Origin of the sequence: Corynebacterium tuberculostearicum (assembly GCF_030229345.1) — a bacterium.
Classification (GTDB): Bacteria; Actinomycetota; Actinomycetes; order Mycobacteriales; family Mycobacteriaceae; genus Corynebacterium; species Corynebacterium tuberculostearicum_G.
This window is the reverse complement of record NZ_JASPGP010000004.1, coordinates 111,683-168,642: the sequence shown is the minus strand read 5'-3', so window position 1 is coordinate 168,642 and position 56,960 is coordinate 111,683. Positions and strand designations below refer to the sequence as shown.

55 protein-coding genes, 4 tRNA genes, 1 pseudogene and 1 riboswitch (1 of these 61 cut by a window edge) are annotated in these 56,960 nt (G+C 60.6%); of the genes and pseudogenes, 19 read left to right on the top strand and 41 right to left on the bottom strand.

Features of this window, described 5'->3' with window-relative positions:
- The 10 genes in view from rpmC to rpsJ are tightly spaced (at most 25 nt apart) and all read right to left on the bottom strand, a layout consistent with a single transcriptional unit that may run on beyond the window.
- Window positions 1-40: the 5' end (the start) of a 50S ribosomal protein L29 gene (gene rpmC / locus QP884_RS04585; RefSeq protein ID WP_005322842.1), read on the bottom strand. Its footprint begins 191 nt before the window's first position; only the first 40 of its 231 coding nucleotides appear in the window; it begins with the start codon at window positions 38-40; the stop codon falls past the left edge of the window.
- Entirely contained in the window at window positions 40-456 is a 417-nt protein-coding gene (gene rplP, locus QP884_RS04580) for a 50S ribosomal protein L16 (RefSeq protein WP_005322843.1), read from the bottom strand. Before rplP ends, rpmC begins: the two co-directional genes overlap by 1 nt.
- Before the next feature lie 3 nt (window positions 457-459).
- Entirely contained in the window at window positions 460-1,203 is a 744-nt protein-coding gene (gene rpsC / locus QP884_RS04575) for a 30S ribosomal protein S3 (RefSeq protein ID WP_023027807.1), read from the bottom strand.
- Window positions 1,203-1,565, bottom strand: coding sequence for a 50S ribosomal protein L22 (gene rplV, locus QP884_RS04570; RefSeq protein WP_005276938.1), 363 nt, complete (start codon window positions 1,563-1,565; stop codon window positions 1,203-1,205). The genes rpsC and rplV overlap by 1 nt, the downstream gene beginning before the upstream one ends.
- 3 nt (window positions 1,566-1,568) lie before the next feature.
- Window positions 1,569-1,847 carry a 30S ribosomal protein S19 gene (gene rpsS / locus QP884_RS04565; protein WP_005276936.1) on the bottom strand — a complete coding sequence of 93 codons (279 nt, stop codon included), beginning with the start codon at window positions 1,845-1,847 and terminating at the stop codon, window positions 1,569-1,571.
- Between the two features lie 13 nt (window positions 1,848-1,860).
- On the bottom strand, window positions 1,861-2,697 hold the full coding sequence (gene rplB, locus QP884_RS04560; RefSeq protein WP_005322845.1) for a 50S ribosomal protein L2: 837 nt from the start codon (window positions 2,695-2,697) through the stop codon (window positions 1,861-1,863).
- 25 nt (window positions 2,698-2,722) lie between these two features.
- Window positions 2,723-3,025 (bottom strand): 50S ribosomal protein L23, encoded by a 303-nt coding sequence (rplW, locus tag QP884_RS04555; RefSeq protein ID WP_284820963.1) that lies wholly within the window; start codon window positions 3,023-3,025, stop codon window positions 2,723-2,725.
- Window positions 3,025-3,678: a 50S ribosomal protein L4 gene (gene rplD / locus QP884_RS04550; RefSeq protein WP_005322847.1), complete on the bottom strand. Its 654-nt coding sequence runs from the start codon at window positions 3,676-3,678 to the stop codon at window positions 3,025-3,027. The genes rplW and rplD overlap by 1 nt, the downstream gene beginning before the upstream one ends.
- Window positions 3,675-4,331, bottom strand: coding sequence for a 50S ribosomal protein L3 (rplC, locus tag QP884_RS04545; RefSeq protein ID WP_005322848.1), 657 nt, complete (start codon window positions 4,329-4,331; stop codon window positions 3,675-3,677). Before rplC ends, rplD begins: the two co-directional genes overlap by 4 nt.
- Window positions 4,332-4,354: 23 nt before the next feature.
- Window positions 4,355-4,660 carry a 30S ribosomal protein S10 gene (rpsJ, locus tag QP884_RS04540; protein WP_003848085.1) on the bottom strand — a complete coding sequence of 102 codons (306 nt, stop codon included), beginning with the start codon at window positions 4,658-4,660 and terminating at the stop codon, window positions 4,355-4,357.
- Window positions 4,661-5,379: 719 nt separating this feature from the next.
- On the opposite strand from rpsJ, the gene QP884_RS04535 reads away from it, so the two are divergent.
- The 6 genes from QP884_RS04535 to amaP are packed head-to-tail and all read left to right on the top strand — an operon-like array spanning window position 5,380 to window position 8,501.
- On the top strand, window positions 5,380-5,859 hold the full coding sequence (locus QP884_RS04535) for an Asp23/Gls24 family envelope stress response protein (RefSeq protein WP_284820961.1): 480 nt from the start codon (window positions 5,380-5,382) through the stop codon (window positions 5,857-5,859).
- Window positions 5,860-5,864: 5 nt separating this feature from the next.
- On the top strand, window positions 5,865-6,212 hold the full coding sequence (locus QP884_RS04530; protein ID WP_049378862.1) for a hypothetical protein: 348 nt from the start codon (window positions 5,865-5,867) through the stop codon (window positions 6,210-6,212).
- A 2-nt stretch (window positions 6,213-6,214) separates the two neighbouring features.
- Window positions 6,215-6,409 carry a hypothetical protein gene (locus tag QP884_RS04525; protein WP_005322852.1) on the top strand — a complete coding sequence of 65 codons (195 nt, stop codon included), beginning with the start codon at window positions 6,215-6,217 and terminating at the stop codon, window positions 6,407-6,409.
- Window positions 6,409-7,374 (top strand): lysophospholipase, encoded by a 966-nt coding sequence (locus QP884_RS04520; RefSeq protein ID WP_284820960.1) that lies wholly within the window; start codon window positions 6,409-6,411, stop codon window positions 7,372-7,374. Before QP884_RS04525 ends, QP884_RS04520 begins: the two co-directional genes overlap by 1 nt.
- Entirely contained in the window at window positions 7,367-7,933 is a 567-nt protein-coding gene (locus tag QP884_RS04515) for a DUF6286 domain-containing protein (protein WP_284820959.1), read from the top strand. The genes QP884_RS04520 and QP884_RS04515 overlap by 8 nt, the downstream gene beginning before the upstream one ends.
- Window positions 7,926-8,501, top strand: coding sequence for an alkaline shock response membrane anchor protein AmaP (amaP, locus tag QP884_RS04510; RefSeq protein ID WP_284820957.1), 576 nt, complete (start codon window positions 7,926-7,928; stop codon window positions 8,499-8,501). The genes QP884_RS04515 and amaP overlap by 8 nt, the downstream gene beginning before the upstream one ends.
- On the opposite strand, the gene QP884_RS04505 is transcribed toward amaP, so the two are convergent.
- Window positions 8,490-9,188, bottom strand: a complete 699-nt coding sequence (locus QP884_RS04505) for a hypothetical protein (RefSeq protein WP_284820956.1) — start codon at window positions 9,186-9,188, stop codon at window positions 8,490-8,492. The genes amaP and QP884_RS04505 overlap by 12 nt on opposite strands.
- A 332-nt stretch (window positions 9,189-9,520) precedes the next feature.
- On the opposite strand from QP884_RS04505, the gene QP884_RS04500 reads away from it, so the two are divergent.
- From QP884_RS04500 to QP884_RS04485, 4 genes are all read left to right on the top strand, one after another.
- Window positions 9,521-10,504, top strand: a complete 984-nt coding sequence (locus tag QP884_RS04500; RefSeq protein WP_023020541.1) for an ABC transporter permease — start codon at window positions 9,521-9,523, stop codon at window positions 10,502-10,504.
- Window positions 10,505-11,497, top strand: coding sequence for an ABC transporter permease (locus QP884_RS04495; protein ID WP_005327988.1), 993 nt, complete (start codon window positions 10,505-10,507; stop codon window positions 11,495-11,497).
- Complete coding sequence (locus QP884_RS04490) at window positions 11,494-13,398, top strand: ABC transporter ATP-binding protein (protein ID WP_284820955.1); 1,905 nt, start codon at window positions 11,494-11,496, stop codon at window positions 13,396-13,398. The genes QP884_RS04495 and QP884_RS04490 overlap by 4 nt, the downstream gene beginning before the upstream one ends.
- A 111-nt stretch (window positions 13,399-13,509) precedes the next feature.
- Window positions 13,510-15,204, top strand: a complete 1,695-nt coding sequence (locus QP884_RS04485) for an ABC transporter family substrate-binding protein (RefSeq protein WP_284820954.1) — start codon at window positions 13,510-13,512, stop codon at window positions 15,202-15,204.
- A 224-nt stretch (window positions 15,205-15,428) separates the two neighbouring features.
- Here QP884_RS04485 and tuf read toward each other — a convergent pair whose 3' ends face one another.
- From tuf to rplJ, 15 genes are all read right to left on the bottom strand, one after another.
- Window positions 15,429-16,619, bottom strand: coding sequence for an elongation factor Tu (gene tuf, locus QP884_RS04480; RefSeq protein WP_284820952.1), 1,191 nt, complete (start codon window positions 16,617-16,619; stop codon window positions 15,429-15,431).
- Window positions 16,620-17,012: 393 nt separating this feature from the next.
- Window positions 17,013-19,142, bottom strand: a complete 2,130-nt coding sequence (gene fusA / locus QP884_RS04475) for an elongation factor G (RefSeq protein WP_284820950.1) — start codon at window positions 19,140-19,142, stop codon at window positions 17,013-17,015.
- 323 nt (window positions 19,143-19,465) lie between these two features.
- Window positions 19,466-19,933 (bottom strand): 30S ribosomal protein S7, encoded by a 468-nt coding sequence (gene rpsG / locus QP884_RS04470; protein ID WP_005322865.1) that lies wholly within the window; start codon window positions 19,931-19,933, stop codon window positions 19,466-19,468.
- 6 nt (window positions 19,934-19,939) lie between these two features.
- Window positions 19,940-20,311, bottom strand: a complete 372-nt coding sequence (rpsL, locus tag QP884_RS04465) for a 30S ribosomal protein S12 (protein WP_005322866.1) — start codon at window positions 20,309-20,311, stop codon at window positions 19,940-19,942.
- Window positions 20,312-20,543: 232 nt separating this feature from the next.
- Window positions 20,544-21,095, bottom strand: a complete 552-nt coding sequence (locus tag QP884_RS04460; RefSeq protein WP_284820948.1) for a hypothetical protein — start codon at window positions 21,093-21,095, stop codon at window positions 20,544-20,546.
- Window positions 21,096-21,121: 26 nt separating this feature from the next.
- Window positions 21,122-21,892, bottom strand: a complete 771-nt coding sequence (locus QP884_RS04455) for an energy-coupling factor transporter transmembrane component T family protein (protein WP_284820946.1) — start codon at window positions 21,890-21,892, stop codon at window positions 21,122-21,124.
- Window positions 21,885-23,312, bottom strand: coding sequence for an ABC transporter ATP-binding protein (locus QP884_RS04450; RefSeq protein ID WP_284820945.1), 1,428 nt, complete (start codon window positions 23,310-23,312; stop codon window positions 21,885-21,887). Before QP884_RS04450 ends, QP884_RS04455 begins: the two co-directional genes overlap by 8 nt.
- A 14-nt stretch (window positions 23,313-23,326) precedes the next feature.
- A complete protein-coding gene (locus QP884_RS04445; RefSeq protein WP_284820943.1) occupies window positions 23,327-23,941 on the bottom strand; it encodes an ECF transporter S component in 615 nt (204 codons plus the stop codon).
- A riboswitch (TPP riboswitch) is annotated at window positions 23,931-24,063 on the bottom strand. (Overlaps the previous gene by 11 nt.)
- A gap of 169 nt (window positions 24,064-24,232) precedes the next feature.
- On the bottom strand, window positions 24,233-28,228 hold the full coding sequence (locus QP884_RS04440; protein ID WP_284820942.1) for a DNA-directed RNA polymerase subunit beta': 3,996 nt from the start codon (window positions 28,226-28,228) through the stop codon (window positions 24,233-24,235).
- Window positions 28,229-28,334: 106 nt separating this feature from the next.
- On the bottom strand, window positions 28,335-31,829 hold the full coding sequence (locus tag QP884_RS04435) for a DNA-directed RNA polymerase subunit beta (RefSeq protein WP_005322877.1): 3,495 nt from the start codon (window positions 31,827-31,829) through the stop codon (window positions 28,335-28,337).
- Window positions 31,830-32,214: 385 nt separating this feature from the next.
- A complete protein-coding gene (locus QP884_RS04430) occupies window positions 32,215-33,231 on the bottom strand; it encodes a DUF3068 domain-containing protein (RefSeq protein WP_284820939.1) in 1,017 nt (338 codons plus the stop codon).
- A 71-nt stretch (window positions 33,232-33,302) separates the two neighbouring features.
- A complete protein-coding gene (locus QP884_RS04425; protein WP_250409854.1) occupies window positions 33,303-33,635 on the bottom strand; it encodes a HigA family addiction module antitoxin in 333 nt (110 codons plus the stop codon).
- The gene (locus QP884_RS04420; protein ID WP_232619486.1) at window positions 33,610-33,831 is read right to left on the bottom strand and encodes a type II toxin-antitoxin system RelE/ParE family toxin; all 222 of its coding nucleotides are present in this window, start codon (window positions 33,829-33,831) and stop codon (window positions 33,610-33,612) included. Before QP884_RS04420 ends, QP884_RS04425 begins: the two co-directional genes overlap by 26 nt.
- A gap of 203 nt (window positions 33,832-34,034) precedes the next feature.
- The gene (gene rplL / locus QP884_RS04415; protein ID WP_284820937.1) at window positions 34,035-34,424 is read right to left on the bottom strand and encodes a 50S ribosomal protein L7/L12; all 390 of its coding nucleotides are present in this window, start codon (window positions 34,422-34,424) and stop codon (window positions 34,035-34,037) included.
- Window positions 34,425-34,512: 88 nt separating this feature from the next.
- A complete protein-coding gene (gene rplJ / locus QP884_RS04410; protein WP_005322886.1) occupies window positions 34,513-35,034 on the bottom strand; it encodes a 50S ribosomal protein L10 in 522 nt (173 codons plus the stop codon).
- 314 nt (window positions 35,035-35,348) lie between these two features.
- On the opposite strand from rplJ, the gene QP884_RS04405 reads away from it, so the two are divergent.
- From QP884_RS04405 to QP884_RS04390, 4 genes are read left to right on the top strand one after another with little or no spacing between them, the layout of a single operon-like run.
- Entirely contained in the window at window positions 35,349-36,653 is a 1,305-nt protein-coding gene (locus QP884_RS04405; RefSeq protein WP_284820934.1) for a cryptochrome/photolyase family protein, read from the top strand.
- Window positions 36,654-36,685: 32 nt separating this feature from the next.
- Window positions 36,686-37,702 (top strand): pyridoxal-phosphate dependent enzyme, encoded by a 1,017-nt coding sequence (locus QP884_RS04400; RefSeq protein ID WP_284820933.1) that lies wholly within the window; start codon window positions 36,686-36,688, stop codon window positions 37,700-37,702.
- A complete protein-coding gene (locus tag QP884_RS04395; protein ID WP_284820932.1) occupies window positions 37,699-39,000 on the top strand; it encodes an FAD/NAD(P)-binding protein in 1,302 nt (433 codons plus the stop codon). Before QP884_RS04400 ends, QP884_RS04395 begins: the two co-directional genes overlap by 4 nt.
- Complete coding sequence (locus tag QP884_RS04390) at window positions 38,997-40,385, top strand: Y4yA family PLP-dependent enzyme (protein WP_284820930.1); 1,389 nt, start codon at window positions 38,997-38,999, stop codon at window positions 40,383-40,385. The genes QP884_RS04395 and QP884_RS04390 overlap by 4 nt, the downstream gene beginning before the upstream one ends.
- 84 nt (window positions 40,386-40,469) lie before the next feature.
- Here the strand turns inward: QP884_RS04390 and rplA are convergent, their stop codons facing one another.
- The 7 genes from rplA to QP884_RS04355 all read right to left on the bottom strand — a co-directional run bounded on the left by rplA (window position 40,470) and on the right by QP884_RS04355 (window position 43,855).
- Entirely contained in the window at window positions 40,470-41,174 is a 705-nt protein-coding gene (rplA, locus tag QP884_RS04385; RefSeq protein ID WP_005322897.1) for a 50S ribosomal protein L1, read from the bottom strand.
- Window positions 41,175-41,242: 68 nt separating this feature from the next.
- Window positions 41,243-41,686, bottom strand: coding sequence for a 50S ribosomal protein L11 (rplK, locus tag QP884_RS04380; protein ID WP_005327961.1), 444 nt, complete (start codon window positions 41,684-41,686; stop codon window positions 41,243-41,245).
- 172 nt (window positions 41,687-41,858) lie between these two features.
- Window positions 41,859-42,788: a transcription termination/antitermination protein NusG gene (nusG, locus tag QP884_RS04375; RefSeq protein ID WP_284820929.1), complete on the bottom strand. Its 930-nt coding sequence runs from the start codon at window positions 42,786-42,788 to the stop codon at window positions 41,859-41,861.
- Between the two features lie 128 nt (window positions 42,789-42,916).
- Window positions 42,917-43,249 (bottom strand): preprotein translocase subunit SecE, encoded by a 333-nt coding sequence (gene secE / locus QP884_RS04370; RefSeq protein WP_204610288.1) that lies wholly within the window; start codon window positions 43,247-43,249, stop codon window positions 42,917-42,919.
- Between the two features lie 207 nt (window positions 43,250-43,456).
- Window positions 43,457-43,529: transfer RNA gene (locus QP884_RS04365), tRNA-Trp, on the bottom strand.
- A gap of 140 nt (window positions 43,530-43,669) precedes the next feature.
- Window positions 43,670-43,741, bottom strand: a tRNA-Met gene (locus QP884_RS04360).
- A gap of 38 nt (window positions 43,742-43,779) precedes the next feature.
- Window positions 43,780-43,855 (bottom strand) — tRNA-Thr (locus QP884_RS04355).
- A gap of 442 nt (window positions 43,856-44,297) precedes the next feature.
- On the opposite strand from QP884_RS04355, the gene deoD reads away from it, so the two are divergent.
- The 4 genes and pseudogenes from deoD to QP884_RS04335 all read left to right on the top strand — a co-directional run bounded on the left by deoD (window position 44,298) and on the right by QP884_RS04335 (window position 48,649).
- A complete protein-coding gene (gene deoD / locus QP884_RS04350) occupies window positions 44,298-45,023 on the top strand; it encodes a purine-nucleoside phosphorylase (protein ID WP_284820927.1) in 726 nt (241 codons plus the stop codon).
- 16 nt (window positions 45,024-45,039) lie between these two features.
- Window positions 45,040-46,406: pseudogene (locus QP884_RS04345) on the top strand (MFS transporter).
- 11 nt (window positions 46,407-46,417) lie between these two features.
- Window positions 46,418-47,065, top strand: a complete 648-nt coding sequence (gene deoC / locus QP884_RS04340; protein ID WP_284820925.1) for a deoxyribose-phosphate aldolase — start codon at window positions 46,418-46,420, stop codon at window positions 47,063-47,065.
- A 3-nt stretch (window positions 47,066-47,068) separates the two neighbouring features.
- Window positions 47,069-48,649 (top strand): phospho-sugar mutase, encoded by a 1,581-nt coding sequence (locus tag QP884_RS04335; RefSeq protein WP_284820924.1) that lies wholly within the window; start codon window positions 47,069-47,071, stop codon window positions 48,647-48,649.
- 126 nt (window positions 48,650-48,775) lie between these two features.
- On the opposite strand, the gene QP884_RS04330 is transcribed toward QP884_RS04335, so the two are convergent.
- From QP884_RS04330 to QP884_RS04320, 3 genes are all read right to left on the bottom strand, one after another.
- A complete protein-coding gene (locus tag QP884_RS04330; RefSeq protein WP_023020515.1) occupies window positions 48,776-48,952 on the bottom strand; it encodes a hypothetical protein in 177 nt (58 codons plus the stop codon).
- A gap of 501 nt (window positions 48,953-49,453) precedes the next feature.
- A tRNA-Tyr gene (locus QP884_RS04325) sits at window positions 49,454-49,535 on the bottom strand.
- Window positions 49,536-49,645: 110 nt separating this feature from the next.
- A complete protein-coding gene (locus QP884_RS04320; RefSeq protein ID WP_049377874.1) occupies window positions 49,646-50,650 on the bottom strand; it encodes a polyprenyl synthetase family protein in 1,005 nt (334 codons plus the stop codon).
- 97 nt (window positions 50,651-50,747) lie between these two features.
- Here QP884_RS04320 and QP884_RS04315 point away from each other — a divergent pair, with 97 nt between their 5' ends.
- Window positions 50,748-52,013, top strand: a complete 1,266-nt coding sequence (locus QP884_RS04315) for a geranylgeranyl reductase family protein (protein ID WP_284820922.1) — start codon at window positions 50,748-50,750, stop codon at window positions 52,011-52,013.
- Window positions 52,014-52,050: 37 nt separating this feature from the next.
- Here the strand turns inward: QP884_RS04315 and QP884_RS04310 are convergent, their stop codons facing one another.
- From QP884_RS04310 to QP884_RS04290, 5 genes are read right to left on the bottom strand one after another with little or no spacing between them, the layout of a single operon-like run.
- Complete coding sequence (locus QP884_RS04310) at window positions 52,051-52,740, bottom strand: demethylmenaquinone methyltransferase (RefSeq protein ID WP_284820921.1); 690 nt, start codon at window positions 52,738-52,740, stop codon at window positions 52,051-52,053.
- Between the two features lie 11 nt (window positions 52,741-52,751).
- Complete coding sequence (locus QP884_RS04305; RefSeq protein WP_269953680.1) at window positions 52,752-53,951, bottom strand: glycosyltransferase family 4 protein; 1,200 nt, start codon at window positions 53,949-53,951, stop codon at window positions 52,752-52,754.
- Between the two features lie 60 nt (window positions 53,952-54,011).
- Complete coding sequence (locus tag QP884_RS04300) at window positions 54,012-54,482, bottom strand: DUF3592 domain-containing protein (protein ID WP_284820919.1); 471 nt, start codon at window positions 54,480-54,482, stop codon at window positions 54,012-54,014.
- Window positions 54,483-56,105 carry a 2-succinyl-5-enolpyruvyl-6-hydroxy-3-cyclohexene-1-carboxylic-acid synthase gene (gene menD, locus QP884_RS04295; protein ID WP_284820917.1) on the bottom strand — a complete coding sequence of 541 codons (1,623 nt, stop codon included), beginning with the start codon at window positions 56,103-56,105 and terminating at the stop codon, window positions 54,483-54,485.
- Between the two features lie 57 nt (window positions 56,106-56,162).
- Window positions 56,163-56,897: a hypothetical protein gene (locus tag QP884_RS04290; RefSeq protein WP_284820915.1), complete on the bottom strand. Its 735-nt coding sequence runs from the start codon at window positions 56,895-56,897 to the stop codon at window positions 56,163-56,165.
- Window positions 56,898-56,960 lie beyond the last annotated feature (63 nt).

Genomic DNA, 56,960 nt, shown 5'->3' with positions numbered 1-56,960 from the left:
CGAGCTCACGGAACTCGTGGGCGGGGGTACCGGTTGCCATTAGAACTGGTCCTCCTTCTTGATGATGCGGACCTTGCAAGGAAGCTTCTGGCCTGCACGGCGCAGAGCCTCAATAGCAACGGCCTCGGTTGGGTAGCTCATCTCGAAAAGTACGCGGCCTGGCTTAACGTTAGCCACCCACTTCTCGACCGGGCCCTTACCGGAACCCATACGAACGCCAAGCGGCTTCTGGGTCAACGGACGGTCCGGGAAGATGTTGATCCACACCTTGCCACCACGCTTGACGTGGCGGTTGATGGCAATACGTGCGGCCTCAATCTGACGGTTGGTGATGTACGCCGGCTCGAGAGCCTGGATAGCGTAATCGCCGAAGTTGATGCGGTTACCGCCCTTGGACACGCCGCGACGGTTCGGGCGGTGCTGACGGCGGTACTTAACACGCTTAGGAATCAGCATGGATTAGCCCTCCTGCTTCTGCTGTGCACGCTGGCGGCGCTGGCCACCGCGGCGGGAGCGACCATTGCGGTCACGGCCACGGCCCTGTGCCGGAGCGTTCAGTTCGGACTCGCGTACGCCACCGACGACGTCACCCTTGTAGATCCACACCTTGATGCCGATGCGGCCGAAGGTGGTGTGGGCCTCTGCGGTGCCGTAGTCGATTTCGGCGCGAAGAGTGTGCAGCGGAACGCGACCCTCGTGGTAGCGCTCAACGCGGGACATTTCTGCACCGCCCAGGCGGCCGGACAGCAGGATCTTGATGCCCTTAACCTGTGGCTGGCGCATAGCGGACTGGATAGCCTTGCGCATTGCACGACGGAATGCGACACGGTTAACCAGCTGCTCCGCGATGGAGTGAGCAACCAGGGTTGCGTTTGCGTCTACCTGCTTGACCTCGAGGATGTTGAGGGCAACCATCTTGCCGGTGAGCTTTTCCAGCTCGCGGCGGATGCGGTCAGCCTCAGCACCGCGGCGGCCAATCACGATGCCCGGGCGGGCGGTGTGAATGTCAACGCGGACGCGGTCGCGGGTGCGCTCGATGACGACGTCGGCAATGCCGGCGCGCTCGAGGCCCTTGTTGAGGTAGTTACGAATCTTGATGTCTTCGGCTACGTAGTTCGCGTAGTCCTTATCGGCGAACCAGTGGGTCTTCCAGTCGGAAGTGATGCCCAAACGTAGGCCGTGAGGATGGATCTTCTGGCCCATTACTTGGCCCCTTCCTGCTGGCTTTCGACAACCACGGTGATGTGGCTGGTGCGCTTACGAATCATGAATGCACGACCCTGTGCACGCGGCTGGAAACGACGCATGGTCGGGCCCTCGTTGGCATAAGCCTCGGAGATGACCAGGGTGCGTGGGTCGAGGCCGAAGTTGTTCTCAGCGTTAGCGGCTGCAGATGCAACGACCTTGGCAACTGGCTTGGAAGCACCCTGCGGTGCGTACTTCAGGATAGCCAGGGCTTCGCTTACGGACTTGCCGCGGACCAGATCGAGCACGCGACGTGCCTTCATCGGGGTGACGCGGACGTAGCGGGCCGTGGCGGATGCGGAGGTGATGGTCTCACTCATCGCTTATCGACGTCCCTTCTTGTCATCCTTGACGTGACCCTTAAAGGTCTTGGTTGGTGCAAACTCGCCCAGCTTGTGGCCGACCATGGAATCCTCGATGAAAACCGGCACGTGCTTGCGGCCGTCGTGGACGGCGAAGGTGTGACCGATGAAATCGGGGAGAATGGTCGAGCGGCGAGACCAGGTCTTGATGACCTGCTTGGTGCCTGCATCGTTCTGAGCATCCACCTTGTTGAGGAGGTGCTCATCGACGAACGGGCCCTTCTTAAGGCTGCGTGGCATTGTTTACCTCCTCTTAGCGCTTCTTGTTCGGGCGACGACGGCGCACGATCATGTTGTTGGAGTAACGGTTCGGGTTGCGGGTGCGACCCTCCTTGTGGCCCCATGGGGACACAGGGTGGCGACCACCCGAGGTCTTACCCTCACCACCACCGTGTGGGTGGTCAACCGGGTTCATAACGACACCGCGGACGGTCGGGCGTACGCCCTTCCAGCGCATACGGCCGGCCTTGCCCCAGCGGATGTTCATCTGCTCGGCGTTGCCGACCTCACCAACGGTGGCGCGGCAGCGGATGTCCACACGGCGGATTTCGGAAGACGGCATACGCAGAACTGCGTACTTGCCTTCCTTACCCAGCAGCTGGATGGAAGCACCAGCGGAGCGAGCCAGCTTAGCGCCAGCGCCCGGCTTGAGCTCCACAGCGTGGATGGTGGAACCGGTCGGGATGTTACGCAGCGGCAGGTTGTTGCCAACCTTGATATCTGCGTTCGCGCCGGACTCAACGATGGTGCCCTGCTTCAGGCCCTTAGGGGCGATGATGTAGCGCTTCTCGCCATCAACGTAGTGAAGCAGCGCGATGTTTGCGGTGCGGTTCGGGTCGTACTCGATGTGAGCGACCTTTGCCGGAATGCCGTCCTTGTCGTTACGACGGAAGTCGATCAGACGGTAACGGCGCTTGTGGCCACCGCCGATGTGGCGGGTGGTGATGCGGCCGTAGTTGTTACGGCCACCAGTCTTGCTCAGCGGGCGCAGCAGGGACTTCTCCGGAGTAGAACGAGTGATCTCGTCAAACTCAGAAACGGAGGATGCGCGGCGACCCGGAGTTGTCGGCTTGTACTTACGAATAGCCATAATTCTTCCTTACTTCGTCTCCGTCTTAGGCCTGTGCGCCAAAGACGTCGATGGAGTCGCTGCCTTCACGGAGCGTCACGTATGCACGCTTGGTGGACTTACGCTGGCCGTAACCGGTGCGGGTGCGCTTACGCTTACCTGCACGGTTCACGGTGTTCACGGAGTCGACCTTTACGCCAAAGATCTGCTCTACGGCATCTTTAATCTGGGACTTGTTGGAGTCCGTGGAGACGTAGAACGTGTAGACGTTCTGCTCCATCAGACCGTAGGACTTCTCGGATACAACCGGGGCGATGATGATATCGCGTGGGTTAGAAATCTTAGCCATTAGTTCTCCTCCTTATCCGCGCCGGTTGCGCGGTTGATGAAGGTGTGTAGCGCCTCAACGGAGAACACAACGTCATCGGAGTAGAGAACGTCGTAGGTGTTGAGCTGGCCAGCGTCCAGGATCTGGACGTTAGGCAGGTTATTAGCGCTACGACGAGCATTGATGTCCTCGCGGCCGATGACCAGCAGCACGTTCTTGCGCTCGGTCAGGGACTCGAGGAAGGCCTTGGCCGACTTGGTGGACGGCTTCTGGCCCGGTACGAGCTCTTCGATGACGTGGATGCGCTCGTTGCGAGCACGGTCGGACAGTGCACCGAAGAGAGCAGCCTTGATCATCTTCTTAGGGGTGCGCTGTGCGTAGTCGCGTGGCTGTGGGCCATGGACGGTGCCGCCACCGGTGTAGTGCGGTGCGCGGATGGAGCCCTGGCGTGCACGGCCGGTGCCCTTCTGACGGAAAGGCTTGCGACCACCACCGCGGACGTCGCCGCGGGTCTTGGTTGCGTGGGTGCCCTGGCGTGCAGCAGCAAGCTGAGCGTTAACAACCTGGTGCATCAAAGCAATGGATGCCTCGGTGTCAAAGATTTCAGCTGGCAGGTCTACAGAGCCGTTGGTCTTACCCTCGGAAGTGTGGACGTCTAGCTTGAGGTTGCTCATGCGTGTGCACCGCCCTTCACTGCGGTCTTAACGGTGACGAGGCCGCCGCGCGCACCAGGGATAGCACCCTTGATGAGCAGCAGGTTGGACTCGGCATCGATTTTCTGAATCTTCAGGTTCTGGGTGGTCACGCGGTCGTGGCCCATACGGCCAGCCATGCGCTTGCCCTTGAAGACGCGGCCCGGGGTAGCAGCGCCGCCGATGCCGCCAACGCGGCGGTGAGCGGCCTGGTTACCGTGAGCTGCGCCCTGGCCTGCGAAGCCGTGGCGCTTCATGGCGCCGGCGTAGCCGTGGCCCTTGGTCTTGCCGGTGACGTCAACGAAGGTGATGCCCTCGAAGATGTCAACCTTGACCTCTTGGCCAACCTCGTATGCAGAGGTGTCGTCCATGCGGATTTCCGCAACGTGACGGCGCGGGGTTACGCCAGCCTTCTTGAAGTGTCCACCAACCGGCTTGTTTGCCTTGCGTGGGTCGATTTCGCCAAAGGCGATCTGGATGGCGCTGTAGCCATCGGTTTCGGGGGTGCGAATCTGGGTGACAACGCATGGCCCTGCCTCGACGACGGTAACCGGTACAACGCGGTTGTCCTCGTCGAAGACCTGGGTCATGCCGAGCTTCTTGCCCAGAATGCCCTTGATCTCGTTTTCACTCATTATTTGTTCTCCACCAAAGTCGCTTACTGGATGTTCACGTCGACGCTTGCCGGAAGATCGATGCGCATAAGAGCATCAACGGTCTTCGGGGTTGGGTCGAGAATGTCGATCAGGCGCTTGTGAGTGCGCATCTCGAAGTGCTCGCGAGAGTCCTTGTACTTGTGCGGAGAACGAATAACTGCGTATACGTTCTTCTCGGTTGGGAGCGGCACTGGGCCAACTACACGAGCACCGGTACGGGTAACGGTCTCGACAATCTTCTTTGCAGAAGCGTCGATAGCCTCGTGGTCATAGGCCTTCAGCCGAATGCGGATTTTTTGTCCCGCCACGCTTATCCTCTTCCTCGCTTCCCCACTTTCACATTCCCGGCGTTTCCGGGGCGTGAAGCGGTGGGAAATTGCTTCTCGATTTCTCTATAACGTTGTCCGGGCTTGGGGCCTGACACAACGCCAGTGGTCTGACTGTCATGACGACCAAGAGTTGCGGTACATGGCAAGTGCCAGAACGCAGTGCTCTCGACGGGGTACAAGACCCGTAGTCAAAGTATTGTGAAGAGGACGGTTTTCACGCATTACACGTGGAGAGTGTCCAATTCGTCTACTGCCGCTGTTTATTTGCCATGCCCCTTCTCCGGTCCATCTTCTCGGGGTGTCACTGCTCTAACGCGGACCTAGCCCGATTGGATGACCTTCCAGTCAATGCTTCAGGATTCCCTGAACCATGGCGACAACGAAGGTGTCATGTTCGCTTTACCAGCTCAGCGTCTCCCCGAGACTCACGCTTGGCGACGTCCGCCGCCATCACCGAATCTCGGTTCTCGCTGCCCTGTTAAAGCAACCTTTGTATTTAAGCATGTTGGGCTGCGGTTTTTCAAACCGCGCATTAAACCGTGCCAAAAATCACGTTTTGGAAAATTTTGTTGGCTCACACCCCACACCCGCTTGAGAAGTATCTAAGCTCGGAGGCAATGGCCTCGGACAATTTGTCCTGCCTAGATATCTAAATATCGCGTTCATGCATCACCCTACAAAGAAAGGCGCAATCGCCCATGTCTGAGAACAAGACTCCTGCACAAAACACCGACAACCAGGTTCCTGCTTCCGAGGAGCGCGAGGTCAATAACAACCTGGAGACCCAGTACGGCACCACCACCATCGATGATGTCGTAGTGTCCAAGATTGCCGGCATCGCTGCCCGCGAGGTTTCCGGCGTGGATTCCCTGGGTGGCGGCGGAGCCCGCATGATCGGCAATATCCGCGAGTCCTTCGGTGCCTCTGAGGACGTCCGCCAGGGCGTCGACGTTGAGGTTGAAAACGGCACCGCTCGCATCGAGATTGCCATCACCGCAGAGTACGGCGTAGCTATCCACGAGCTTGCCGAGGCCATCCGCCGCAACATCATGAATGCTGTTGAGCGCATGACCGGCCTGAGCGTCGAGCGCGTCAACGTTGTTGTTCACGACGTAAAGCTGCCGAAGGATGAGTCCGAGGCGGAAGACCAGGCTGCTTTGAACCAGGGTCAGGCTTAAGCCCAATGCCTGAGCCCCGAGCACGTTTTGAGCTCGAGGTAAGCCACGCCCGCGCTATTGCAGAGGCAGTCCAGAAGGTGCGCGGTGTCGCCGCGCTCGACGGCGGTTCGTTCGGTTCGGTGAGTTTGTACCTACCGGGCGAACGCATCGTCGGCATGCGTCGGCCCGACCCGCGCGATGATCGCCACCTGCAAATCAACATTCGCGTTGATATCAGCGCCGCGCCGGATCTTTATGCCTTGGCAGAAGATATTCGGTCCGCCGCCCGTGGGGCTTGTCCCGAACTGCAGCGCATTGACGTTGAGTTTTCTGACGCCGTAGATGGCTTATCCGCTGCTCCATCGAAGGAATAGATATGAAGAATTACACCACTTTGGGCATCATTTCCGGCCTTATTCTTGCCTTCTTCTTGTACCTAGGCTGGGGTCCCACTTTGCTCGCCGTACTCCTTGCCGCAATCGGCGGCATTGTGGGAGCACACTTTGATGGCCGTATCGATCTCACTTCTGTGTGGAATGGCCTCATTGGTAAGGAGAAAGGCCAAGGTTAATGACAGATAGTTCCACTCAGGGCCACACGCGTATCTCGCTGCGGACCATGGAACGCATCGTTACCGCCGCGATTGCTAGCGTGCCCGGCACCAAGGCTATAGAGGCCAAGCTAGCGGGCATCGGCGGCCGCGGTTTTCCACGGGTCTCGGTCCAAATGGACCCGGAGCGCGAGGTAGCGGCCGTCAACGCCACCATTGGCGTGGTGTGGCCTTCGCCGGTCACCACGGTGGCGGAACATACTCGTGCCGCCATCTCGGAGGCCATCGCGGCGCACACCGGTTATTCCACAACTCGCGTCAATGTCACCGTCGGCGGTTCCGTTCCGGGCAATCGAGTGACTGCCGCGGAGGTGGAGCAGCGCCAGGTCGCTGCTGCCGTCGCGCCTCACGTCACGCCCTCGCCGGTATGGCAGCCGGTCACTGCGGAGTCGGTGGATATACGCAGCATTGCCACACCGCAGGAGGCACCGGTGCGCACCATCGCTGCGCCGGCCACCGGCGTCGCAGTGCAGTCCGTGGACACCCCGCGCGAGGCCGAGGTACGCAACATTTCTGCAGATCTCCCCGACCACCAGCTGCGCGAGGTGACGTCCCCGAGCGACCACACGGTGCGGCCGATCAGGGAACCCAAGCCGGTTCGCGTGCACAGCGTGACAGCACCGCGCCCAGCCAGGTTGATCCCTAGTGGGCAGGTTCGTCCACTGGCACGGAAGATTCAGGTAACAACTCCTCGGCCGCAACCGCTGCGCGAGATTGAGATTCGCCACGAGTGGACTCCGCGCCGCGTACAGGCCCCCAAGTCTGCTCCTGCGCGCACGGTAAAAGCCCCGCGGCCGCAACCGCTCAAGCGCATTGAGGTCACGCCGGCAAATCCTCGGCCGTTGCACGTCGATGCGCCACGACCCGAGCCCTTGCGCGCCATTTCCATTAACCCGTACCGCCCACAAGGAGGCAATAATGGCTGATCAGCACACGCCTGAACACTTCGGGCAGCAGCCGAAGGCATCTCCGGCGGCGCGTACTTGGGCCGTAATCCTTGGGCTCCTGCTGCTCGCCGCGGGCGTCGTCGGCGTGCGCGAGACGTGGCTGGTGGGTTCCGGTTCCGACGCGCAGTCGTGGGTACAGCCGGTACTTAACCTCATCGCCACTGAAGAGCTGCAGACCTGGATGATCTGGGCCGGCGTTGCCTCCATCGTCGTAGGCCTGATTTTCCTCTTCGCCGCAGTGAAGACGCGCCGCACCACGCACATGCAGCTTGCCTCCGATACCGCGTCCATGTGGATGCGGCCGGTGGATATCGCCCGCCTCTCTTCGGCCACTGCTCGCCGCGTTCCGGGCGTGGCCTCGGCGCAGACCTCCGCGGATAGCAAGACTGCCAAGGTTACCGTCAATGGCGATACGGACGATGCGGAGCTGCAGGGCCGGGTGGAGACAGCAGTAACGCGCTGCCTGGCTCATCTCAAGAACCCACCGCAGGTCACCGTGGCTGTAGAGAAGATTCCGGAGTTGGATAACAATGTCTAGAAAACTTGCTACCTTTGACCGCATCCTGCTGGGCCTGCTGGGAATCATCCTCATCGCTTTGGGTGTGTGGCCCATCTTGATCCACTTCAACGTGGAATTTGCCAAGTACTTAGCCCTGTGGGTGGACCACGATACGTGGAAGAGCTTGGCGGACAATGACTGGTGGGCGTGGGCGCTGGCCGGTGGCTCCGCACTGCTCCTTATTCTGGGACTGTGGATTATAGTGGCTAACCTGCGCCACCGCCGCTTTAATAACGTGGAGTCCGCTTCTTCCGATGACAAGGGCTCTATCACGACGTCGATGAACGCTATCGCCGGCGCCGTGGCCCAAGATTTGGATGGAGTCAAGGGCGTAGACCACGTAGAGCGCCTCGTGGCTTATGACCGCGCGCGGCCCACGCTGCAGTACACGGTGACGGCAAATCCGGACACTCCGGTGGAGCGCCTTACCGGTGCGGTTGAAACCAATGAGCGCGATTTCCGCGCAGCGTTTCCTGACGCCGATTTGGACACCATCTACAAGCTGCAGTTCAGCAAGGTAGGTCCAATGAAGGACCTATCCGAATAGCGGGTTAGGTGTCTCCGCCACCAAGATCTCCTGAACGGCCCCAAGGCGGGCCGACTCGCCGCCCCCGAGGATCATTTCCAGTTCCTCGCCGGGGCGGCATTTTTCTATGCGCTGCCACGAGTAGTCCTGGCGAGTTACGCGGCGGTTTTCCTTAGCAAATAGGTGCAGCCCATGATCAAGCACACCGATGGCCGCTGCGAAGCGAAGGACGAACACGAAATCACCCAATTCCTGCCGTTTTAGGCCATTGAGGTCTGGGCGCTCGGCACTCAACCGCATGAGACTTGAGACCACGCCAAAGCGGTGTTCAAATCCCTCGGTATCCCGAATGGTAAATGGGCGGCCAGGGCCCGTGGGGCGAATGGACTCATAGGCCCACACCACGGGCTGGGTGTCAGGGCGGCGCACGATGATGTGGGTAGGGGTGGCGGTGATGCGGTAGGTGGGGGCGTCGGCAAGCACGAGCCATTCCCCTGCCGCAATGCGGCCGCCCTCCAAGGGAAGCAAGGGCGGATGCACGCTCGCTTGGCGCTCCAATTCCGCAACGAGTTCGGCGTCGGTGGCGCCCCATCCAATGCCTTGATTAGCCAGCATGGCAAAGAAAGTGGGAAGGCTGAGGTCGGGCTGGCCCTCCCAGGCGCGGCGCAGGGACTCAAGAGTGGGATCGATGCGGGTGGGGTCATCCATATCCGCCAAGATTACCCAGCGCCGGTGCCGGCCAGGCAGCCGGGGCCGAGAGGAGATTTTTCACCCCCGAGTTAATTTCATTCAATTAAATAAATACTATAAGTGTTCAACAATCTCGAGCCGCATATCGCCTGCTCACGATGGATTTATTGCAGAATTTTCCACCCTAACTACATCCAGTAATACCTGTCATTTTATTGGGGATTTATGTCACGGGGCTAATTTGATTGTGCTCTGTGTAACAGATTATTAGATTAGTCACATACGACGATTCGCTCGTTGGATACACCTTTGCACCCCGTTTCCTGCTTAACCGCGCACGGAGAATCTCTATGACTAAATATCTGATCAAAAAGACCTTGGGCTGGTTACTCATGATCTTTTTGGCTACCAACCTCGCCTATCTCTTGGCGGCCAGCTTCCTGGACCCACGGTCCAACTACACCGGTCGCCGCCCACCGCTTTCACCGGAGGAAATCAATAGCCTCCTCGAACCCTATAACCTCAGCCCCGATACTCCGCTGGTACAACGCTGGTGGACCTGGCTGACCAATATCCTCACCAAATGGGACTGGGGCCAATCCCCGGTGGGCGAGGTGGTGAATTCAGAAATTAGCTACCGCATCTGGGTTTCCGCGCAGCTGCTCCTGCTCTCCACCATTTTGTCCATTCTCATCGGCGTGGCCGTGGGCGTTTACACCGCTTCGCGCCAGTACAAGACCGGCGACCGCATCTGGCAGGGCATCTCCATCATCGCGATGAACACCCACGTGGTGGTGGCGTCCATCGCCGTGGTGTGGGGCGCGCTCAAGATCAACGAGCTCAGCGGCAAGAAGATTTTCTATGTCGTCGGCTCCCATTCGCTGGACGTGGAAGGTTTCTTTCCCAAGCTGGTGGACTCCGCACAGCACTTGATCCTTCCCACCATTTCATTGGTCTTCATTAGCTACGCCAGCTACCACATGACCCAGCGCACCTTGCTGCTGGATAACTTGGATGCGGACTATGTGCGCACCGCCCGCGCTAAGGGCTTGACCCGCCAACAGGCGATTCGCAAGCACGCACTGCGCACCTCCATCATCCCGGTGGCAACCTCGGTGGCCTTTTCCATCCCGGGTATCTTCACCGGTGCGGTGATGACCGAGCGCATCTTTGGCTGGAACGGCATGGGCCAGTACTTCATCGAGACCATTAGCAAGAACGACGTCAACGGTGCAGCGGCTGTCGCTGCCTTTGGCGCCGCCATGACGGCCATCTCCGCGGTATTGGCGGACCTGGTTGTCGTCGCGCTTGATCCACGAGTGAGGGTGAGTTAAATGACCCCATCTAAAGACCGCAACTATTTCAAGCAGGAACCGCGCGGGGAGATCACTGCACACAGCGAGGTCACTTCGGGAGACCCCTTCTCCCCCGCCGAGGCCGAGCAGGTAGCCACCCTGGAGCAGATGCCCCGTGGCACTTCGCGCTACAAGCTGTACCTGCGCCGCTTCTTCCGCAATAAGCTCGCCACCTTGGGCCTTATCATCCTGGCTTTCTTGGTCTTTGCGGCGCTTTTTGGCGGATTCTTTGCCAAATGGGACTACACCGAGCCGGACTTCCTTGCGCTATCGGAGCCGCCGAGCCCCGAGCACTGGTTTGGCACCAATGACACCGGCAATGACCTTTATGCCCAGACCATTCACGGTTTAGGCAGGTCCCTGACCATCGCCATCGTGGTATCCCTGGCCACCTTGGTCATCTCCGCGTTCATTGGATCCGCTGCAGCCTTGTGGGGAGGCATTGCCGAAAAGGCGGTGCTGGCGGTCATTCACTTCCTGCTCTCCATCCCTACCTTCCTACTCATCGCATTGGTAGTGGCGGATTCCGGCGGAGATTGGAAGCTGCTTATCGTCGTGCTCATCCTCTTTGGCTGGATGTACCAGGCCCGCGTGATTTGGTCGCTGGCGCTTACGGTGCGCGAGCAAGACTACGTCCGCGCGGCGAGCTACATGGGCGTGTCCAAGCTGCGCACCATCGTGCGCCACGTCATTCCCAATATTGGTTCGCTGCTCATCATCCAGTTCGTCTTCGGCGTGGTGGGCACCGTGGGCTCCGAGACGGCCCTGTCCTTCCTGGGGTTGGGCGTCAAGCTTCCCGACGTCTCCCTCGGCACCCTCCTGCAGGGCGGCACCGCCGCCGTGCAATCCTCCCCGTGGCTGTTCTACTTCCCTGCCGCAACCCTGACCTTGCTCACCGTGTCCATGGCTTTCATTGGCGATGGCCTGCGCGATGCGCTCGACCCCAACTCGAATTCCGGAGGTAAAGCATGACCTCGCCCGTCTTATCCGTCAAAGACCTGCGCGTTAACTTCCCGTCCGAAGCCGGATCCGTCTCCGCGGTCCGTGGCGTAGATTTTGATCTCTACCCTGGCCGCACGCTCGGCATCGTGGGCGAATCCGGTTCCGGTAAGTCCGTGACCTCCATGTCCATCATGGGGCTCCTGCCGGACTACGCGAAGATCACCGGGTCCGTAAAGTTCGACGGCCGCGAGCTGCTCGGTCTCAGCGATAAGCAGATGTCCGAGATTCGAGGCAACGGCATTGGCATGATCTTCCAGGATCCGCTCTCCGCGCTCACCCCGGTCTTCGATATTGGATCGCAGTTGGTGGAAGCAATTCAGGCCCATAGGGACGTCGGCAAGAAGCAGGCCCTCAAAGAGGCCACGGAGTTGCTCGATCTCGTGGGCATCCCCGATCCGCACCTGCGCCTGAAGTCTTTCCCGCACGAGTTCTCGGGCGGCATGCGCCAACGCGTGGTAATTGCCATCGCAATCGCCAATAATCCGCGCGTACTCATCGCCGATGAGCCCACGACCGCGCTGGATGTGACCATTCAGGCGCAGATTCTGGAGGTCATTAAGCTCGCCCAGCGCGAAACCGGCGCCGCCACCATCATGATTACCCATGACATGGGCGTGGTGGCAGAAACGGCCGATGATGTCATGGTCATGTACGCCGGCCGACCCGTGGAGCGCAGCGATGTGGATACCATCTTCTCCCAACCCCGCATGCCCTATACCGTGGGCCTGCTCGGCTCTACGCCCCGCCCGGACGTGTCCGCAGAAGAGCCGCTCACACCCATCGTGGGCAGCCCGCCGGTGCTGGTGGACCTCAAGCAGCGCTGCCAGTTTGCCCCGCGCTGCCCCGTGGCGCAGCCCGCCTGCTCCGACGGCGAGCCGCCGCTTATCCCGCTTGACGACGCCCCCACGCACCAGAGTGCCTGCCTGCGCGCGCCCGAGATCCGCGACCGCAAGATTGGCGGCGAGCTCATGTTCAAGCCCCCGCAGCTCGCGGAGGACGTCATGGCCGGCATCCCCCGCGAGGAGCGCCCCACTACCTTGGAAGTTACGGACCTGCGCAAGGAGTTCCCACTGACCAAGGGCGCGCTGGTCAAGCGCCGCGTAGGCACGGTCAAGGCAGTGGACGGCCTCACCTTTGATATTCGTAAGGGCGAATGCATGGCCATCGTGGGCGAGTCCGGCTGCGGTAAGACCACGACTCTGCTGGAAATCATGGACCTAAAACCCGAAAACGGCGCGGTAGTGCTCAACGGGAAGGACGCGGCCGGGATGAGCAATTCCGAGCGCCGCGAGGCCCGCAAGGACATTCAAATTGTCTTCCAGGACCCGATGAGCTCCCTCAACCCGCGCCTGACCGTGCGCGAGGTCATCGCCGAACCGCTCAACTCCTTGGGCTATGACGGCGACGTGGACGCCCGCGTGAACGAGCTCATGGGCCTTGTCGGTTTGGACTCCTCCCAGCTGGATCGCTTCCCCAGCCACTTTTCTGGCGGTCAACGCCAGCGCATCGGCCTCGCCCGTGCGCTGGCCACCAACCCCTCGGTTTTGGTCTTGGACGAGCCCGTCTCCGCGCTCGACGTCTCCATTCAGGCCGGCGTTATCAACCTCTTGGAGGATCTCAAGCGGAAGCTGGGCCTATCCTACCTTTTCGTCGCCCATGACCTGTCCGTGGTGCGCCACCTTTCAGACCGAGTGGCCGTCATGTACAAGGGTCAGTTTGTGGAGTCCGGGCCGACCGATGACATCTTCGAAAACCCCCAGGCGGACTACACCAAGAAGCTCCTGGATGCCATTCCGATCCCAGATCCGGAAGCTGCCCGCAGGCGGCGCAACCCCGGTCCAGCGAATGCCTCACCAATTTCGCAAAAGTGACCCTACACACACTCAGTCTTATATATAGTTAATCTCACACCTGAAGGACTGCAGCAGCTTACCCCGCTACCGCAACCTTCACCTTCCTCTCACTCAAGGAGAAACCCCACCATGAAAAAGTTCACCCGCTTCCGGATTGCTACCGTAGCTACCCTCTCTGCCGCGGCGATCGCCCTCACCGGCTGCGCCGCCAACTCGGACGGCGACCCCTCCAAGGCAGTCGGCGGCCTCGACATCGAGGTTAATCCGGCTGGCGACTACAACGAAAAGTCCCGCGACGAGCTCAAGGACGACGGCGAGCTCACCCTCGCTCTCGATGAACTCACTGAGCAGCAAAACATGTTCCACGCCAACATGACTACCGATACCCGCAAGGTCTGGGGCTGGTACAACCCACAGCTTGCGCTGTACGACGGCGAGGGAAACTACACCCCAAACCCCGACTACATCGATGATGTCAAGGAAGATAAGAAGGGCGAGAACACCGTCGTCACCTTCAAGGTCAACAAGGATGCCACCTTCAACGATGGCACGCCTATTGACTGGAAAGCTTTTGAAAATACCTGGCGCTTCAACAACGGTAAGGATGAAGACGTCCAGGTAAACGCCACCGATGGCTTCGAGCGCATTACCTCCGTGGAAAAGGGCGCTACCGACAAGGACGTCGTTGTCACCTTCGATGGCCCCTATCCGTGGTGGCAGGGCCTCTTCAACGAGCTTCTCCACCCCGCCATCGATAGCCCAGAAAAATTCGACAAGGCGTATCTGGGCAAGCTGAACCCACAGTACGGCGCCGGCCCATTCAAGGTAGAAAACGTGGACTTCAAGGGCGGCACCCTCACCCTCGTGCCCAACGAGAAGTGGTGGGGCGATAAGCCGAAGCTGAAGAAGGTAAGCTTCCGCGTCATGGAATCCCAGGCCACCATCAACGCCTTCCAAGCCGGCGAAATCGACGCCGCCGGTGTGGCCGATAAGAACAGCCTCACCATTGCCGGCGAGATGGGCGATGCCATCGATGTCCGTGCCGCACTGCGCCCCGCCAACGTCATCTTCACCCTCAATTCCAAGGCACCACAGCTCAAGGATGAGGATGTACGCCACGCCGTCTTCTCCGCCATCAACCGTGATCAGCTGGCCGAAATTCGCTATAACGGCCTGGGCTACGAAGAAGAGATGCCGGGCTCCCTTACCCTCTACTCCACCCAGGAGGGCTACAAGGACAACATCAAGGACGTCATCAAGTTCGATCCCGAGCAGTCCAAGAAGCTGCTCGAGGACGCCGGCTACCAGCAGGGCGACGATGGTATCTATGCGAAGGACGGCGAGAAGCTCTCCCTGCGCTATATCCTCATCGGTGACGATGAAGTGTCGAAGTCCCTTGCCGCAGCGGTGCAAAAGATGCTCAAGGACGTCGGCGTTGACCTCAAGATTGAAGAGCGCCCTTCGTCCGAGTTCTCCAAGGTAACCTCGGAGCGAGATTTCGACCTCTTCCTTTCCGCGTTTACCTCCTCTGACCCGTTTGGCGTCGCATACTTTGGCCAGACCTACGCCAGCGATTCCACGCTGAACATGTCGAGCACCGGCACCAAGGAATTCGATAAGAAGATTGAGGAACTGCAGAACCTGCCCACCAAGGACGAGCAGATTGACCGCGTCAACGAACTCGAGTCGGAGGCCTTTGGTCACTACGGCATTCTCCCCTTTGCCAACGGCCCTCAGATGGTCGGCGTGAAGAAGGGCTTGGCGAACTACGGCGCTAATGGCTTCGCCATCCTGCCTAAGGAAGACATCGGCTGGGAGAAGTAGCAGGCACTAACAGGACCAGTACACACTAAGCTCAAGCCTCCCGCGACATCACCAACAGGCTATGCCGCGGGAGGCTTCCTTCTGCCCGCAAAAGACCACGGAGGCGGAATGAATACTCGCGGTAGCTATGCGCGCAGCACCTGTGGCCAGAGATCAAAAAATCCGCCCCACCCGAAGGTGGAGCGGACTCTTTAAAGCTCTACTGAGCGGTTACGGGGTATCGATTACTCGATAACCTTGGTAACGCGGCCAGCGCCGACGGTGCGGGAGCCCTCGCGGATAGCGAAGCGCAGGCCCTCGTCCATAGCGACCGGCTGGATGAGCTCAACGGACATCTCAACGTTGTCGCCAGGCATAACCATCTCGGTGCCCTCTGGCAGGTTAACAACACCGGTAACGTCAGTGGTACGGAAGTAGAACTGCGGCCGGTAGTTGTTCATGAACGGGGTGTGGCGGCCGCCCTCTTCCTTCTTCAGGACGTAGACGGAACCCTCGAACTTGGTGTGCGGGGTGTAAGCGCCCGGCTTGATAACAACCTGGCCACGCTCAACGTCCTCACGCTTGGTACCACGCAGAAGCAGACCACAGTTGTCGCCAGCCTCGGTGTAGTCCATCATCTTGCGGAACATCTCGATACCGGTAACGGTGGTGGTCTGGGACTTCTCCTGGATACCGATGATCTCAACGTCCTCGTTGACTTCCAGACGGCCACGCTCAACACGGCCGGTAACAACGGTACCGCGGCCGGTAATGGTGAAGATGTCCTCGATAGGCATCAGGAACGGCTGGTCGGTAGCGCGCTGCGGATCCGGAATAGCGTTGTCGCAAGCTTCCATCAGGTCAACGACGGACTGTACCCACTTGTCGTCGCCCTCGAGAGCCTTCAGAGCGGAGATGTGAACGATAGGAGCTTCCTCATCGTAATCCTGCTCTGCGAGCAGCTCACGGATCTCCATCTCAACGAGCTCGATGATTTCCTCATCATCAACCATGTCGCACTTGTTCAGTGCAACGAGGATGTAAGGAACGCCAACCTGGCGAGCAAGCAGAACGTGCTCGCGGGTCTGCGGCATCGGGCCATCGGTTGCAGCAACAACCAGGATAGCGCCGTCCATCTGAGCAGCGCCGGTAATCATGTTCTTGATGTAGTCGGCGTGGCCCGGAGCGTCAACGTGTGCGTAGTGGCGCTTCGGGGTGGAGTACTCAACGTGGGAGATGTTGATGGTAATACCGCGCTCCTTCTCCTCAGGAGCCTTGTCGATCATGTCGAACGCGAATGCCTCGTTCTCCTCAGGGTACTGGTCAGCCAGAACCTTGGTGATCGCTGCGGTGGTGGTGGTCTTGCCGTGGTCGACGTGTCCGATGGTGCCGATGTTCACATGCGGCTTCGTACGCTCGAACTTCTCCTTTGCCACTGTATGTCCTCCTGGACTATATGGTGGCTACGACCTTCGCAGCCACGTGGTTGACAGTTGTCATTGGCACCCGACCCACAGTATGTGGGGCAAAGCGCTAATGACGCTTTCTTTACGTGCCAGTTACACGATCCTAGATTTATGTCGCGGTTTTTTCAAACCGCCGTTATAGGAGGTAACCCCGCGAAAAATCGCGGCCATTTCCCTCGACAAGAATCTTTTAAAAAGGATCCTGGGAGGGTAACGGCCGGCTCAATTCACAACTTAGAGGCCTAAGCTGCAAACTCAGCCCGCCGCTACCCTGGCCCAGTTGTCCCGCCCCGCGGCGGGTCTGGCATCTACTGGCGAAGAGTACCAGCCCGACTAAACCGCGGAGGAGACGGGGGCTAGCGCTTAGTTAGCGCCGCCGGTGCGCTCCTCGATGATCTCCTGTGCCACGGAGGAAGGAACCTCTGCGTAGGAATCGAAGACCATGGTGAAGTTTGCGCGGCCTGCGGTGGAAGAACGCAGGTCACCGATGTAGCCGAACATCTCGGACAGCGGCACCTTAGCCTTAACAACCTTCGCACCGGAGCGGTCTTCCATAGCGAAGACCTGGCCACGGCGGGAGGAGATGTCACCGTTAACGGTACCCATGTACTCCTCAGGGGTAACAACCTCAACGGCCATCATCGGCTCGAGCAGAACCGGCTTAGCCTTGGCCATTGCTTCCTTGAAGACCTGGGAGCCAGCCAGCTTGAAGGCCATCTCGGAGGAGTCAACGTCGTGGTAAGCGCCGTCTTCCAGGGTGGCCTTGATGTTGACCATCGGGAAGCCTGCGAGGTAGCCGTACTGCATAGCGTCCTGGATACCAGCGTCAACGGAAGGAATGTATTCCTTCGGAACGCGGCCACCGGTAACGGCATTGTCGAACTTGTAGGTTGCGGACTCGCCCTCTTCCAGGGTCTCTGGGTCCGGGTTGTACGGCTCGATGGTGCAGATAACCTTTGCGAACTGGCCGGAACCACCGGTCTGCTTCTTGTGGGTGTATTCCATGGACTCAACCTTCTTGCGGATGGTCTCACGGTATGCAACCTGCGGGTTACCGATGTTTGCCTCGACCTTGAACTCGCGCTTCATGCGGTCAACCAGAACGTCGAGGTGGAGCTCGCCCATGCCGCCGATAACGGTCTGGCCGGTCTCTTCATCCAGCTCAACGGTGAAGGTTGGGTCCTCAGCAGCAAGCTTCTGAATTGCGTTACCCAGCTTCTCCTGGTCGGCCTTGGTCTTCGGCTCGATGGAAACCTTGATAACCGGATCCGGGAAGTCCATGGACTCGAGGATGATCTGGTCATCCTTGTCACACAGGGTGTCACCGGTGGTGGTCTCCTTCAGGCCAACAACTGCGTAGATGTTGCCGGCGTCTGCCTGCTCAACAGGGTTCTCCTTGTTGGCGTGCATCTGGAAGAGCTTACCGATGCGCTCCTTCTTGCCCTTGGTGGAGTTCATAACCTCGGTACCCGGGGTGACCTGGCCGGAGTACACGCGGATGAAGTTCAGCTGGCCGAAGAACGGGTGAGCTGCAATCTTGAAGGACAGTGCGGAGAAGGAAGACTCCACGGAAGGCTTACGGGTGAGCTGGTTGTCCTCGTTGCCGACCTCGTGGCCGATAACTTCGCCGACGTCCAGCGGGTTAGGCAGGAAGTCAACAACTGCGTCCAGCAGCGGCTGGACACCCTTGTTGCGGTAAGCGGTACCGCAGTAAACCGGGTAAACCTCGGAGTTAATGGTCAGCTTACGGATGCCAGTCTTGAGCTCGTCAATGGTCAGCTCCTCGCCGCCGAAGTACTTCTCCATGAGCTCTTCGTCGGACTCAGCAACGGTCTCAACCAGCTTCTCGCGGTACTCTGCAGCCTTGTCCTTGAGGTCCTCAGGGATCTCTTCGTAAGTAGGCTCAGCACCGGTCTCGACCTTGCCGCGCCACGTGATTGCCTGCATGTTCAGCAGGTCAACGACGCCGTCGAAGTCATCCTCAGCGCCGATAGGCAGCTGCATAACCAACGGCTTAGCGCCCAGGCGGTCAACGATGGTGGAAACGGTGTAGTAGAAGTCTGCGCCCAGCTTGTCCATCTTGTTGACGAAGCAGATACGCGGAACGTCGTACTTAGCAGCCTGACGCCACACCTGCTCGGACTGCGGCTCAACGCCTTCCTTACCGTCGAAGACTGCGACGGCGCCATCGAGAACACGGAGGGAACGCTCAACCTCAACGGTGAAGTCAACGTGACCCGGGGTGTCGATGATGTTGATCTGGTTGTTGTTCCAGAAGCAGGTCACGGCAGCGGAGGTAATGGTGATGCCGCGTTCCTTCTCCTGTGCCATCCAGTCAGTGGTGGAAGCACCGTCGTGGGTCTCGCCCACCTTACGGTTGATACCGGTGTAGAAGAGAATACGCTCGGTGGTGGTCGTCTTACCAGCATCGATGTGGGCCATGATGCCGATGTTGCGGACCTTGTTCAGGTCCTTAAGCACTTCTTGTGCCACGTTTATACCCCAACTTAATAGTCGTCGACGCCGTGACCAGGTTTCTGGCTATGACGCCTGCATGGATAAGGTCATGTATATTTTTGCCACTATTTGGCCGTCCTCGGGGCAGCCTGCCCCTAGACTTCCATCGCTTCAGTGTACTGGACACTCCACGATGCCGCTGGACTGGGCAGGTATACCGCCCAGAGATCACACCCATTAGGGCAAAAAATGACCCAAGCAAGAGATATGTAGTTTTGTGTTGCCGCGGTAGGAAAACTGCCGACAGCCAGCGCGAAACTTGCTTCTCGTTGCTTGGGCCATTGATGTGGGTGCTGAAATTACCAGCGGTAGTGGGCGAAAGCGCGGTTGGCCTCTGCCATCTTGTGAGTATCCTCACGACGCTTAACGGAAGCGCCGAGGCCGTTGGAGGCATCCAGGATCTCGTTTGCGAGACGCTCGATCATGGAGTTCTCGCGACGCTGGCGGGTGAAGGTCACCATCCAGCGCAGTGCCAGGGTGTTAGCGCGGTCAGGGCGAACCTCAACCGGCACCTGGTAGGTAGCGCCACCGACACGGCGGGAGCGAACCTCGAGGTCTGGGCGGATGTTGCCCAGTGCCTTCTCCAGGGTGCCAACCGGATCGGTACCGGTCTTCTCACGGCAAGCCTCGAGAGCGCCGTAGACGATGCGCTCTGCGGTGGACTTCTTGCCGTCCTGGAGGATCTTGTTGACGAGCATGGTTACCTGCTCGGAGTTGTATACCGGGTCCTTGACTACAGGACGCTTCGGAGCAGCATTCTTACGCATTGTTTATTACTGTCCCTTCTTTGCGCCGTAACGGGAACGTGCCTGCTTACGGTCCTTGACACCCTGGGTATCCAGAGCGCCGCGGATGATCTTGTAACGAACACCAGGAAGGTCCTTCACACGGCCGCCGCGAACGAGGACCATGGAGTGCTCCTGCAGGTTGTGGCCCTCACCCGGAATGTAGGCGGAAACCTCAATACCGGTGGTCAGGCGAACACGAGCAACCTTACGCAGTGCGGAGTTCGGCTTCTTAGGAGTGGTGGTGTACACGCGGGTGCACACACCGCGACGCTGCGGGGAACCCTTCAGCGCAGCGGTGGAAACCTCTTTACGCTTATCGTGGCGGCCCTTGCGGACCAGCTGCTGAATAGTTGGCATTTAACAGTCTTTCTGTCGAATCGCACCGAGACCAAAAGAAAGGAACCAAACATGCAAAAATGGGCGCTCTTTCCCGGGGCGCTGCCGCATGTCCAGAACTCTTTCCAAGGCCGGTGCCTTGTTAAGGATCAGACTCTTCACCGCGCGCCATTATGACGCGCATAGTGAACTGAGGTTTAGAGTAGCAAACCGACCGCGCTTTATACAAAACGCGGTCGGCGGCTTCCTCCTGCTAGGACCATTCCCAGACCAGGTCCGCCTCGGCGGCCTTGGTGGCAAAGTAGTCCTTTTCCTGTTCCTCCCACGTTTCAAACCACGGCTCGTAGCCAGGCTCGCGGGCAATGGCGCGTTCGCGGCGTTGGTCACGGGGGCCGTCGATAAGCACGCTCACTACCGCGCCCCTCTCCTTGGCCGCGGCAATATTGGCGTCGGTTACCGAGCCCACTCCCTCGACGATGAGATCATCGCGCACATCCAAGCTGGCCCAGTCCCCTGGGGCGCCTGCTTCCCAATCCCAGCGCCAGTAGCCGGGGTTCATGGTGCGCAATACCTGCTCGGCCACCATGTCCGAGCCCTTATCCAGGCCGTGCCAGCCAGGGTAAAACTCATCGAGATGCACCACCCGCCAATTGGTACACTCGGCCAGCGCGGCGGAGGTCCAGGTTTTGCCGGCGCCCGAGGGGCCGTCGATAAGCACGGTCACCGGCTTGAAGGCGCGCTTTCTGGCTGCGGCCAGCTTGACGATGTCCTCTAAAAGGCGGTCTTGTTGGCTATCAAAGTCCATGGTCGCTCAATCACTGCTTTCGCGGTTTATAGGCCGAAGAATCTCCAGGCCCCAGTGAGTACCGAAACTACCACCGGTACGAAAGCAAGGACGGCGCCGCAGGCCATAATCCACCCATCGCGTGCCCGCAGCCGCGACTCACGCGCCCACGAGCGCTTCCCACCGCCAGGCGGGGTACGGCCGAAACCGCGCGCCTCCATGGCGGTGGCCAGTTTGCCACCGCGGCGCAGCGCAATCACCAAAAGCCCAAACGACATGGTCAGCACATGCTGCAGCTTGCCGACGTCCGTCAGCCCCCTCGCCCTACGCGCCATCCCCAACGACTGCCAATCAGACTGGAAAAGCGTCATCATACGCACGCCCGCGACCGCACCAATAACAAAGCGCGAGGGCAGCTTGAGGATCTGCGAGAGCGCATCGCCCAATTCCGTTGGGTCAATATCGCGGGCTAGGACCACCATGGGTAGCGCCACGGCAAAGACGCGCAGCGTAATGGCGATAGCGAGGGTTAGCGAGTTCTGTGTGACCGCAATGAGCCACCAACTGAAATACTCCTTGCCACCTGGCTCGCCGTATAACAGCATGGAAACGCCCGAAATCGGCGCGATGAGAAACAGGAACCAACCGGCCTTAAATAGCCGCACCCACGACACTCCGCAAAGCGGGGCGAAGGTCAGCGTCAACGCCAGCGACACCGCAGCCGAAACCCAGTCAATGGAGGCCAATAGTGGGGTAACCCAGATAAACATCAAAAAGATGCGACTAAGCGGGTTAGCCCCGCGCAAAAGATTAGGCACCGTGAACCTCCACTCGGTGATCCCCCAAGGCCTGGATAAATAGCGGGTCATGGGTAATAGAGGCGATGGTGGTGCCATCATCTGCCAATTGCCACAACAAGCGCACCAGCTCCACAAAGGTCTGGGGGTCTTGCCCAAAAGTGGGCTCATCCAAAAGCAGCACCGACGGCGCGGTCACCAAGGCAGTGGCCACCGACAGGCGCCGTTTCTCGCCGCCTGAAAGCGTAAACGGGTTGGCTTCCAAGAGATGCTCCAGCCGCAGTGATTCCACAAGCTGCGCGATCCTCTCCTCCGGCGGGTCCACGCGCATTACCTTGGGCGCAACCCGCAACTCCTCGGCTACCGTGCGGGCGACGAATTGGTGCTCCGGATTCTGGAAGACGAAGCCAATGCGGTCCGCCAGCTCCCGCGATTTCCAGCGCAGCGGCGGCCCCTTGACTCCTCGGCGTACGAAATCAGCCACCCCAATCTCACCAGATTCAGCCGGCAGCAACCCGGCCATGGTCATCAACCAGGTGGACTTACCCGCGCCATTCGGCCCGGTAATGACCGTGGATGCTCCCGCCGGCAGCGCAATCGTGCGCGGCGGACCATAGCGCGTGACGAGGCCATTACTCCACAGCGCAGCCTCGCGCCCTGCCAACTCGACCTCGCCCATACGGCGCGCCTGCGGCAATCCTGCAACCTGGCGGCGCTGGGCCACCTCCGTGATACGACCATCGGAGACTATGCGCCCGCGGTCCAGCTCCACTGCGCGGTCGAGCACGCCGTCCCACGCCGCATGCTGGTGTTCTACCACCACAAGCGTCGCGCCGGTTTCTTCCACCAGCCTAGACACGGCGCGCACCACATCGCGTGCGCCCGCGGGGTCAAGGTTGGCCGTGGGTTCGTCGAGAAGCACTACGCCCACCCCCATAGCGATGACGCCAGCGAGTGCCAAGCGCTGCTTCTGCCCACCGGAGAGCCGCTCGGTGGGAAAATCCAGCGGTACAAAAGGCCCCACCAACTCCTTGGCAGCCGCTACTCGACGCCAAATTTCCTCACGCGGGTAAGCCAGGTTCTCGCAGCCAAAAGCAATGTCATCTCCCACACGCGCGGAGATCACCTGCGAGTCTGGGTCCTGGAGCACCAGCCCTACCGGGATGGAGCGCCCCGGTTCCTCCACCATGCCGGTGGAGTCTTCAAGAAGAATCTCGCCCGTGCGAGTTCCCTCCTCGTCGGAGCCGAGCACTCCAGCCATCGCAGCCAGCAAAGTAGACTTACCCGATCCCGAGTCACCGCACAGCAGCACCCGCTCACCTGGCTCAATGACCAAGTCAATATCGGCCAAGGCCGGCTGCTTTCGCCCTGCATGGGTCCACCCAAAGCCTCGGGCGGTTATCTTGGTGGCGTTTCCCGCCAGCGTCGAAAAATCAGACACCGAAACAACTCGCCCTAAGCGCGTTGCTCACGGCCCGCGGCAAAGCGGTCCAAAGCACCGGTCTTTGCCAATGCCTTGACCACAAAGTAGCCCAACGCACCGGCCAAAATAGCACCGGAAACGCTCAGCGTAGCAAGGTAAATAACTTTGAATTCAAAGCTACGCGCCAGGTTGCCGGAGAGAAATAGCTCCAAAACAAAAGCACCCCAACCGGCAGCCATGCCGGCCAAGATAGACACGCCCAGACCAAACTTACGGTAGAGGAAAATGGCCAGGACGATCTCCACACCAATGCCCTGCGCGAGGCCGGAGTACAAGGTGCTAATGCCCCACTGGGAGCCCAGCACCGCCGATACGGTGGCGGCCAATACCTCAACATAGATGGCGGCACCTGGCTTCCGAATAATCAGGCCACCAAGCACGCCACCGATAAGCCAAATACCTGTAGCGATACCCCCCAGACCCGGTGTCACGGCATCCATGGCCTCAAACCAGGCATAGCCCACCGCATTCCACCCTAGGAACACAAAGCCACAGGCCACACCCAACACGGATGCCACCACAATATCGACCACGCGCCAATTCAGGCTGCGCTTCGGGGCAGCGGACACACGTGTATTAGTAGTCATAATTTCCTCCCTCTCGCCGGCATTATCCGGATCAGGTTCAACGGTTCGCCACAACATCTGTGGCATCTCAGCCCGACGCAGCTGCTCAACAGAGCAGCGCGCAAGCACCCGTGAAGTGTGCAGTTTTCAATGACTTAGGCCGCACTCCTTTAAAGTGGCTGGCCAAAAGCTGCATTCATACTAGCAAAGCAGTTTAGCGGTGCGCCCTAGACATCCAAACAGCCCCGCCTTCCTACCGTTCAGGAAGGCGGGGCTGTTAATTTCCCGCGTTAACGCAAATTGAACTGCACGTTAGAAGGTGAAGTCCTCATCCAGCGGCACGGAAGCGCCGGTGAATTCACCGAAGCCGTCATCGCCGTAGATGGAATCGCCATAAGTCGGGATCGAGTATGCAGCGTTGCGCGCAGCCTCGGTCGGCTTAACGGAGATGTTGCGGTAGCGGGAGATACCGGTACCGGCCGGGATGAGCTTACCGATGATGACGTTCTCCTTGAGGCCAATGAGCTTATCGGAGCGCTTATTAATAGCGGCGTCGGTAAGCACGCGAGTGGTCTCCTGGAACGATGCAGCGGACAGCCAGGACTCGGTAGCCAAGGAAGCCTTGGTAATACCCATGATCTCCGAACGCAGCTGAGCTGGCTCGCCGCCCTCTGCAACCTGGGCAGCGTTGAGCTGCTTGGCCTCAGAGAGGTCGATGAGGTTACCCGGCAGCAAGTCCGTGGTACCCGCATCGATGACGGTGCCGCGGCGCAGCATCTGGCGGATGATGATCTCGATGTGCTTATCGTGGATAGCCACACCCTGGGTACGGTACACAGCCTGAACCTCGTTGATGAGGTGCTGCTCCACGCCACGGCGGCCGAGGACCTCGAGCACGTCGTGTGGGTCAGCCGCACCACGCATCAGGCGGTCACCAGTCTCAACGTGGTCGCCGTCCTTGAGGGAACGCTCGATCATGGCATCCGGGTTGGACTCCATCGGGCGACGAACCTGAGCCAAGCCCTGACGCTTGGAGAGCTTCTCATAGACCACGTCATCAGAGCCGTCATCCGGGGTGATGGTCAGGGTCCAGAAGTTGCCCTCATCGGACAGGGAAACAGTGCCGTCAACGGAGGCGATAGGAGCGCGGTTCTTCGGGTTACGGGCCTCGAAGAGCTCCTGAACACGCGGCAGACCGCCGGTAATATCGCCACCGACACCACCTTGGTGGAACGTACGCATGGTCAACTGGGTACCCGGCTCACCAATGGACTGTGCAGCCACGATGCCAACGGCCTCGCCGATATCGACGAGCTGGCCGGAAGCCATGGACTTGCCGTAGCACTTGGCACACACGCCGGCCGGGGTCTGGCAGGTCAGCACGGAGCGAACCTTGACCTCGGTGACCTTAGCGTCAAGCAGCTTCTGGGTGAGCTCCTCGGTGAGGTCGGAGCCGGCCTCGGCCACAACCTCGCCGTTGGCGTCCTTGACGTCGGTTGCGATAACGCGGCCGGATGCGGAGGTCTCCCACAGCTCGGAGAGAACAACCTTGTCGCCGGACTCCTCGCCGATTGGGACACGGACGCCCTGGCGGGTGCCACAGTCCTCTTCGCGGACGATGACGTCCTGGGCCACGTCCACCAGACGACGGGTGAGGTAGCCGGAGTCAGCGGTACGCAGTGCGGTATCAGCCAGGCCCTTACGGGAACCGTGGGAGTTGTTGAAGTACTCCAGCACGGACAGGCCTTCGCGGAAGGAGGTCTTAATCGGACGGGTGATGTAATCACCGTGCGAGTTCACAACCATGCCCTTCATACCGGCCAGCGTCCAGATCTGACGCATGTTACCGGCAGCACCAGACTTCACAATCATCGGAATCGGGTTGTGGTCCGGGTACATGTTCTCGACGGCCTCACCGACGGTGTCGGTAGCGTCCTTCCACAGCTCAACCAGGCGGTCGTAGCGCTCGCGCTCGGTCAGGGCGCCCTGCTCCCAGTACTTGCGCTCGATGCGCTCTGCTTCCTTCTCATAAGACTCGAGGATCTCGGTCTTATTCGGCAGAACCAGAACGTCAGACATGGTGATGGTCACGCCGGAACGGGTTGCCCAGTAGAAGCCGGCATCCTTCATGTTGTCCAGCACCTGAGCAACAGTGATCATCGGGTACTTATTGGCCAAGTCATTGACCACGTCACCGATGAGAACCTTGTTGCCGGAGCCGCCGCCCTTACGGACCATGATGCCCTCGAGGTACGGGTAGTTCCATGGCAGTAGCTCGTTGAACATGACGCGGCCAATGGTGGTGTAGCCCATCCATGCCTGGCCCTTGGACCAGCCATCTGGGAACTGCTCCTCCTCGATCTCCTTCGGCGGGCGAAGGTGATCGATGCGGACCTTGATCGGAGCCTGCAGACCAACGGTGCCGCGGTCATAGGCCATGAGGGCCTCAGCGTAGGAGGAGAAGACGCCGGTAGCCGGCTTGTCCTCTTCTGCCTCGCGGAAGCGGCCGTTGCCGCCGATCTCGTCCTCGGACTTGTCCATGGTCAGGTAGTACAGGCCGGTAACCATGTCCAGACGTGGCATTGCCAGCGGCTTACCGGATGCCGGGGACAGAATGTTGTTGGACGCCAGCATCAGGACGCGAGCCTCAGCCTGAGCCTCAGCGGACAGTGGCAGGTGAACTGCCATCTGGTCACCGTCAAAGTCGGCGTTGAACGCCTCACAAGCCAGCGGGTGCAGCTGAATAGCCTTACCCTCAACCAGCTTCGGCTCGAAGGCCTGAATACCCAGGCGGTGCAGCGTAGGTGCACGGTTAAGCATCACTGGGTGCTCAGAAATGGCCTGCTCCAGAACGTCCCACACCTCAGGGCGCTGGCGCTCAACCATGCGCTTGGCGGACTTGATGTTCTGGGCGTAGTCATTTTCTACCAGGCGCTTCATGACGAACGGCTTGAACAGCTCGAGCGCCATGAGCTTCGGCAGACCACACTCGTGCAGCTTCAGCTGCGGACCAACGATAATAACGGAACGGCCGGAGTAGTCCACGCGCTTACCCAGCAGGTTCTGGCGGAAGCGGCCCTGCTTGCCCTTGAGCAAGTCAGACAGGGACTTCAGCGGACGGTTGCCCGGACCGGTAACCGGACGGCCGCGGCGGCCGTTATCGAAGAGCGCGTCCACAGACTCCTGCAGCATGCGCTTCTCGTTGTTCACGATGATCTCTGGAGCACCCAGGTCGATCATGCGCTTCAAACGGTTATTGCGGTTGATGACGCGACGGTAGAGGTCGTTCAGGTCGGAGGTAGCAAAGCGGCCACCGTCCAGCTGCACCATCGGGCGCAGCTCTGGCGGGATAACCGGGATGGCGTCCAGCACCATGCCGGCCGGATCGTTGCCGGAGCGCAGGAAGGCAGCAACGACCTTCAGGCGCTTCAGGGCACGCATCTTCTTCTGGCCCTTGCCGTTGTTGATGATCTCGCGCAGTTCCTCGGCCTCAGCCTCGAGGTCGAAGTTGCGGACCAGGGTCTGGATGGCTTCTGCACCCATGCCGCCGGTGAAGTAATCCTCGTAGCGGTCAACCAGCTCTTCGTAGATGGTCTCATCGATGATCATCTGCTTCGGAGCCAACTTGATGAAGGTGTTCCAGATTTCATCCAGGCGGGCGATCTCGCGCTCGCCGCGCTCGCGGATGTGCTGCATCTCCTTATCGGCAGCGTTCTGTACCTTCTTGCGGGCATCTGCCTTGGCACCGGCTGCTTCCAGCTCAGCCAGGTCAGACTCCAGCTTGGAGGCGCGCTCTGCGATCTCGGACTCGGTATCGTCCTCAACGTCCTTCTTCTCTAGGAGCATCTCTGCTTCCAGGGTGGACTGGTCGTTATGGCGAGCCTCTTCATCCACGGAGGTGATGATGTTGGCCGCGAAGTAGATGATGCGCTCGAGATCCTTCGGAGCCAGGTCCAGCAGGTAGCCCAAGCGGGATGGAACGCCCTTGAAGTACCAGATGTGGGTTACTGGAGCGGCCAGCTCGATGTGGCCCATGCGTTCACGGCGAACCTTGGACTTGGTCACCTCAACGCCACAGCGCTCACAGATGATGCCCTTGTAACGGACGCGCTTGTACTTGCCACAAGCGCACTCCCAGTCACGGGTGGGGCCGAAGATGCGCTCGCAGAAGAGGCCGTCCTTCTCCGGCTTCAGGGTGCGGTAGTTAATGGTCTCAGGCTTTTTGACCTCGCCCTTGGACCAGCGACGAATATCGTCTGCGGTGGCCAGACCGATGCGGAGCTCGTCGAAGAGATTTACGTCAAACACGTAATGTCTCCCTTTCATCCTCGTTGTCGAGGAATTGATGGCTTTTTATGAATGAAACGTTTATGCCCAGCCGCGGGAACTTCCCCGCGGTGGACCAAGAAACTAACTAGGCGATGTCAGCAGAGGAACCCTCATCGCGGGACAGGTTAATGCCAAGCGATGGGCTATCCATGTCATCGTCATCAGAGCCAGACAGCTCCATCGGCGTGCCGTCGGTGGAGAGAACCTCCACGTTCAGGCACAGGGACTGCAGCTCCTTGAGCAACACCTTGAAGGACTCAGGGATGCCCGGATCTGGAATATTGTCGCCCTTAACAATGGCCTCGTAGACCTTCACACGGCCGACGACGTCATCGGATTTGATGGTCAGCAGCTCCTGCAGGGTGTAGGCAGCGCCGTAAGCCTGCATTGCCCACACCTCCATCTCGCCGAAGCGCTGGCCACCGAACTGAGCCTTACCACCCAGCGGCTGCTGGGTAATCATGGAGTAAGGACCGGTGGAACGGGCGTGAATCTTCTCATCGACCAGGTGGTGCAGCTTGAGCATGTACATGTAGCCGACAGAGATCGGGTACTTGTATGGCTCGCCCGAGCGGCCGTCGAAAAGCGTGGCCTTGCCATGCTCATCCACCAGCACATCGCCATCGCGGTTAGGACGGGAAGAAGCCAGAAGGCGCTCGATCTCGTGGTTGGTAGCACCATCGAAGACCGGGGTGGCGGTCAAGGAATCTGCAGGAACGTCATAAAGCTCTTCCGGCAGGGTCTTGAGCAGCTCGGCGTTCTTCGGATCCTCGGTGTCAACCTTCCAGCCGGCGTGTGCCAGCCAGCCCAAGTGAACCTCGAGGACCTGGCCAATGTTCATACGACGCGGCACACCGTGGGTATTAAGCAGGATGTCCACCGGAGTGCCGTCTTCCATGAATGGCATATCCTCTGGCGGCAGGATCTTGCCCACAACACCCTTGTTGCCGTGGCGGCCGGCCATCTTATCGCCGTCCTGGATCTTGCGCTTCTGGGCAACGTAGACACGAATCATCTCGTTGACGCCAGGGGCCAGATCGTCATCATCGTCGCGGGAGAAGCGAGCAACGCCAATGACCTTGCCTACCTCACCGTGCGGCACCTTCATGGAGGTATCGCGGACCTCGCGGGCCTTCTCGCCGAAGATGGCGCGCAGCAGGCGCTCCTCCGGGGTCAGCTCGGTCTCACCCTTCGGGGTGACCTTACCCACCAGGATGTCACCGGCGCGGACGTCGGCACCGATGCGGATGATGCCGCGCTCGTCCAAGTCGCTCAGGACGTCCTCGGAGACGTTCGGGATCTCGCGGGTGATTTCCTCGGCGCCCAGCTTGGTATCGCGAGCATCGATCTCGTGCTCCTCGATGTGGACGGAGGTCAGGATGTCCTCCTCCACGATGCGCTGGTTGAGGATGATGGCGTCCTCGTAATTGTGGCCTTCCCACGGCATGAAGGCAACCAGCAGGTTGCGGCCGAGGGACATCTCACCATTGTGGGTACCCGGGCCATCGGCCAGAACCTGGCCGGCCTCCACGCGCTCGCCCATGGAAACCAGCGGGGTCTGGTTGTAGTTGGTGCCCTGGTTGGTGCGCTCGAACTTACGCAGGATGTAGGTATCGCGCTGGCCCTCATCATCCATGATGGTGATGACATCAGCGGTGACGTTTTCGACCACACCGGCCTTCGGGGTGATGACAACGTCGCCAGCGTCGTACGCAGCGCGCTGCTCCATGCCGGTACCAACCAGCGGGGCCTCGGAGCGCACCAGCGGCACTGCCTGCTTCTGCATGTTCGCACCCATCAGGGCACGGTTAGCATCGTCGTGCTCCAAGAACGGAATCATGGCGGTACCCACGGAAACCATCTGGCGCGGGGAGACGTCAACGTAGTCCACACCGGCGGCGTCGGTAAGCCCGATGTCGCCGTCCTTCAGGCGGACCTCAATACGCTCGCCGGTGAGGTTGCCCTCTGCGTCCTGCTCGACCTCGGCCTGAGCAATAGCGAAGCGGTCCTCTTCATCGGCGGTGAGGTACTCCACCTGGTCGGTGATCTTGCCGTCCACAACCTTGCGGTACGGGGTCTCAATGAAGCCGAAAGCATTCACGCGGGCGTAGGATGCCAGCGCACCAATCAGGCCAATGTTCGGGCCCTCAGGGGTCTCAATCGGGCACATACGGCCGTAGTGAGAAGCGTGAACGTCTCGCACCTCAATGCCGGCGCGCTCACGAGACAGGCCGCCTGGGCCCAGCGCGGACAGGCGGCGCTTGTGGGTCAGGCCGGACAGCGAGTTGTTGTGGTCCATGAACTGGGACAGCTGCGAGGTACCGAAGAACTCGCGGATAGCAGCAGAGACCGGGCGCACGTTAATCAGGGAGGTCGGAGTGATGGACTCCGCATCCTGGGTGGTCATGCGCTCGCGCACAACGCGCTCCATGCGGGACAGGCCGACGCGGACCTGGTTCTGGATGAGCTCACCCACGGTGCGCAGGCGACGGTTACCAAAGTGGTCGATGTCGTCCGTGTGCAGGGCGATCATCTCACCGTTCGGTGCCTTCATCTCGCGCTCGCCTACGTGCAGGCGGACCAGGTACTCGAGGGTGACGGCAATGTCTTCCTCGGTCAGGGTCATCAGACCATCGTGGTCGCCGCCGAGCCCCAGCTTGCGGTTGACCTTGTAGCGGCCGACCTTAGCCAGGTCGTAACGCTTTGCACGGAAGAAGGAGTTATCCAGCAAGGACTGAGCCAGCTCGCGGGTGGGCTGCTCACCTGGGCGCTGCTTGCGGTAAATCTCCAGCAGTGCCTCATCGGTGTTTGCTACACCGTCAGACTCCAGGGTGGACATCATGAGCTCGGAGAAGCCGAAGCGATCCTTGATCTGCTCCTCGCTCCAGCCCAGTGCCTTAAGCAGCACGGTTACCGGCTGGCGGCGCTTGCGGTCAATGCGCACGCCGACGGTGTCGCGCTTGTCGACGTCAAACTCCAACCATGCACCGCGGGAAGGAATAACCTTCACGGAGTGCAGCGGGCGCTCGGTAGACTTATCGATCGAGCGATCGAAGTACACGCCCGGGGAGCGCACCAGCTGAGAGACGACGACGCGCTCGGTACCGTTCACGATGAACGTGCCCATATCCGTCATGATCGGGAAATCGCCGATGAAGACGGTCTGCGACTTAATCTCTTGGGTGTCGTTATTAATAAACTCTGCGGTCACGTACAGCGGCGCGGAGTAGTTGATGTCCTTTTCCTTACACTCATCCACGGTGTTCTTCACCGGTTCAAAGCGCGGCTCCGACAAGGACAGGGACATATTGCCCGAGTAGTCCTCAATCGGCGAGAGCTCTTCGAGGATGTCCTCGAGGCCGCTCGTCACGCGGGCGTCGTCGCCGCGCTCAGCCTGCTCGCGCTCGCGCCACTCCGGCGCGCCAACGAGCCAATCAAAGGAATCAAGTTGTACGTCAAGGAGACCCGGCAGGGCGATAGGCTCGCTGATTTTTGCAAACGAGTATCGCTTCGGGGCTCCGGGGATATTGGCCACTGACTTGGTCTGGCGGGAGACTGCCAAGATGGGTCCTTCCAGCACCTCACGCGGATTGCCTGCTCGCCCTGGCCGACGAGCCGCAAAACCGCTGGTAATTCTAGCATTCGGTCTGCTGTGGAGTGTCTGGGTTCAGAATGCACAAAATCACCTTGTCAAGTCGGTTTTGCCATCACCGGCCTGAAAGGCTAAATGTGCACCGAAGATCCAGATTCCAGCGCAACGAAACAGCTTATAGGAAAAGACCTGCCATGTAAAGACACACCACTCTTGGGGCGTGTCGCTACCGCGCTAGGGGGGCAAGCTCGTGCTCGCCGCGGCGCTAACGCGTCCACGCCGCGCGACTGTGCGCGACAACCACCGAGCACCCTACCACTAAAATCTCAATACGCCGCAACCCCGGCGGCGATTTTGTTTTCCAGCGGCGCTTTTACCGGCTCGCCGGCACCGCGCTTCCACCGATGCGCCCACGGTTATGCCGCGAGCGGGCATGCTTATTCTTGCCGCCAAATAGGCCCAATGCGCCAATAATTCCGAGCAGGGCTAAAAGTGCACCGAGGCCGATGGCACCCCACCGCACGATCTCCGCCACGCGGTCGCGCGGGAAATCTGCCGCCTCTTTGAGCAGCTCCTGCTGGTCCTCTTCAGAGGTAGAGCCATTAAAGACGAAGGCGCGCTCGCGGCCCACGCCCTCGCGGTCCGCGTAGTAATCATCGATATCCATATCCATGCCCACCACGAGGCCGGTTTGTTGGTCCACGTAGAAGTCGCGGCTGCCGGAGTGGGTTAGGTAGCCCTGCTCCTCGCCGCCGTCTTCCTTGGGCAGGCTGGTGGTATTGCCATCGGCCGCAAATAGTTGCGCCACGTTAGTCGGCTCAATTTCTTGGTGGTAGCGGTAGACCGTGCGGCCGTCCATCGTGGTTTCTTCTTCAAAGACTGCATCGACGGCCTTGCGCAGCGTCGGGTCAAAGACCGGGTAGTTGGTCTTCTCTGCGCCTGCTGGGAACTTGAGCCAGTAGCCATCCACCGTGACTTTATCCGAAGGCGTAGCAAGCGTATGGCTAAGCGACGCCTCCCCCGCCGCCTCGCCGCTCAGGCGGTCCACGGGATAGGTCCACACTTGGGCCTGACTCAGGTCATTAAGGCCCTCCCCTTCGCCGCGCATGCGGGTCTCACCGATGCGCACGGTGGCTTTCTCATCGTCCGAGGGCTCTTGGATATCCATGTTGATTTGGTAGGTCATGGGGCCCGAATACGGCGCGGTGCCGTCCTTGGACAGCTGCTGCGAATCCGCGGAATCATCGTGCAGTGTCCACGTACTGTTTTTCAGGTTCAGCGGCAGCCGCGGGGAGTAATCCAAAAACGCCGGCGCCACAATTCCGGCGGCGATGAGCGCGACGCCGAGGCCTAGGAGCAGGACGGAAATAATGCGGGACTTGGGCAGCATGGGGGCTAATTCTACAACCCGTGGCGGCGATTCCCTGTTTCTACAGGCCGCCCCGCCACGCCGGATTGGTTTTAGGCCGTCTGCGTATTCCAAGCGATGATGCTGCTGGTATCCGTGGTCTGCCGCGCGCACCAGAGATCAAACTCTTCTTGCAGCCCCAGCCAAAACTCCGCCGAATTGCCAAAATAGGCGGAAAGACGGAGCGCCATTTCCGCACTAATCCCAATGCGCCCACGCACCAGCTTGGAAATTTGGGACTTGGAGCTAAAAATATCCTTGGCTAAGCGGTATTGAGTAAGTCCGAGCGGCTCCAGAAACTCCTCGCGCAGGACCTCCCCAGGGTGTGGAACGGGGACGATATCCGAGGCTTCCTCTCCCTCATTTGTGATAATCGATGAAGTCAACGTCCACAGCTCCTTTCCCTGTCCATCGAAAAACTACTCTCCACTGCGCATTAACACGGATGGAATAAAATCCGTCCCACTGCCCTTTCAACCTCTCTAAGTGATTCGCTGGTGGAATCCTCAAATCAGCAAGAGAGGCTGCTCGGTCAATCATGATGAGTTTGCGACGCAGTATCCTTCGCAGTTCAGGGGGCACGTACTTTGGCGCCTTACCATCTGTGTGAAAGCGCTCTAAGCTACCCCTCCTGAACTCCACAATGCCATAGTGTCACACTTTGACACTACTGGCCATTGCTGTACTACCCGCATAGCGCCCGCGAGCATAAAACGAGGAAACCCCCAGCTCCCACCGCGCGCGGCGGTAAGAGTGGGGGTTTGAAAGCGTAAAGCTCAGTGAAATTACTTGAGCTCGACGGAAGCGCCAGCCTCTTCCAGCTTGGTCTTAACAGTCTCAGCGTCGTCCTTGGAAGCGCCCTCGAGGATAGCCTTAGGAGCACCCTCGACCATTTCCTTAGCTTCCTTCAGGCCCAGGCCGGAGACGATCTCGCGGACAGCCTTAATAACGCCAATCTTCTTAGCGCCAGCGTCGGTCAGAACGACGTCGAACTCGGTCTTCTCCTCAGCGGCACCAGCGCCGCCCTCAGCCGGAGCGCCAGCTGCAACAGCAGCAACCGGAGCAGCAGCCTCAACGTCGAATACCTCTTCAAATTCCTTAACGAACTCGGACAGTTCGATGAGGGTCATTTCCTTGAAAGCTTCAATGAGCTCGTCCTTGGTGAGCTTAGCCATGATGGCAAGTCCTTTCTGTGTTGTGTGTGCGCTGCGCGTGATTTATGCCGCGCACACGGTGTTGTAATTGTGCGTCTTTTGTGACGACTTAAGCTTCTGCTTCCTTCTTGTCCTGCAGGGCTGCGACGGTGCGTACAGCCTTGGTTGCAGGAGCGTTGAAGAGAGCGGCTGCCTTCGCCATAGAACCCTTCATAGCGCCAGCCAGCTTTGCGAGAGTGGTCTCGCGGTTATCCAGCTTGGCGATGGCCTCAACCTGGTCGGCAGACAGTGCGTTGCCGTCCATGTAGCCACCCTTGATGATGAGTGCCTTGTTGTCATCAGCGAACTTGGTGATGACCTTCGCAGCATCCACTGCCTCGCCCTTGATGAACGCAATTGCGGTCGGGCCAGTCAGCAAATCATCAAGACCTTCGATGCCAGCTTCCTTGGCAGCGATCTTGAAAAGGGTGTTCTTGGCGACGGAGTATTCAACGTCAAAGCCCAGATCGTTACGCAGCTCCTGCAGCTGGGATACGGTCAGGCCGCGGTACTCGGTCAATACAACAGAGTTAGCACCAGCCAGCTTCTCCTTCAGCTCTGCCAGGTCTGCAGTGTTCTTTGGGTTTGCCATTGTCTCTCGCCTCCTTCCAAAACATCTCTTTTATTATTCCGCCGGGGCCTTCCTCGCTTCGGTTGCCCGAAACAACAAAAGCCCCGTGCAAGAGCACAGGGCGCGCGACATAAGAGAATGCCGCGAATAATCGCAAAGTGTCTCCTGCGTGGGCCGCCTCCTAGGATGGAGAACCTTCGATCCAAATGGATGACCAACGGTCTTCGGTGAACTTTGACTCGGCCGTGAAGTGGCCGTTCAAACTTCGTGGAAAACACTACCTCCCCACCCGCGGTTTCTCCAAATCACCGTGTGCTCCGCGTAGCATGGCCGCTATGACCAGCCTGATGTGGTTCCGCGATGACCTGCGCCTGCACGATAACCAGGCCCTTTCCCGCGCGGCCGAGGCCGCCTCGCTTGGCGACACCCCCTTGGTCGCCGTCGTCCTCGACGAGCCCGCCTATCCCGGCACCCGCCCGCTGGGCGGCGCGACCACGTGGTGGCGCGAGCGTTCCCTCTATGCCCTCGCCCGCGATCTTGCCGACCACGGCGTAGAACTCATTCGCGCCGCCGGCGATGCCCGCGAGGAAATCCCGCGCCTTGCCGCCGATCTGGGCGCCACCACCGTCACGTGGACCCGCCGCTACCACGGCCCGCTGCGCGAGGTCGATGCCGGCGTCAAGGAAACCCTAACCTCCCAGGGCATTACTGCCACCTCCTCGCCCGGATTCACCCTGGTGGAGCCCTGGGAGGTCACCAATGGCCAAGGCCAGCCCTATAAGGTCTTTACCCCCTTCTCCAAGGCCGCCGCCTCCCAGGTGACGGGAGATGAACCGGAGGGGGTGCCGGAGATGGGGGCGTCGGCAAGCAGTGCATCTGCCTGGCCCAAGCCCACCGAACCGGTATGGGCAGCGTCCCTGGCCGAGCACTGGACGCCCGGCGAGGCCGGCGCGCGCGAGCGACTAGCCCAGCTGGACCTAGCCAACTACGCCGAGGAACGCGATATCCCCGCGCTCAATGCCACCTCCCTGCTCTCGCCCCACCTGCGCTTTGGCGAGGTCTCCCCGCGCGAGGTGTGGTTCGCCGCGGCCGAGGAGCCAGAGGCCGCCAAGTTTCACTCCGAGCTGCTGTGGCGCGACTTTGCCTGGCACCGCCTCTACCACCTGCCCAATCTCGCCACCGAGAACGTGCGGGAGAAATTCGACCGCTTCGACTGGTCTTGGGACGACCCACGGCTCAAAGACTGGCAGGCCGGCACTACGGGCATTCCGCTTGTCGACGCCGGAATGCGCGAACTATGGGCCACCGGGTATATGCACAACCGCGTGCGCATGGTGGTGGGCTCTTTTCTCACCAAGAACCTAGGCATCCACTGGCGCCTGGGCGAAGAATGGTTCTGGGACACCTTGGTGGACGCCGATGCCGCCTCCAACCCGTTTAATTGGCAGTGGGTGGCCGGCTGCGGCGATGACGCCGCGCCCTTCTTCCGCATCTTCAACCCCGAAACGCAGGCCCAGCGCTTCGATCCCGACGGCGAGTACGTGCGCCGCTGGGCACCGGCACTGTCCGCCCCACCAATCGTGGACCTGAAGGAATCGCGCCAGGCCGCCCTCGATGCCTATGCGGAGATCAAGGACTAAGCCGGCGGAAAAGGTGGACGTAAAGGTCTACCATGGGGCCAATGATGAGCCCCAGGATTCATTCTCAAGCGCACCCGCCCATTGGCAACACCCCACTCATGCGAGTGGAGGCGATTAGTCCCCGGCCGGATGTCCACCTCTATCTCAAACTCGAACAATTCAACCTCGGCGGTTCTGCAAAAGACCGGACGGCACGAGCACTGATCCAGGCAGCCCTCGAAGCCGGCGATATCCGCCCGGGTTCGACGCTGGTGGAATCTTCCTCCGGCAACCTGGGCATGGCGCTAGCTCGCCAAGCCCCGCTCCAGGGGATGAAGTTCCATTGCGTGGTGGATCCGCGAGTCAACGCCTCCACGGTGGCTACCATGCGGGCCTACGGCGCACACGTGGAATTGCTCGACCACCCCGATCCAGAAACCGGCGATTGGCTCACCGCCCGCCGCACCCGCGTGGCCGAGCTTTTGGAAGAGATCCCCGATTCTTTCAACCTCAACCAGTACTCCAATGAAGCCGCCTTCCACGCCCACGCGGAGGGCACTATGGCGGAGATTCTGGACCAGCTCGGCCAGGCGCCCAGCCACCTGCTCGTGGCTATGAGCACCACCGGAACCCTTGGCGGCTGCGTACGCAAGCTCACCGAGTTGGGCGCCGACACCCACACAATCGGCGTTGATGCCGAAGGCTCCGTACTTTTTGGTGGTGAGCGTGGCACCCGCATGTTGCCCGGCTACGGTGCAGGTATCGTGACCGAGCTATCCACCAAGTTCTCGCCTTCTTCCGTGGAGCGGGTTCCGGACCTCGATGCCATCGTTGCCGCCCGACAGCTCGCCCAAGCAGAGGGCCTACTGCCTGGCGCTTCCGGTGGTGCCGTCATCGCCGCCTTCCAACGCCTCGCGCCCTCCCTACCGGCAGGGGCCGAAGTGGTTGCCGTGCTGCACGACGCCGGCCAGCCTTACCTCGACACCATCTATAACGATTCCTGGGTGTGCGAAAACTTTGACATTTCGCCCGCTGAACTTGCCGCGCGCATCGAAGGGTCGGCGCAGTGACCTCTTCTCGTCTTGCCCGCCGCATTGCCATCATTGGAGGTGGCCCGCGTGGACTTTGGGCCGTAGAGGAACTCATCAAGCGCGCCCGCGTTCCCCTTGATGTGACCGTCTTTGACCCCTACCCCGCCGGTGCGGGCGCCGTCTACCGCCCGCAGCAGCCACCGCAGTGGCGCCTCAACGTCAACTGCGCCATCGTCACCACGGCCCACGATAGTTTCAACGCGTGGCGTGCCCGCCGAGGCGAAGACACCACCGATGCCTTCCCGCCGCGGGCTCAGGTAGGCCAGTTTCTCGCCGATACCTGGTCCGCGGCAGTGCGCCGCGCGCCGGCCCACGTTCGCATCCGGCACCTGCCGCACCGCGTGACCGCGGTAAGCGCCGAAGGAGAAGGGTTCATGGTCGATGGCGCCCCCTTCGACGAAGTCCTAGTCTGCACCGGCCACGACCATCTCCACGCCGGTTCCTTGGCCTATGAGGCCTCGTGCGTACCGGTCACCGGTCTCTACTTCGGTGCCGATCTCCCCAGCTCCGCACGGCGAATCGGCGTTCGCGGTGCCGCCCTAAGCTTCATCGATGTGTGCCTGCTGTATGGCGATACCGCCGAAACCATTTACCCGGTTAGCCGCAGCGGGCGCTTTATGGAGGTCAAGCCCTCCCCGGAGACATCGCTGCCGGAGGTGTCAGCGCGGTGGCGGCAGGCCTGCGCGCATATCGACAACGCCGCGGAGCTGCGTGAGATCCTCATTGGGGCTGCAAGCGAATTCGGTAACTTCTCAACTGCAGAACTCGGCACCGTTATCGACGGTCAGGATTTCACCGGCGATGCCGTCGCTGAGCTCGAGGCTTCCCTCCGTGCGGCCGAAGGTACCGGTCCACTCACCCCGGCCGCGGCCGTAGGCGCGGCGTTTCGTGTGGTATTCCAAGACTGCGTCGATTGGCACAAGGCGCATGGCCCCATGCCCGGCTTCCGCGAGCTTTCACGCACCCTTGAGCGCGTGGCTTTTGGTCCGCCACCGGTCACAGCTAGGCATCTGCTCGAGCTGATCCACTCCGGTGTGGTGAATACCGACTACCTAGGCACGCCTGGGCAGATAGATTCCTGGCGGGAAAAGGGCGGCGTGGACCTGCTTATTGACGCCACCGTTGCTCCCCAAGCCACCCCCTCCCCCTTCCACGACGTTGCTGGCGTGGTGGAAATTGGCCGGATGAATGAGCTCTCCCTGCCCGGCCATGACTCCCTTAACCGTTCCGTGCACGATGACATCCCCCGCTGGGCAGAGAAAGTAGGAAACCCATGACCACCACCCCTGTAGAGCCACTACCCGTCCACGGCACCGTCCCCTTGCGCGCCCGGTGGGAACGGTGGATGCGTGAGCTCGTCGAAAACCCGCAGCACGTCAGCGCATTCACCTCGCGCTACGGTTCTCCGGTGAATGTGTTGAATCCCGCTCCGCTGCGCCACAATGCCCAGGAGTTGCTCGATGCGGGCGCTTCCCACGGCGTGGAGACTCAGGTATTTTTCGCACGCAAGGCCAATAAGGCTCTGTGTTTTGTCGATGCTGCACGCGATGCCGGACTCGGGGTGGATGTAGCCAGCGAGAATGAGCTCCGCCAAGTGCTCGACCGCGGTGTCGCCCCCGAGCGCATCATCCTCAGCGCCGCTATTAAAACCGATGGCTTGCTCCGCCTCGCGGTTTCGCGGGGAGTTACTATCTCTTGTGATTCTCGCGCCGAGTCCCATCGCATCGCCGCCATCGCGCAGGCTTTAGAAACCACCGCCCACGTGGCGCCACGCCTCGCTCCAGATCCGGACTCCCTACCTCCCACCCGCTTCGGGGAAAGTCTGCCGGCATGGCGGCAAGCCGAGTGGCCAAAGGAACTTCGTGCTGTAGGCGTCCACGTGCACCTGCACGGCTATAGCGAAGCCGACCGGCGAACCGCCCTGGCAGAGGCAATTTCCTTGGTCGAGCACCTCCGCGCATTGGGCCAGCCCGCTAGTTTCATCGATATCGGCGGCGGAGTGCCCATGAGCTACCTAGAATCCCGCGAGCAGTGGGAGAATTACCTCGAGCGCATCGCCTCCCAACGCGCTGGTACCGGAGAACCGTTCACGTGGAAAGCGGATCCACTGTCCAATACTTACCCCTTCTGGCAGGAGCCGACGCGCGGTCAGTGGCTGGACCAGCTCCTCTCCGGTGATGTCCCCGGCTACGGCACCGCTGGCACGGCGCTGCGCGAGCGGGACATCGCCCTACATCTAGAGCCCGGCCGCAGCCTCCTCGACGGCTGTGGAGTCATCCTCGCCGAGGTGAGCTTTCTCAAAGAACGCTCCGATGGCCTGCCCCTGATCGGCGTGGCGATGAATCGCACCCAGTGCCGGACCGCCGCAGATGACATCCTGCTCGATCCTCTCTTGGTACCTACGGCTGGGCCGGTAAAGGAAATCTCCCGTGAGCCACGCACCGGCTTTGTGGTGGGTGCCTACTGCATTGAAGACGAGGTTATCCTGCGCCGCGAACTGGACTTCCCGGAGGGCATCGCCGTAGGAGACACCCTCGCCATTCCGAATACAGCCGGGTATTTTATGCACATCTTGGAGTCTGCTTCGCACCAGATTCCTTTGGCACGCAACGTCTACTCCGACGGCGGCGATTGGGTGCCAGACGATATTGACGCCGTGTAGCTGCAGACGGGCTAAGACATAGCAAAAGGGCTTCGAGGAATTCCTCGAGGCCCTTTAACTTTGAACGCAGTGCGTTAGAACTGCTTACGCGGTGTAATCCTTAACCACGGAACCGTCAACCGGGATGCCCGGGCCGGAGGTGGTGGAGATGGTAGCGCGCTTGATGTAGATGCCCTTAGCGGAAGAAGGCTTCAGACGCTGGATCTCGTCCATGAGGGCGCCGTAGTTCTCAGCCAGCTTCTCAGCATCGAAGGATGCCTTGCCGATGATGGCGTGCAGGTTAGCAGCCTTATCAACGCGGAAGGAGATCTTGCCGCCCTTAACCTCAGAGATTGCCTTAGCAACGTCTGCGGTAACGGTGCCGGTCTTCGGGTTCGGCATCAGACCACGCGGGCCCAGGACGCGAGCAACGCGGCCAACCTTGGCCATCTGATCCGGGGTAGCGATAGCAACGTCGAAGTCGATGTTGCCCTCGTTGATCTGCTCGATCAGTTCAGCGGTGCCAACGATGTCAGCGCCAGCTTCCTGAGCGGCGGTAGCCTTCTCGCCCTCAGCGAAGACAGCAACGCGAACGTCCTTACCGGTGCCGTTAGGCAGAGAAACGGTGCCGCGAACCAGCTGGTCAGCCTTGCGCGGGTCAACGCCCAGGCGGAAGACGACGTCAACGGTGGCGTCGAAGTTCTTGGAGGAGGTCTCCTTGGCCAGCTTGGTGGCCTCGATCGGACGGTACAGGCGGGACTTATCTACCAGTTCCGCAGCGGCCTTATAAGCCTTAGACTTGGTGCTCATTTAACAATTCCTTTTCTGGATTGGTGTGGTGTTCGGCGGGCCGTAGCTGGCCCTACCACATAAAGTTTTTACTTCTCCGGTGCGCCATCAACGGTGATGCCCATGGAGCGGGCGGTACCGGCGATGATGCGAGCGCCGTTCTCGATGTCACGTGCGTTCAGGTCCGCAAACTTGGTCTCTGCGATTTCCTTGCACTGATCCCAAGACACAGAGCCGACCTTGTCGGTGTGTGGGACGCCGGATCCCTTCTTGATGCCAGCGGCCTTCAGCAGCAGCTTAGCTGCCGGCGGGGTCTTCAGCTTGAAGTCGAAGGAACGGTCCTCGTAGACGGTGATCTCAACCGGAACCACGTTGCCACGCTGGTTCTCGGTAGCGGCGTTATAAGCCTTGCAGAACTCCATGATGTTGACGCCGTGGGCACCCAGTGCCGGGCCAACTGGCGGTGCTGGGTTAGCGGCGCCTGCCTCGATCTGCAGCTTGATGAAGCCGGATACCTTCTTCTTAGGAGCCATCGAATTACCTCTTTCCTGTGTTACCGGGATGTCCGCCACGATGAATAACGGGATCCCGTCCGGATGCTCACCTTCAGTGGGCCACCGGAGGATGAAACGTTTTCTTATACGCACGCCAAAGGCGCACGGCGTTCCAGTTTAGAACACCGTGCGCCCTGCACAAAATCACTTTTTAGGAGATGCGCTCGATCTCGGTCGGCGACAGCTCCACCGGGGTCTCGCGGCCGAAGATGGATACCAAGCCCTGCATCTTGCCGGTCTCCGGGTCGATCTCGGAAATGGTCGCAGATACGGCGGCCAGCGGGCCGGACAGGATGGTCACGGCCTCGCCCACCTCGAAATCGTGCGCGTACTTCTTGGCCACTTCCTTCTCCGGCATAGCCACAACCTGCTCGCCCTCTGCCTCGTTCGGGGCAGCATCGCCCTTGGTGGTCGGAGCCTCGTTGGGCATGAGGAACTTTGCCACGTCGCGGGTCTTGACCGGGGTGGCGTTGCCTTCGTTGCCCACGAAGGAGGTCACGCCTGGGGTTTCGCGGATGACGGACCATGCGGCGTCGTTAAGCTCAGCGCGAACCAGGACGTAGCCCGGTAGCAGCTTGCGCTTCACAATCTTCTTCTTGCCGTCCTTGGTCTCCAGGACCTGCTCAATGGGAACAACGACCTCGAAGATGGAGTCTTCTACCTCGAGGGTCTGGGCGCGCATGTCCAGGTTGGTCTTTACCTTGTTTTCGTAGCCGGAGTAGCACTGGATGATGTACCACTGTCCCGGCTGCTTCTTCAGTTCGCGGGTAAAGGCGCGCAGGCGCTTGCGGTAGGCGGCATCCTCGGACTCGTCTTCGCTGGTCTCAGGGGCTGCGCCCTCGGCCTCCGCTTCGGTCGCTGCCGGTTCCGCCGCGTTGGTGGACTCGGCGGACTCGCCTGCAGCGTCAGTGGACTCAGCCGTTCCTTCAGCTTCTTCCGCTGCTAGAGCGGCTGGGGTAGCGTCCTCCTGCTGTGCTTCTTCTACGGAGCTAGCGTGCTCTGCCGCCTGCTCCTGCACGTTGGACTGCATTGCCTCTTCCAGGGAGGTGCCTACGGTTTCGACGTTGTTCTCGTCGCTCATAATTCTTACTCCAAAAAATTCCTCGGCGCGTTGCGTAGGACCAGCCTACCCGCCCGCGTATGGGCAAAAAGTATCCCGCCGTTCCTTTAAGCGGAAACAGCGGGATAAAAGATTATGCGCTTATCTTACTAATCTGAGAGAACCTGCTCAACTCCGAGACCAGCCAGGGTGTCAACGCCCCAGACCAAAACGGTCAGCACGATAAGGAACGCAAAGGTAATGAGGGTGTACTGCAGCATCTCCTTAGCGGTAGGCCACACCACCTTCTTCATCTCGGATGCGACCTCGCCCGGGAAGGCGGCTACGCCACCACCTGGGGTGTCATCGTGGTTCTTATCCTCGACGCGGACGACGTGCTTATCGGCGTAGTCCGCGGAGGACGTGGTAGCCGCACCAGAGAGCTGACGCTTACCGGTCGGGCGCGATGCACCCGAATTCTTCGGCTGCTGCTCATCGCTCACAGCTAACCCTCCTTGGGAACTAAATCTAATAGGGCGCTTAACGCGCACCTCCATAACTTTGTCAACCCTAGCAAAGCTTACACAGCATGAAAAGCTGACCACGGCATTTGCCGGACGTGGCCTTGACAACATGTGGGCGGGCTAAGCGTCACGAAGAAAATAGGGTATGAAGAAACCCCGCCACCTGAGGTGACGGGGTTTACTATGCAGGGGCGACAGGACTCGAACCTGCAACCTACGGTTTTGGAGACCGTTGCGCTACCAATTGCGCCACGCCCCTATTCTTTTATTCCTTGATGCCTCAGCATCAAGCGTTGAAGACCTTACCAGAGCCATAGTTCCAATCCGAAACTAGGCACAGCCTGGACTGCCTTCAGCGCGGTAATAAAAAAGCGCCCTGCGGGCGCCTTTCTTTCCCGGTAGCGATGGCGAGAATTGAACTCGCGACACAGCGATTATGAGTCGCTTGCTCTACCACTGAGCTACACCGCCATATTCACCTTGGGGGAATTTCTTCCTCCGAACATGAATGGAGCCCCCTGACAGAATCGAACTGTCGACCTTTTCCTTACCATGGAAACGCTCTGCCGACTGAGCTAAGGGGGCACATCCTAGCGTTGAACACATCGCTATTTCGTTGTGCTCTCCGTTGCGGACTCCAATAATCTAACCCGCTTTCAACGTTTTACACAAATCGCCACGTCAGAGCGTAAAAATGCTTAGCTCCTGTGACACCTTTTCTCGCCTTTTGAAGGCAGTTAGACAAACAGCATGGCAGCCTACCCCTGCGGGTCGCTCGGCCACGCCGCCTACCGTGCGCCGGCAGCCGTGCGAAGGCATGTGGATTGGGCGGTTGTGGGAAAAAGGGGCGTCGGCAAGCGTGGCACTACTCACCGCCGGCAGTGACCGCGGCACACACGCTGGTGGCTGAGTCCAGTAAGGCTTTCCGCAGTTGTTGAAAAGCTGCAAATACGGCCATTGATTCGGGGCCCTGAGGGTTTAAGCTTAGTCTGTAAAATCCCCCCACCCCATGCCGAGGAGCGCAGATATGTCCGCTACCGATATTGCCACCCCACACATCAATCCGCAGGGCGCGCCCATTGCGGAAACCATCCTCCTGCCCGGTGACCCGCTGCGCGCGAAGTTCATCGCCGAGAACTTCCTGGAAGATACCGTCCAGTTCAACGGTGTGCGCAATATACTGGGGTTTACCGGTACTTTTAATGGCAAGCCCATCTCCGTCATGGGCTCCGGCATGGGCATTCCCTCCATCGGCATCTACTCCTGGGAGCTCATCCACAACTACGGCGTAAAGAAGCTCATCCGCGTCGGTTCCATTGGCGCCATGCAGGAAGACATTGAGCTGCACGATGTCATCGTCGCATCGTCGGCCTCCACCGATTCCAACTTCTTGAGCCAGTACAACCTGCCGGGCAGCTACGCCCCGACCGCCTCGTGGAAGCTCCTCAAGGCCTTGGTGGATCAGGCCGAGAAGCAGCAGGCCCACATCCACGTGGGCAATATTTTGAGCTCGGATATCTTCTACAACTTTGACCAGAGCGTGAACGAGCGCTGGGCGCACATGGGTGTGCTCGGCGTAGAGATGGAATCCGCAGCGCTTTATGCCACCGCGGCTGAGGCCGGCGTAGACGCGCTGGGCCTTTTCACCGTCTCCGACAACTTGGTGCACGATACCCACCTCTCCGCGGAAGAGCGCCAGACCGCCTTCCGCACCATGATTGAACTCGCGCTTCCCCTGAACGCGCTCGACTAAAAGGACCCTCTCCCCCGTGACTTCCACCCACCCCACCGCTTCCCCGCAGGACAAGCGGACAGGCTCCGCGATAAACCCTAAGGTTGCCGTACCTATCCTGCTCTTTGTCTTCGTCTTCTCGCTGGTTATTGATAATGGCTTTAAGACGATGACCATGCCGATCGCCCAGGCGCTGGACATCTCCGTTAAAACCGCCTCCCTCCAGGCTTCCCTCGCCGGCGTGATCATCGGCATCGGCGCCGTAGTCTACGCCGCGCTGGCGGATTCCATCTCCATCCGCAAGCTCATGCTCACCGGCGTGGTCCTCATCGCCGTGGGCTCGCTTTTGGCCTTCGCCTTTTCTAGCTTCTGGCCCATGGTGCTTACCGGCCGCCTCATCCAGACCACCGGCCTTGCCGCCGCGGAGACGCTCTATGTCATTTACGTAACAAGCACTTGAGCGAGGCCGATCAAAAGACCTACCTCGGCTTTTCCACCGCCGCCTTCCAGGCCGGCCTGCTCATCGGCGCGTTGACCTCCGGCTTTATTTCCACTTATGTCTCGTGGACGGCGATGTTCCTCATCCCGCTCATCCTTATCCTGGCCATCCCGCCGATTATCAAGCTGGTACCAGAAGATGAGGCTGTGGAAGGCCACCTCGACGCCCTAGGCCTGTTTTTCATCGCGGTCTTCGCCACCGGCCTGACCATGTTCATGCAAGAATTTAACTGGGCATGGCTCATCTTTGCCGCCCTTGGCGTCGTAGGCTTCATCATCCACATCGGCCGCGCCAAGCACCCCGTGGTCACCCCGGAGTTCTTTACTAACGGCCGCTACGTGTGGACCATCCTCATGGTCTTCTTCGTCTACTCCACCCAGATGGGTTTTATCTTCCTGCTGCCATTTGCCGCACATGACCTGCACGGCATGAACATCGATAAGGCCTCCCTGCTGATGATCCCGGGCTATATTTGCGCCATCCTCATCGGCATTTTCTCCGGCAAGATCGGTGCCGTTTTATCCTCCCGCGCCACCATCTACACCGCCTTCGCCCTGGTTGCCGGCGCGCTGGTGGCGGCCGCGCTCTTTGTGCAGCTTCACGTCGCCGTACTCATTCTCGCCATCGTGGCCTTTGCCTCCGGCTTTGCGCTGATGTACGCCCCGCTGGTCAATACCGCGCTGCGCAATATCGCCGCCGCCAAGTCCGGCATCGCCATCGGCTTTTATAACCTGACCATCAATATCGCCATCCCGCTGGGCATTGCCTATGCGGCAAAGCTGCAGGACCTCACCAGCTATAACACCGTGCTGTGGATCCTCGCGGCCGTCGCCGCCATCGGCATTGCCCTGTATATCGTCTCTGACCTCAAGATGGCCCGTTCCGAATCCCGCCTCACCCGCTAAGGAGAACAATTATGACTTCCCGCACCAACGTTGCATCCATCATCGACCACACCCTGCTCAAGCCGGAGGCCACCCCGGATCAGTTCCGCGCCTTGGTGAATGAGGCGGCCGAGCTGGGCACCTACTCCGTCTGCGTTTCCCCGTCCGCCCTGCCCATCGAGGCTCCTGATTCGCTGCGCATCGCCACCGTCGTGGGTTTTCCTTCCGGCGCCGTAAAGCCGGAGATTAAGGCCGCTGAGGCGGCCCGCGCGGTTGCCGATGGCGCCGAAGAGGTGGACATGGTCATCAATATCCCGCTGGCCATCGAAGGCCGCGCCGAGGATCTGCAGGCCGAAATCCAGGCCGTGCGCGATGCCATTCCAGGCAAGGTACTCAAGGTCATCATCGAGTCTGCCGCGCTTTCCGACGACGCCATTGTCCTCGCCTGCAAGGCCGCCGCAGCCGCCCAGGCGGACTTTGTCAAGACCTCCACTGGTTTCCACCCGGCCGGCGGCGCGTCCGTACACGCCGTTAAGCTCATGCGCGAGACCGTAGGCGACAAGCTAGGCGTCAAGGCCTCTGGCGGCATCCGCACCGCCAAGGACGCCTTGGCCATGATTGAGGCCGGCGCAACCCGCCTAGGCCTGTCTGCCTCCGCCAAGATCCTCGAGGAGCTTTAAGCCATGTCGAAAGCCGCCGCCGTGGATTATGACTACGCCCGCACCTGGGCCGAGCACGACCCCGATCCGGACACCGCCCGCCAAGTGATGACCTGGATTGAAGAGGGCAATACTGACGAGCTCGCCGCCGCCTTCGCCGGTCCCCTCGCCTTCGGCACCGCAGGCCTGCGCGCCGCCGTGGGCGCGGGCGAGTCTCGCATGAATCGCGCCGTGGTCATCCGCACCACCTATGGGCTTATCTCCTGGCTCAAACAGCACGTGGACACCCCGGTCGTCGCCATTGGCTGCGATGCCCGCCACGGCTCCGCGCAGTTCCAGCGCGATGCCGCCCAGGTCATCTCCGCGGCCGGTGGCAAGGCCTTGGTTCTGCCGGCGCAGAACCCCACCCCGCTGACCGCCTTCACGGTCCGCTCGCTCAAGGCTGATGCCGGCATTATGGTCACTGCCTCGCATAACCCACCGGCCGATAATGGCTACAAGGTCTACCTTGGCGGCCGCATCGCCACTGGGCCGGCAGAAGGCGTGCAGCTGGTCTCTCCCGCCGATGCCGAAATCGCCACCGCTATCGCCGCGGCACCCCATGCCGATGAAGTCCCGCTATCCACCGAGAACATCGAGGATGTCGATACCCGCGCCGAGTACCTCGACCGCGCCGCGCAGCTCGTGGGCGCACATACCGATGTCACCATCGCTCTGACCGCCATGCACGGCGTCGGTGCGGCCTTGGGCGAAAAGCTCCTGACCCGCTGCGGGTTCCGCGTCTCCCTGGTTCCTGAGCAGGCCCAACCGGATCCTGATTTCCCCACCGTTTCCTTCCCCAACCCGGAAGAGCCTGGCGCCCTCGACTTGGGCATCCGCCACGCTGAGGAAATCGGCGCCGATATTCTTATCGCTTATGACCCGGATGCGGATCGCTGCGCCGCCGCCGTGCCCACTTCCTCGGGCACGTGGCGCCAGCTCACCGGCGATGAAACCGGCGCCCTCTTGGACGATTATCTTGCCCGCCAGGGTGCGACAGGCAACTTCGCCAACTCGCTCGTCTCCTCCCGCCTGCTCGGGCGCATCGCCGCCCACTATGGCCTCGGCCACGAGGAGACCCTCACCGGTTTCAAGTGGATTGCCCGCGCCCCAGACCTCGCGTTTGGTTATGAGGAGGCCATTGGTTTCTGCCCGGACCCCACCGCTGTCCGCGATAAGGACGGCGTCGCTACCTCCGTAGTGCTCGCCAGCCTCGCGGCCGAGTGCAAGGCCGCAAGAACCACCTTGCTAGAGCGCCTAGAAGGCATCTACGCCGCCGTGGGTGCCCTCTATACCCAGCCGCTGACCTTCCGCGTCGATGACCTCAGCATCATCGCCCAAGCGATGGATAAGGTCGCTTCCACCCCGCCCACCGAACTGGCTGGCTCCCCCGTAGCAAAGGTAGAGAAATTCGCCCAAGGCTCCAAGTTCTTCACCGACAACGACGACCGAGTCATCGTGCGCCCTTCCGGCACCGAGCCGAAGCTGAAGTGCTACCTCGAATCCCCCGATGCCGACCGCCTCGATGCTATTGCGGCCGACCTGCGCGCCTACTTCGGGATTTAAACCCCTCCCCGCTCCGCACTCTCCATCTGGTCCTTCCGAGATTGCTTAGGGCCAATGAGGGTGCGGACTAGTGGGCTTGCTGCCGCCAGTCCCACGACAACGGGGCATCAAGGTTAGAAAGGCTATTTACGCCAGGGAGCGCTCCTCCAGCTGGTGGGAAATCGCTGCGTTTATTTTCCGGTGCGCCCGATAACTGCGAGTCCGATTGCGCAGATGCGCTTGCTGCGCTGCCTGCGCTACTCGCTGGCTTTGAAAAAGATGAATCTCGTTTACCCCGTCCAGCATCGTTCGGATCTTCTTCATATCCCATATCCTATCGCTAAACCCCATACCTTCATCTCTACAGTGACTTTCTGCGACTGATGGTATGGCTACCGAGCACGCCTGTTGGTGCACAGCGCCTCAGAAAGGTGTAGTTTGCTGGTCCTGAAGACCAAGATGAGAGGAATTAGATGAGTACAGAACCCCACCATTCATCCCTAACAGTTTTGCTAAAGATTGCAGTTGGTATTTCATTATTGCTCTGCCTCGGCTTTTTCATTGGCGGTTTGAATGCGGTATACGTGGCCAAGGCTCTGGCGGGATCGGATTCCACCTCATTGCCAGATATTTCTCGTAGATTAGGAAATGGATTTTTCTACTTCAAGATCGCTGGGGTATTCCTAGCTGTATTCCTCGTTGGAGCCTATGCGGTGTTCCACAGGGCTCAAGGCTCCCGCAGACAGGCGCCCTGCCGGTAGCATCCGCCCCACAGCCGCAGGTACGACGAAACCCCGCAAGCTTTTGCTTGCGGGGTTCTTTCTGTGCCAGGTAGAAGATTCGAACTTCTGAAGGCAATGCCGGCGGATTTACAGTCCGCTCCCTTTGGCCGCTCGGGCAACCTGGCATGCACTGTGTGGTGCGAGTAAGTACTTTACTACGAACCACCCTCCCACCTACAAATCGCCAGCGCATGGGGGAAGAATGGGCGGGAAAAGAGGGGGCATCGCCAAGCAGCTAGCCCACGCGACGCACGGTGTAATCCGCCAATTGGCGCAGGGCCTGGCTCGCGGAGTTCTCCGGTAACACGGCAAGCTGTTCCTCCACCGTGCGCAGGTAGGCATTGATGTCCTCCAGCGCCTTCTGACGGCCGCCAGACTGGTGCAGGAGCTCGATGGCGCGCTCCACCTCGGCGTCGGAATGCAGCGGACCAGTAAGCAGCTCACGCAGCTTGTCGCCCACTTCGCCCTCTTCCTCCAAGGCATAGAGAACCGGCAGGGTAAAGACGCCCTCGCGCAGGTCCGTACCCGGGGTCTTACCGGACTCCTTTGGGTCAGAGAAGATGTCGATGACATCGTCCACAATCTGGAAGATCATGCCAATGGCACCACCAATGCGGTGCAGGGCTGCGGCATGCTCGGCCGAGGCACCGGAGTGGTAGGCACCCAAGTAGCCAGCAGAGGCGATGAGCACCGCGGTCTTTTCACGGATAACGGCCGTGTAGTGCTCCACGGCATTGGCCTCACCCGCGCCGATGGTCTCGCGCATCTGGCCGGTAACCAGCTCTTCAAAGGTATCGGCAAAGTGGCCCACCGTGTGAGTATCCAGCTCACTCATAAGGCGGGAGGCATGCGCCAAGAGTGCATCGCCAGCGAGAATGGCCACGGAATTATTCCACCGCGAATTGGCAGATTCCACACCGCGGCGGCGGTCCGCCTCATCCATGACATCGTCATGATAAAGCGTGGCGACGTGCACCATCTCCACGACGGTGGCGGCCTTAACCACCTCTTCGCAGCCCGGACGCGAACCATACTCGGAGGCCAGCAGCGCCATCATGGGGCGAAAGCGCTTGCCACCGGCCTTAGACAGGTGGCTGACCTTGTCCTTCAAGAAGTCCTGGCCGCGGTCGATTTCACTGCGCAGCTTGTCTTCTACTGCTTCCATGCCCGCACCAATGCGCTCATTGAGCTGCGGATCACCAAGATCCACGTGCGTGGCATGCGATTGACCGTGAGTCATTAAATAGTGTCCTTGCAACTAAAAGCCAGAGATAATCGACTACCTACCGTAGTCCAAACTGCGCCCCTAAACACACTCGAGGGGTCGAACTCATGCAATGATAGTCCTCATGTCGGAGCAGATCGATTCCCAAACCTATGTCGAGGTCGCCATCATTGGCGCTGGGCCTGCCGGAGCCGCCGCCGCGATTCATGCCGCACGCGCCGGCTATGACACCCTCCTTATTGATTCCGCGACGTTTCCCCGCGATAAAACCTGCGGCGACGGGCTTACCCCGCGCGCGATGCACCAGCTTGCTGAGCTCGGCATTGCGGTCAACTCCTCCTACCGCAATCGCGGCCTGAAGCTGCACGGATACGGCGGCGATATTACCGCGCCCTGGCCGGAGACCTATCCCTCCCAAGTGGGTACGGCCCTGCCGCGCTTCCGCTTTGATGCCCTGCTTGCCGACGTCGCCCGCAACGCCGGCGCCACCCTCCTCACCGGCACCCCCGCCACCGATCCGGTGCTCGAGGGCAACCGCGTGACCTCCTTCCGCGTGGGTGAGGCCACCGTGCATGCCAAGTGGGTCATCGTGGCCGATGGCGTGCGCTCTACCTTTGGCAAGAAACTCGGCCGCACCTGGCACCGCGAGGAGGTCTATGGCATTGCCGCACGCTCCTATGCTTCCTCCACCCATGCCACTGAGCCGTGGATGCACTCCCACGTTGAGCTCAAGGACGAAGAAGGCGAGGTGCAGCCCGGCTACGGTTGGATCTTCCCGCTCGGCCCCGAGCTAGGCCAGGTCAACATCGGCCTCGGCGCGCTGTCGACCGCGCAGCGCCCCGCCAAGATCAACACCAAGAAGCTGCTCGAGTTCTACGCCGCCCAACAGCGACCCGAGTGGGGACTCGGCGAGATTGAGCACGTTACCTCTGCCCTACTGCCCATGGGCGGCGCGGTGTCCAACGTGGCCGGCGCCAATTGGATGATCATTGGTGATGCCGCGGCCTGCATCAATCCCCTCAATGGCGAGGGCATCGACTACGGCTTGGAGACGGCCGCGCTGGCCGTGAACCTACTCGGCCCGAAGGATTTCACCCTGGCCTGGCCGGCCGTCCTGCGCGAGCACTACGGCGAGTCCTTCCTCTTGGCCCGCACGGCCGCGCGCCTGCTTACTTATCCGCAGTTCTTACCGCTGGCCGGTCCACTGGCCCTGCGCGGGCCCATCGGCCGCGTGCTCATGCCGGCCGCCGCGCGCCTGATGGGCAACCTCATTACTGACGATGACCGCGACCTCATCGCACGCAGCTGGCGCGCCGCCGGCCGCACGGTCTCGTCCCTTCGCCGCGATACGCCCCTCTGGGATTCGACCGCGGCATAGCCTCCCCGCCGCTCCCCCGGGCGCGAGGGAGCGGCGCCTAGGCTGGCTTTACCGCCGAGTGCAGCGCCACGATGCCGAAGGTAAGGTTCTGCCAGCCGGCCTCGGCCCAGCCATTGCGATTGATAACCGCGGCAAGCTCCTCCTGCCCGGGCCACGCGCGAATGGATTCCGCGAGGTAGATATAAGCATCTGGATTAGAAGAGACCAGGCGCGCTACCGGCGGGAGCAGACGCATCAAGTATTCCTTGTACACGGTGCCAAAAATCGGTACCACCGGGGTGGAAAACTCCGCCACCGCAAGGCGCCCGCCCGGCTTGGTCACGCGCGCCATTTCGCGCAGGCCGAGCTCAAAGTCGTGGATATTGCGCAGGCCATAGGAGATGGTCACGGCGTCAAAGGTGTTATCCGCAAACGGCAGCTGCATGCCATCGCCAGCCACCTTGGGCACATCGCGCTCACGGCCAGCGGCCAGCATGCCACGGGAGAAATCACACGCCACACACCACGCACCGGACTTAGAAAGTTCCACGGTGGACACGGCGGTACCCGCTGCAAGGTCGAGGACCTTCTCGCCCGGCTTAAGGTTCAAACGCTCGCGGGTGCGCTTGCGCCAGTGCGCGTCCTGCCCAAAGGACAGCACGGTATTGGTGAGGTCGTATTTCTCGCCCACGGCGTCAAACATGCGCGCCACATCGAAGGGCTTTTTATCCAGATCTGCCTTAGACACAAATGATCAGTCTAGGCTACGCGGGCGCCAAGGGCACGAGCCGCCCATCGCGGCAGCTCCGGACGCTGGCCCAGAATGGTCAGCGGCACCCGGCGAGTATCCTCCAGTACCTCTTCGTAATAGCCCACGAGCTGCTCGCACAGCGCCTTCCACGTCTTAGAAGAAATGGATTCGCGGGCATTGTCCCGCATCTCTTGGTGGATCTCCGGATTGAGCAGAGCGTCCACCGCATTGGGGAGGTCTTCCACAAAGGTCTTTACCTCCAGCAGCAGGCCGTTATAGCCCTCGTCGATGAGGTCTACCGGGCCACCGGCCCGCGGCCCGATGGTCGGCACGCCGGAGGCCTGCGCCTCCTGGATGGACTGACAGAAGGTCTCGAACTCGCCGGCGTGGACAAAGACGTCCAAGGAAGCATAGGCGGCGGCGAGGTCTTCGCCGGACAGCGCACCGGTAAAAACGGCGCCGGGCAGCTGGGCTTCCAACAGTGGACGCTCCGGCCCATCACCCACGATGACCAGCTGAATATCCTCACGGCCGTTGAGCGCCGAGAGGCGGTGCACGCCCTTTTCCGCGGCGAGGCGGCCCACGAAACCAACCACTTTCTTGGTGCCGCTCGGATCCCAGCTGCGGCGCAGCTCGTCAGAGCGCTTGGACGGATGGAATAGCTCCGCGTTCACGCCACGCCCCCAGTGGCGCACGTTCTTGATGTGGTGTTTTTCCAAGTCCCGGATGGTCAGCGAGGACGGTGCCAGCGTCATCTGGCAGGAGTTATGAATCGTGCGCAGCCACTCCCACACGCCATAGGCCAGCGCGGAGGCATGGTACTTGGTGGCAAAACCGGCAACATCGGTCTGGTACAACGCCACGGCGGGCACGCGCTGCTGGCGGGCGGAGAAAGCGCCAGCAGCGCCGAGTACGAAGGGGCTGGCTAGGTGGATGATATCCGGCTTGAAATCGCGCAGCGCCTCATCGACCGCCGTGGTAGGCACGCCCACCGGCAGCGAATCCACCAGCGGCACGCGCACGGTGGGCACACGGTAGATGGGAAATCCTAGGTAGTCCGGGATTTCTTCTTGTCCCTCACGGGCGCCCGGCGCGATGACGATGGCCTCTTGGCCGGTCTCGTGCAGGTGCTCCAAAACGCGCAGCACGGAGTTGGTCACACCATTGACATTGGGGAGGAAGGATTCAGCCACGATCGCAACACGCATGCCACCATCATGGCCCATTTTCTTAAGTTTATGGTGAAGCCAGCGGAAAATCTTGGTTAATTATTTCTCCGCGCGGCGGGTAAAGAAGCTAATCAGCTTCCACAGCACGGCCGCGATGAGCGTGGCAACTACCCCTACCGAGAGCGCCGGGATAATGGCCAGCGTCCATTCGCGGCCTTCGACCTTGACCAGGTCTGGGTTGTCTTGAGCGTATTGCACCCACACCTGCTGCCCCTCGCCCAGCCCACTGGGATAGAGCAGCCCATGCTGTGGGGTGTGGTAAATCCCCTCGCTGTCTTGGAAATCCACCGTGGTGCGCAGCATGCCCACATCCTTGACCGTGGCCAAAGCGCGCGCGGGGTGGCTGGCGATGGCGTGGTCATTCAGCGCCGGCCCGATGACCATGCCCACCACACCCACCAGCGCGGCTAAATACAGCGCCAGCGTCAGCTGGTGCAGGCGGCGACGATAGACCGCGGGCGTATAGCGCGGCACCACGGCCGCGTGCGGCTTATGCTGCGGCGGGGCCACTTACTGGCCTACCTTTGCGGTGAGCTTCTCATTGAGCGCCCGGCGCGTGGCACGGGTGGTCTTGGCCTCCACGACGGTAATCCCGGTGGAGTATTCCTTCAGCTCCGCCAACGTATCCAATAGCTCCTGCGGGGTGGTCACCTCGCGGTAGTCTGCTTCATAGGCTTCTGCCAGCTTGCCGACGTCCACCCCATGCGGCGTTCCAAACGCCGGCTCGAAGGACTGGCGCAGCGCATCGGCGCCTTGTTCCAGGGTCTCGAAGATGCCGCCGCCGTTGTCATTGGCCACCACGATGGTGAGGTTTTCCGGTCGCGGTTGGTCTTCCGGGATGAGCAGGCTATTCGCGTCGTGCAAGAAGGTGACATCCCCCATGAGCGCCATTACTCGCGGGGCGCGCCAGTTGGTGGGATCCAGCGATTGCGTGGCCAGGGAAATGCCGATGGCTTGGGCGATGGTGCCGTCGATGCCGGCCGCCCCGCGCGGCGAGTACGTATCCACGCCGTCGAAAGGCAGGCCCACCATGGAGGCATCGCGCACCGGATTCGAAGCGCCGAGCACCAGGGTGTCGTTGACGGAAAGCGTATCGCCCACCGCGGCCGCGACGTGGAGCCCGGTAAATCCCAGTTCCTCATCCTCGAGGGTCTCGCGCACCGCTTGTCCAGCCATATCGGTTGCGCCTTCGCAGATCTTCATCCACTCGCGGCTCGGCTCACCGGCGACCTTGACGGTGGTGCCAAGCCGGGCCTCGTCGCCGCGCTGGTTGGTGAAGTCCTTGGTGCGCGAGAGCACCACCAGCTCGATATCCGGATCATTCATCAGCGCTAGCACGCCACGGTGCAGCGTCGGGTGCCCTACAACGATGACCTGCTCTACCTTGGTATTGACCACATAATCATTCGCGGAGACCTGCGCCTTGCGGAAGATATGCGCCGCCGCTGGATGCACCGGATGATACGGGCCCGGCGCGCTCGGCTCCGCGATGGTTGGCACGTCTTGGAGGCCTTCTACCTCCCAGGCCTCGTCGCCCGCAATGACCAGGGTGTTCTTGCTCAAATCCACGGCCACCTCACCGTGGTCCACAAAGGCCGGTGCGGGCTCGCGCACGCCGTCGCCGGAGGTGTGGTCTGGCAGGGTGGCGTCGACAAGCGGGGCATCAAAGGCCACATTGATGTGTACCTGCAGGTCCTCGCGGAAGCGCTGGGCCATCGCCGCGATATCGTCCACGCCGGTGACCTGGGTGGTGTCCGCATAGACGCCGAAGATGCCCTGCTGCTCGATGGTCTGCGACGCCCCCGTGCCCACCAAGCGCTCCGGCCGGTCCGCGCTAATGATGGCTAGCGGCGTATGGGAATAGTGTGCCTCCACCACGGCCGGCAAAGTATTGGCCACCGCAGTTCCCGAGGTCATCACCACGCCCACGTGGCGGCGCTGCACCCGCGCCATGCCCAGGGCGGTAAACGCTCCCCCGCGCTCGTCTAGGCGGGTGTGTACGCGGATATCATCACGCGCCAATAGCGCCAGCGACAGCGGCGCGTTGCGCGAACCAGGGCACAGGACGACATCCGTGAGGTGGCGCGCCAGTTGGGCGGCTACCTTCTCAGCCAACTGCATCGATTCATTCATGCCGCCCGATTTTACCTGCCCGCGCGCCATTTCCCTTACCGGGCAGGTGCTGGGCGCTTAGTTCTGGCTGGCCGGCTGCTCGCCGCCGCCCAGGAGGTCATTGAGGAGGCCCTCAATGTCCACATCGCTGCCCTTATCCAGCTGGTCTTGTACCTCTGGTGGCAACTCGGTCGGGATATCGGACGGCAGGTCATTCTGGAAGTCCGGCAGCTTCGGCAGATTATTGGAGTTCTCATCCTGCGTATCCGGCTCTTCGGTCTGGGTCACGGTGGTGGGAACCTCCGTGGTCAGCGTTTCCGTCACCGGCTGGGGTTCCGGCTTATCCGCCTCGTCCGCGGCATTGCGCCATAGGAAAAACAACACCGCCGCAGCCAGCACTGCAAGTACCGCGATGGCCGCGAAGACGCCGGCCATCGCGCCACCGCCGCCGCCCTTCTTCTTGCGCTTTTCCGGCTGGTCCGGATCATAGTTCGACGGCACCGGCTCGTACTCGGGCTGCTGCGCGTACTGCTGGCCATATGCCTGCTCGGCCGGCTGCTGATAGTTCTGGCCGTAGCTTTGCTGCTGGCCGTAGCCCTGCTGATAGCCAGCGGCCGCATCGAATTGACGAGTCTCATTCTGCGGCTGCTGCTCGCCTGGGAAGTACTGCTTGGGGTGCTCGCGGCGCGCTTGGTCGCGGCTGGGGCCGGCGGCATTATCGGGCACGCGGCCTATCTGGCGCGTGGCATCATCCGCCGGGCTGGACCAGCTGCGGGTTTCATTATTATCGCCATGAGGGCCTTTAGAAGTCATACCCTCTACCTCTACCCCATTTTGCTGTGAGATCCCAGAGAGGTCTCCCACAGCTAACAGGGA

Excerpts from the sequence above, each read along its gene's own strand:
- rplP (WP_005322843.1), bottom strand. The coding sequence starts at position 456 with ATGCTGATTCCTAAGCGTGTTAAGTACCGCCGTCAGCACCGCCCGAAC.
- rpsC (WP_023027807.1), bottom strand. The coding sequence starts at position 1,203 with ATGGGCCAGAAGATCCATCCTCACGGCCTACGTTTGGGCATCACTTCC.
- rplV (WP_005276938.1), bottom strand. The coding sequence starts at position 1,565 with ATGAGTGAGACCATCACCTCCGCATCCGCCACGGCCCGCTACGTCCGC.
- rpsS (WP_005276936.1), bottom strand. The coding sequence starts at position 1,847 with ATGCCACGCAGCCTTAAGAAGGGCCCGTTCGTCGATGAGCACCTCCTC.
- rplB (WP_005322845.1), bottom strand. The coding sequence starts at position 2,697 with ATGGCTATTCGTAAGTACAAGCCGACAACTCCGGGTCGCCGCGCATCC.
- rplW (WP_284820963.1), bottom strand. The coding sequence starts at position 3,025 with ATGGCTAAGATTTCTAACCCACGCGATATCATCATCGCCCCGGTTGTA.
- rplD (WP_005322847.1), bottom strand. The coding sequence starts at position 3,678 with ATGAGCAACCTCAAGCTAGACGTCCACACTTCCGAGGGTAAGACCAAC.
- rplC (WP_005322848.1), bottom strand. The coding sequence starts at position 4,331 with ATGAGTGAAAACGAGATCAAGGGCATTCTGGGCAAGAAGCTCGGCATG.
- QP884_RS04535 (WP_284820961.1), top strand. The coding sequence starts at position 5,380 with ATGTCTGAGAACAAGACTCCTGCACAAAACACCGACAACCAGGTTCCT.
- QP884_RS04530 (WP_049378862.1), top strand. The coding sequence starts at position 5,865 with ATGCCTGAGCCCCGAGCACGTTTTGAGCTCGAGGTAAGCCACGCCCGC.
- QP884_RS04525 (WP_005322852.1), top strand. The coding sequence starts at position 6,215 with ATGAAGAATTACACCACTTTGGGCATCATTTCCGGCCTTATTCTTGCC.
- QP884_RS04520 (WP_284820960.1), top strand. The coding sequence starts at position 6,409 with ATGACAGATAGTTCCACTCAGGGCCACACGCGTATCTCGCTGCGGACC.
- QP884_RS04515 (WP_284820959.1), top strand. The coding sequence starts at position 7,367 with ATGGCTGATCAGCACACGCCTGAACACTTCGGGCAGCAGCCGAAGGCA.
- amaP (WP_284820957.1), top strand. The coding sequence starts at position 7,926 with ATGTCTAGAAAACTTGCTACCTTTGACCGCATCCTGCTGGGCCTGCTG.
- QP884_RS04505 (WP_284820956.1), bottom strand. The coding sequence starts at position 9,188 with ATGGATGACCCCACCCGCATCGATCCCACTCTTGAGTCCCTGCGCCGC.
- QP884_RS04500 (WP_023020541.1), top strand. The coding sequence starts at position 9,521 with ATGACTAAATATCTGATCAAAAAGACCTTGGGCTGGTTACTCATGATC.
- QP884_RS04495 (WP_005327988.1), top strand. The coding sequence starts at position 10,505 with ATGACCCCATCTAAAGACCGCAACTATTTCAAGCAGGAACCGCGCGGG.
- QP884_RS04490 (WP_284820955.1), top strand. The coding sequence starts at position 11,494 with ATGACCTCGCCCGTCTTATCCGTCAAAGACCTGCGCGTTAACTTCCCG.
- QP884_RS04485 (WP_284820954.1), top strand. The coding sequence starts at position 13,510 with ATGAAAAAGTTCACCCGCTTCCGGATTGCTACCGTAGCTACCCTCTCT.
- rpsG (WP_005322865.1), bottom strand. The coding sequence starts at position 19,933 with ATGCGTAAGAATGCTGCTCCGAAGCGTCCTGTAGTCAAGGACCCGGTA.
- rpsL (WP_005322866.1), bottom strand. The coding sequence starts at position 20,311 with ATGCCAACTATTCAGCAGCTGGTCCGCAAGGGCCGCCACGATAAGCGT.
- QP884_RS04460 (WP_284820948.1), bottom strand. The coding sequence starts at position 21,095 with ATGGACTTTGATAGCCAACAAGACCGCCTTTTAGAGGACATCGTCAAG.
- QP884_RS04445 (WP_284820943.1), bottom strand. The coding sequence starts at position 23,941 with ATGACTACTAATACACGTGTGTCCGCTGCCCCGAAGCGCAGCCTGAAT.
- QP884_RS04430 (WP_284820939.1), bottom strand. The coding sequence starts at position 33,231 with ATGCTGCCCAAGTCCCGCATTATTTCCGTCCTGCTCCTAGGCCTCGGC.
- rplL (WP_284820937.1), bottom strand. The coding sequence starts at position 34,424 with ATGGCTAAGCTCACCAAGGACGAGCTCATTGAAGCTTTCAAGGAAATG.
- rplJ (WP_005322886.1), bottom strand. The coding sequence starts at position 35,034 with ATGGCAAACCCAAAGAACACTGCAGACCTGGCAGAGCTGAAGGAGAAG.
- QP884_RS04405 (WP_284820934.1), top strand. The coding sequence starts at position 35,349 with ATGACCAGCCTGATGTGGTTCCGCGATGACCTGCGCCTGCACGATAAC.
- QP884_RS04400 (WP_284820933.1), top strand. The coding sequence starts at position 36,686 with ATGGGGCCAATGATGAGCCCCAGGATTCATTCTCAAGCGCACCCGCCC.
- QP884_RS04390 (WP_284820930.1), top strand. The coding sequence starts at position 38,997 with ATGACCACCACCCCTGTAGAGCCACTACCCGTCCACGGCACCGTCCCC.
- rplA (WP_005322897.1), bottom strand. The coding sequence starts at position 41,174 with ATGAGCACCAAGTCTAAGGCTTATAAGGCCGCTGCGGAACTGGTAGAT.
- rplK (WP_005327961.1), bottom strand. The coding sequence starts at position 41,686 with ATGGCTCCTAAGAAGAAGGTATCCGGCTTCATCAAGCTGCAGATCGAG.
- nusG (WP_284820929.1), bottom strand. The coding sequence starts at position 42,788 with ATGAGCGACGAGAACAACGTCGAAACCGTAGGCACCTCCCTGGAAGAG.
- deoD (WP_284820927.1), top strand. The coding sequence starts at position 44,298 with ATGTCCGCTACCGATATTGCCACCCCACACATCAATCCGCAGGGCGCG.
- deoC (WP_284820925.1), top strand. The coding sequence starts at position 46,418 with ATGACTTCCCGCACCAACGTTGCATCCATCATCGACCACACCCTGCTC.
- QP884_RS04335 (WP_284820924.1), top strand. The coding sequence starts at position 47,069 with ATGTCGAAAGCCGCCGCCGTGGATTATGACTACGCCCGCACCTGGGCC.
- QP884_RS04330 (WP_023020515.1), bottom strand. The coding sequence starts at position 48,952 with ATGAAGAAGATCCGAACGATGCTGGACGGGGTAAACGAGATTCATCTT.
- QP884_RS04320 (WP_049377874.1), bottom strand. The coding sequence starts at position 50,650 with ATGACTCACGGTCAATCGCATGCCACGCACGTGGATCTTGGTGATCCG.
- QP884_RS04315 (WP_284820922.1), top strand. The coding sequence starts at position 50,748 with ATGATAGTCCTCATGTCGGAGCAGATCGATTCCCAAACCTATGTCGAG.
- QP884_RS04305 (WP_269953680.1), bottom strand. The coding sequence starts at position 53,951 with ATGCGTGTTGCGATCGTGGCTGAATCCTTCCTCCCCAATGTCAATGGT.
- menD (WP_284820917.1), bottom strand. The coding sequence starts at position 56,105 with ATGAATGAATCGATGCAGTTGGCTGAGAAGGTAGCCGCCCAACTGGCG.
- QP884_RS04290 (WP_284820915.1), bottom strand. The coding sequence starts at position 56,897 with ATGACTTCTAAAGGCCCTCATGGCGATAATAATGAAACCCGCAGCTGG.